The 54263-nt window shown below is 44.0% G+C and carries 49 protein-coding genes, 2 pseudogenes and 1 riboswitch (1 of these 52 cut by a window edge); of the genes and pseudogenes, 37 read left to right on the top strand and 14 right to left on the bottom strand.

The window, feature by feature from the left end; all coding sequences use genetic code 11:
* Positions 1–41: 41 nt before the first annotated feature.
* Positions 42–983 carry a Gfo/Idh/MocA family protein gene (locus tag ACPW7N_RS08500; RefSeq protein ID WP_425650620.1) on the bottom strand — a complete coding sequence of 314 codons (942 nt, stop codon included), beginning with the start codon at positions 981–983 and terminating at the stop codon, positions 42–44.
* A gap of 132 nt (positions 984–1115) precedes the next feature.
* Here ACPW7N_RS08500 and ACPW7N_RS08495 point away from each other — a divergent pair, with 132 nt between their 5' ends.
* Together ACPW7N_RS08495 and ACPW7N_RS08490 are read left to right on the top strand one after the other, a co-directional pair.
* The gene (locus ACPW7N_RS08495) at positions 1116–2075 is read left to right on the top strand and encodes a helix-turn-helix transcriptional regulator (protein ID WP_425650619.1); all 960 of its coding nucleotides are present in this window, start codon (positions 1116–1118) and stop codon (positions 2073–2075) included.
* An 85-nt stretch (positions 2076–2160) separates the two neighbouring features.
* Entirely contained in the window at positions 2161–3258 is a 1098-nt protein-coding gene (locus ACPW7N_RS08490; protein ID WP_425650618.1) for a threonine aldolase family protein, read from the top strand.
* Here the strand turns inward: ACPW7N_RS08490 and ACPW7N_RS08485 are convergent.
* From ACPW7N_RS08485 to ACPW7N_RS08460, 6 genes are all read right to left on the bottom strand, one after another.
* Entirely contained in the window at positions 3250–3762 is a 513-nt protein-coding gene (locus ACPW7N_RS08485; protein ID WP_425650617.1) for a GNAT family N-acetyltransferase, read from the bottom strand. The genes ACPW7N_RS08490 and ACPW7N_RS08485 overlap by 9 nt on opposite strands.
* 128 nt (positions 3763–3890) lie before the next feature.
* The gene (locus tag ACPW7N_RS08480) at positions 3891–4988 is read right to left on the bottom strand and encodes an ABC transporter substrate-binding protein (protein ID WP_425650616.1); all 1098 of its coding nucleotides are present in this window, start codon (positions 4986–4988) and stop codon (positions 3891–3893) included.
* A 71-nt stretch (positions 4989–5059) separates the two neighbouring features.
* Positions 5060–5839 carry an ABC transporter permease gene (locus tag ACPW7N_RS08475; protein WP_425650615.1) on the bottom strand — a complete coding sequence of 260 codons (780 nt, stop codon included), beginning with the start codon at positions 5837–5839 and terminating at the stop codon, positions 5060–5062.
* A gap of 1 nt (position 5840) precedes the next feature.
* The gene (locus ACPW7N_RS08470) at positions 5841–6641 is read right to left on the bottom strand and encodes an ABC transporter permease (protein ID WP_425650626.1); all 801 of its coding nucleotides are present in this window, start codon (positions 6639–6641) and stop codon (positions 5841–5843) included.
* A gap of 83 nt (positions 6642–6724) precedes the next feature.
* A complete protein-coding gene (locus tag ACPW7N_RS08465) occupies positions 6725–7795 on the bottom strand; it encodes an ABC transporter ATP-binding protein (RefSeq protein WP_425650625.1) in 1071 nt (356 codons plus the stop codon).
* A 41-nt stretch (positions 7796–7836) separates the two neighbouring features.
* Entirely contained in the window at positions 7837–9663 is a 1827-nt protein-coding gene (locus ACPW7N_RS08460; protein ID WP_425650614.1) for a sigma-54-dependent Fis family transcriptional regulator, read from the bottom strand.
* Positions 9664–9849: 186 nt separating this feature from the next.
* Here ACPW7N_RS08460 and ACPW7N_RS08455 point away from each other — a divergent pair, with 186 nt between their 5' ends.
* The 6 genes from ACPW7N_RS08455 to ACPW7N_RS08430 all read left to right on the top strand — a co-directional run bounded on the left by ACPW7N_RS08455 (position 9850) and on the right by ACPW7N_RS08430 (position 16811).
* Positions 9850–11091: a sigma-54 interaction domain-containing protein gene (locus tag ACPW7N_RS08455; protein WP_425650613.1), complete on the top strand. Its 1242-nt coding sequence runs from the start codon at positions 9850–9852 to the stop codon at positions 11089–11091.
* Positions 11092–11306: 215 nt separating this feature from the next.
* Positions 11307–12767, top strand: a complete 1461-nt coding sequence (locus ACPW7N_RS08450; protein ID WP_425650624.1) for an aldehyde dehydrogenase family protein — start codon at positions 11307–11309, stop codon at positions 12765–12767.
* Between the two features lie 17 nt (positions 12768–12784).
* On the top strand, positions 12785–13951 hold the full coding sequence (locus tag ACPW7N_RS08445; RefSeq protein ID WP_425650612.1) for an ABC transporter substrate-binding protein: 1167 nt from the start codon (positions 12785–12787) through the stop codon (positions 13949–13951).
* Between the two features lie 78 nt (positions 13952–14029).
* Positions 14030–14923: an ABC transporter permease gene (locus ACPW7N_RS08440; RefSeq protein WP_425650611.1), complete on the top strand. Its 894-nt coding sequence runs from the start codon at positions 14030–14032 to the stop codon at positions 14921–14923.
* A gap of 11 nt (positions 14924–14934) precedes the next feature.
* Positions 14935–15723: an ABC transporter permease gene (locus tag ACPW7N_RS08435; protein WP_425650610.1), complete on the top strand. Its 789-nt coding sequence runs from the start codon at positions 14935–14937 to the stop codon at positions 15721–15723.
* Positions 15724–15734: 11 nt separating this feature from the next.
* Positions 15735–16811: an ABC transporter ATP-binding protein gene (locus ACPW7N_RS08430; protein WP_425650609.1), complete on the top strand. Its 1077-nt coding sequence runs from the start codon at positions 15735–15737 to the stop codon at positions 16809–16811.
* Positions 16812–16897: 86 nt separating this feature from the next.
* Here the strand turns inward: ACPW7N_RS08430 and ACPW7N_RS08425 are convergent, their stop codons facing one another.
* Entirely contained in the window at positions 16898–17380 is a 483-nt protein-coding gene (locus ACPW7N_RS08425) for a GNAT family N-acetyltransferase (RefSeq protein WP_425650608.1), read from the bottom strand.
* 251 nt (positions 17381–17631) lie between these two features.
* Between ACPW7N_RS08425 and ACPW7N_RS08420 the strand changes: the two genes are divergently transcribed.
* The 6 genes and pseudogenes from ACPW7N_RS08420 to ACPW7N_RS08395 form a co-directional block, all read left to right on the top strand.
* On the top strand, positions 17632–17970 hold the full coding sequence (locus ACPW7N_RS08420) for a DUF1516 family protein (RefSeq protein WP_425650607.1): 339 nt from the start codon (positions 17632–17634) through the stop codon (positions 17968–17970).
* A gap of 119 nt (positions 17971–18089) precedes the next feature.
* A riboswitch (TPP riboswitch) is annotated at positions 18090–18201 on the top strand.
* Between the two features lie 92 nt (positions 18202–18293).
* Positions 18294–20075 (top strand): phosphomethylpyrimidine synthase ThiC, encoded by a 1782-nt coding sequence (thiC, locus tag ACPW7N_RS08415; RefSeq protein WP_425650606.1) that lies wholly within the window; start codon positions 18294–18296, stop codon positions 20073–20075.
* Between the two features lie 306 nt (positions 20076–20381).
* Positions 20382–22154 (top strand): peptidase G2 autoproteolytic cleavage domain-containing protein, encoded by a 1773-nt coding sequence (locus tag ACPW7N_RS08410; protein ID WP_425650605.1) that lies wholly within the window; start codon positions 20382–20384, stop codon positions 22152–22154.
* 164 nt (positions 22155–22318) lie between these two features.
* On the top strand, positions 22319–24634 hold the full coding sequence (locus ACPW7N_RS08405; RefSeq protein WP_425650604.1) for a peptidase G2 autoproteolytic cleavage domain-containing protein: 2316 nt from the start codon (positions 22319–22321) through the stop codon (positions 24632–24634).
* A 191-nt stretch (positions 24635–24825) separates the two neighbouring features.
* Entirely contained in the window at positions 24826–26664 is a 1839-nt protein-coding gene (locus tag ACPW7N_RS08400) for a peptidase G2 autoproteolytic cleavage domain-containing protein (protein ID WP_425650603.1), read from the top strand.
* A gap of 41 nt (positions 26665–26705) precedes the next feature.
* Positions 26706–27191 (top strand): annotated as a pseudogene (locus ACPW7N_RS08395) (phosphomethylpyrimidine synthase ThiC); the annotation flags it as partial.
* A 207-nt stretch (positions 27192–27398) separates the two neighbouring features.
* Here the strand turns inward: ACPW7N_RS08395 and ACPW7N_RS08390 are convergent.
* Positions 27399–27578, bottom strand: a complete 180-nt coding sequence (locus tag ACPW7N_RS08390) for a small acid-soluble spore protein H (RefSeq protein WP_425650602.1) — start codon at positions 27576–27578, stop codon at positions 27399–27401.
* Between the two features lie 94 nt (positions 27579–27672).
* Complete coding sequence (locus ACPW7N_RS08385; protein ID WP_425650601.1) at positions 27673–28332, bottom strand: DUF1361 domain-containing protein; 660 nt, start codon at positions 28330–28332, stop codon at positions 27673–27675.
* A gap of 155 nt (positions 28333–28487) precedes the next feature.
* On the opposite strand from ACPW7N_RS08385, the gene ACPW7N_RS08380 reads away from it, so the two are divergent.
* Together ACPW7N_RS08380 and ACPW7N_RS08375 are read left to right on the top strand one after the other, a co-directional pair.
* On the top strand, positions 28488–29774 hold the full coding sequence (locus ACPW7N_RS08380) for a M48 family metalloprotease (RefSeq protein WP_425650600.1): 1287 nt from the start codon (positions 28488–28490) through the stop codon (positions 29772–29774).
* A 55-nt stretch (positions 29775–29829) separates the two neighbouring features.
* Positions 29830–31173 (top strand): DUF6183 family protein, encoded by a 1344-nt coding sequence (locus ACPW7N_RS08375; RefSeq protein WP_425650599.1) that lies wholly within the window; start codon positions 29830–29832, stop codon positions 31171–31173.
* Between the two features lie 85 nt (positions 31174–31258).
* On the opposite strand, the gene ACPW7N_RS08370 is transcribed toward ACPW7N_RS08375, so the two are convergent.
* Both ACPW7N_RS08370 and ACPW7N_RS08365 read right to left on the bottom strand, forming a co-directional pair.
* A complete protein-coding gene (locus ACPW7N_RS08370) occupies positions 31259–32863 on the bottom strand; it encodes a flavin monoamine oxidase family protein (protein WP_425650598.1) in 1605 nt (534 codons plus the stop codon).
* Positions 32864–33014: 151 nt separating this feature from the next.
* On the bottom strand, positions 33015–33383 hold the full coding sequence (locus ACPW7N_RS08365; RefSeq protein ID WP_425650597.1) for a hypothetical protein: 369 nt from the start codon (positions 33381–33383) through the stop codon (positions 33015–33017).
* Positions 33384–33551: 168 nt separating this feature from the next.
* Here ACPW7N_RS08365 and amrA point away from each other — a divergent pair, with 168 nt between their 5' ends.
* The 3 genes from amrA to map all read left to right on the top strand — a co-directional run bounded on the left by amrA (position 33552) and on the right by map (position 36886).
* The gene (gene amrA / locus ACPW7N_RS08360; protein WP_425650596.1) at positions 33552–34955 is read left to right on the top strand and encodes an AmmeMemoRadiSam system protein A; all 1404 of its coding nucleotides are present in this window, start codon (positions 33552–33554) and stop codon (positions 34953–34955) included.
* 156 nt (positions 34956–35111) lie between these two features.
* Positions 35112–36122, top strand: a complete 1011-nt coding sequence (locus tag ACPW7N_RS08355; RefSeq protein WP_425650595.1) for a LacI family DNA-binding transcriptional regulator — start codon at positions 35112–35114, stop codon at positions 36120–36122.
* A gap of 20 nt (positions 36123–36142) precedes the next feature.
* Entirely contained in the window at positions 36143–36886 is a 744-nt protein-coding gene (gene map / locus ACPW7N_RS08350) for a type I methionyl aminopeptidase (protein ID WP_425650594.1), read from the top strand.
* Positions 36887–36954: 68 nt separating this feature from the next.
* Here map and ACPW7N_RS08345 read toward each other — a convergent pair whose 3' ends face one another.
* Entirely contained in the window at positions 36955–37401 is a 447-nt protein-coding gene (locus tag ACPW7N_RS08345) for an aminoacyl-tRNA deacylase (RefSeq protein ID WP_425650593.1), read from the bottom strand.
* Positions 37402–37588: 187 nt separating this feature from the next.
* Between ACPW7N_RS08345 and ACPW7N_RS08340 the strand changes: the two genes are divergently transcribed.
* The 6 genes from ACPW7N_RS08340 to ACPW7N_RS08315 all read left to right on the top strand — a co-directional run bounded on the left by ACPW7N_RS08340 (position 37589) and on the right by ACPW7N_RS08315 (position 42857).
* Positions 37589–38212, top strand: coding sequence for an NUDIX hydrolase (locus ACPW7N_RS08340; RefSeq protein ID WP_425650592.1), 624 nt, complete (start codon positions 37589–37591; stop codon positions 38210–38212).
* 12 nt (positions 38213–38224) lie between these two features.
* Positions 38225–38554 (top strand): low molecular weight protein tyrosine phosphatase family protein, encoded by a 330-nt coding sequence (locus tag ACPW7N_RS08335; protein WP_425650623.1) that lies wholly within the window; start codon positions 38225–38227, stop codon positions 38552–38554.
* A gap of 49 nt (positions 38555–38603) precedes the next feature.
* Complete coding sequence (locus tag ACPW7N_RS08330; RefSeq protein ID WP_425650591.1) at positions 38604–39425, top strand: DUF2785 domain-containing protein; 822 nt, start codon at positions 38604–38606, stop codon at positions 39423–39425.
* A gap of 54 nt (positions 39426–39479) precedes the next feature.
* Positions 39480–39956: an NUDIX hydrolase gene (locus ACPW7N_RS08325; RefSeq protein ID WP_425650590.1), complete on the top strand. Its 477-nt coding sequence runs from the start codon at positions 39480–39482 to the stop codon at positions 39954–39956.
* 1395 nt (positions 39957–41351) lie between these two features.
* Positions 41352–41915, top strand: coding sequence for a hypothetical protein (locus ACPW7N_RS08320; RefSeq protein WP_425650589.1), 564 nt, complete (start codon positions 41352–41354; stop codon positions 41913–41915).
* 633 nt (positions 41916–42548) lie between these two features.
* Positions 42549–42857: a hypothetical protein gene (locus tag ACPW7N_RS08315; RefSeq protein ID WP_425650588.1), complete on the top strand. Its 309-nt coding sequence runs from the start codon at positions 42549–42551 to the stop codon at positions 42855–42857.
* 523 nt (positions 42858–43380) lie between these two features.
* Here ACPW7N_RS08315 and ACPW7N_RS08310 read toward each other — a convergent pair.
* Positions 43381–43926, bottom strand: a complete 546-nt coding sequence (locus tag ACPW7N_RS08310) for a TetR/AcrR family transcriptional regulator (protein WP_425650587.1) — start codon at positions 43924–43926, stop codon at positions 43381–43383.
* 205 nt (positions 43927–44131) lie between these two features.
* Between ACPW7N_RS08310 and ACPW7N_RS08305 the strand changes: the two genes are divergently transcribed.
* From ACPW7N_RS08305 to ACPW7N_RS08250, 12 genes and pseudogenes are all read left to right on the top strand, one after another.
* Positions 44132–45181 (top strand): NAD(P)-dependent alcohol dehydrogenase, encoded by a 1050-nt coding sequence (locus tag ACPW7N_RS08305; protein ID WP_425650586.1) that lies wholly within the window; start codon positions 44132–44134, stop codon positions 45179–45181.
* A gap of 49 nt (positions 45182–45230) precedes the next feature.
* The gene (locus tag ACPW7N_RS08300; RefSeq protein WP_425650585.1) at positions 45231–45488 is read left to right on the top strand and encodes an SDR family oxidoreductase; all 258 of its coding nucleotides are present in this window, start codon (positions 45231–45233) and stop codon (positions 45486–45488) included.
* Positions 45489–45655: 167 nt separating this feature from the next.
* Positions 45656–46234: a TMEM175 family protein gene (locus ACPW7N_RS08295; protein ID WP_425650584.1), complete on the top strand. Its 579-nt coding sequence runs from the start codon at positions 45656–45658 to the stop codon at positions 46232–46234.
* A gap of 199 nt (positions 46235–46433) precedes the next feature.
* A pseudogene (locus ACPW7N_RS08290) lies at positions 46434–46778 on the top strand (MOSC domain-containing protein); the annotation flags it as partial.
* Positions 46779–47003: 225 nt separating this feature from the next.
* Positions 47004–48050, top strand: coding sequence for an ArsR/SmtB family transcription factor (locus ACPW7N_RS08285; protein ID WP_425650583.1), 1047 nt, complete (start codon positions 47004–47006; stop codon positions 48048–48050).
* A 12-nt stretch (positions 48051–48062) separates the two neighbouring features.
* A complete protein-coding gene (locus ACPW7N_RS08280) occupies positions 48063–48872 on the top strand; it encodes an ABC transporter permease (protein WP_425650582.1) in 810 nt (269 codons plus the stop codon).
* A 12-nt stretch (positions 48873–48884) separates the two neighbouring features.
* Positions 48885–49907, top strand: a complete 1023-nt coding sequence (locus ACPW7N_RS08275; RefSeq protein ID WP_425650581.1) for an ABC transporter ATP-binding protein — start codon at positions 48885–48887, stop codon at positions 49905–49907.
* Positions 49876–50688, top strand: a complete 813-nt coding sequence (locus ACPW7N_RS08270) for an ABC transporter permease (RefSeq protein ID WP_425650580.1) — start codon at positions 49876–49878, stop codon at positions 50686–50688. Before ACPW7N_RS08275 ends, ACPW7N_RS08270 begins: the two co-directional genes overlap by 32 nt.
* 173 nt (positions 50689–50861) lie before the next feature.
* The gene (locus tag ACPW7N_RS08265; RefSeq protein ID WP_425650579.1) at positions 50862–51488 is read left to right on the top strand and encodes a class I SAM-dependent DNA methyltransferase; all 627 of its coding nucleotides are present in this window, start codon (positions 50862–50864) and stop codon (positions 51486–51488) included.
* 393 nt (positions 51489–51881) lie between these two features.
* Positions 51882–52343 (top strand): VOC family protein, encoded by a 462-nt coding sequence (locus ACPW7N_RS08260; protein ID WP_425650578.1) that lies wholly within the window; start codon positions 51882–51884, stop codon positions 52341–52343.
* Positions 52344–52865 carry a mismatch-specific DNA-glycosylase gene (locus ACPW7N_RS08255; RefSeq protein WP_425650577.1) on the top strand — a complete coding sequence of 174 codons (522 nt, stop codon included), beginning with the start codon at positions 52344–52346 and terminating at the stop codon, positions 52863–52865. It begins immediately after the preceding gene.
* Between the two features lie 79 nt (positions 52866–52944).
* Positions 52945–54263, top strand: partial view of an S-layer homology domain-containing protein gene (locus ACPW7N_RS08250; protein WP_425650576.1) — the 5' portion only. It continues 358 nt past the right edge of the window; only the first 1319 of its 1677 coding nucleotides appear in the window; it begins with the start codon at positions 52945–52947; the stop codon falls past the right edge of the window.

The raw sequence follows: 54263 nt of genomic DNA, 5'->3' as shown, positions 1-54263 counted from the left end.
CCGGTCTTGCTTAAAAAGTGCAAAACCGGCTTTTCCCTATTCTATTTCAAAACTACCAGCCTATTCTTTAGCTTAATCGCAATATCCAGTGACTGTATTGCATGATCCAGGGAGATAATGGAGTCGGCTCCTTCGTTCAAACATTGAAGAGCGTGCTCCAAACTCTTTTCGTATGGATTGACTTTTTCCAAGGCAAGTTCATGTTTTCCCTGGTCAGTGTTCTCAAAAAGAGTGGATTCAGTTTCGCCATTACTGTCAGATTCATGAAACACCAGTTTTGCTCGTTCGAAGTAGGCTTCATATCCGACAGTAAAAGGGTAGGAATGGGGCATCTGGGAAGAGACAATGACTTCAATTGTCGGTTCAGACTGTTGAAACCATGCTCGAACAAAGGATTGCTCCCGATTTTCCAATTGATTTCCCCACACTATACAATCATCCGTGGAGACACCTAGCCACGTCACAAAATCCAATTCATGGATCATCAGCTTTGTTGTTATCGTGTTAAGTCCCAGATCACCCCACATCGGAGAAGTTTCTCTTTTTAGGGTAAGGGAGATCAGTTTCCCGTATTTCTGATGTTGAATGGCTTCGTACAAATACCGGTAAGCCCAATCAAATTTGATAAACTGATTGACCAGGATTCGTTTGCCGTACTGTTCTTCTGCACGCTTCATCGCAAGGACATCTTCAAGATGGAGGGCAACGGGTGTCTCGCAAAAAACATGCTTGCCATGTTGAAGTGCTTGAATCGCATATTGGCTATGCAGATGTGACGGCAAACAACTATCAATCACATCGATCTCTGGGTCAAGCAAAATATCGTCGAAACAAGTGGTAATCTCAACCCCTAACTCAGCTTTCAATTTGCGAAGCTTGTCTTCATTCCTGCCGAAAACGACAATTCTTTTTACTTGTTCGAACTTTTTCAAAAGCTGTACGTGATACCAGCCGAAACCTGTTCCTAAAACGGCAATATTCAAAGTGAAACACTCCTCCCGGTTTGTCTCTATGATATAGTTGGATTGTTGCCAACTTAGTGTCAACAATGGAAATTCAATCATGATGTTGCTGACATTGACAGTTCAAAAGGTGTTTTTTTGGAGGGAGTACCGTTGAGATTGCATCGGTTAATTGCCATTTTGTTATTAATCGAATCGAGAGGGAAAATGAAAGCCAAAGACCTTGCGTACGCATTGGAAACCTCTGTTCGTTCCATCTATAGAGATGTCGATACTTTAGCAGAAGCCGGAATTCCCATTGTCACAACTACGGGCCCGAGTGGAGGCATCGAACTAATGGAGGGGTATACGGTCAATTTGAAGCAACTGAACGGAGAGGATGTCATCAACCTGTATTTGACAGGAATGGGCATCTATTCAGAAGGAAAATCCGAGTCAGGCTTGAAGTTACAGAATGCATTGCTCAAATTGGAAAAAACGTTGCCTGCCTCCTATCAATCTGACATCAGGAAGGTGAGAAGCCGGTTTTATTTCGATGATACGCCTTGGTGGTCAGAACGTATAACGAATCCCTGCCTCGAAACGTTGCGGACTGCGGTATGGAGATCGCAAAAGCTGCATATCCAATACCATAAGACACATGGTGTTTGTTCTTCCCGTCACATTCAGCCATATGGACTTGTCGTGAAAAAAGCTGATTGGTATGTCATTGCTTTTTGCGAGGATGCAAAAGAGATTCGGACATTCAAATGCGAGCGAGTGGTAGAGGCCAAACTGACAGGGGAAACGTTTGAAACTCCTCCTGATTTTTCTTTGGAAACCTTCTGGAACAGGCGAGAAGCTGAATTCAAGCAATCTTGCAGAGAGAATGAGTTTTTCCCTGTAGTCATCAGGCTGGATGAATCGAAAGGTAATGTCTTGAAGCAGTATGAGGTGATTCAATCCAGGCAGGAAGGGAATCAACTCCTTGTAACGATAAACATGTTCGGCTTCGATATTGCCTGTAGGGATGTCTTGGCTCTAATCGGCAAGGTTGAATTTGTGGAGCCTGAGGAACTAAGGCACTATGTAAAGGAAAAGTTACTAGAACTCCAGAAGTGGTATGAATCGTAATTATTTGGGAGAATGCGAGATGACCTCTGAAAAAGAACGGACGATGTTCGAAAGATTGGTTCAAAAAAAGGAGACCGGATGAAGCATGAGCACAAACAATCCTCTCAAAGAAGCATTTCTTCAAGCAAAATATAGACTTGGGGGTCATGGAAAAAGAAACATCCAACAACTGAAAACGGCGATAAACCATGTCGATGAGAATTTGGACAGTGATGTATATGGCTCGGGCGAGCTGATAGAAGGGTTCCAAGACAAGATGTCACAATACGTCGGCAAAGAAGCGGCCGTCTTTTTTCCAAGTGGCACGATGGCACAACAAATAGCCATGCGAATCTGGTGTGATCGAAAAGGACTCAAAAAGGTCGCTTATCATCCTTTATGTCATTTGGAAATACATGAAGAAGACGGCTTGAAAGAGTTGCACCAAATTGAGTCGATTTTGCTGGCAGATAAAAACCGAGTGATAACACTTGAGGATGTTTTGAATCTGAATGAGGACATTGCATGTTTGTTGCTTGAGTTGCCGCAGCGAGAGATTGGTGGACAATTGCCAAGCTATGAGGAATTGGAAGCGATCGCCGCTCACTGCCACAAGAAGGGAATCCCTTTGCATCTGGATGGGGCCAGACTTTTTGAAATCTTGCCTTACTATCAAAAGTCAGCCGAGGAAATCTGCCAGTTGTTTGACAGTGTCTATCTTTCCTTTTACAAAGGGATTGGCGGAATCGCGGGAGCCATTCTTGCAGGGGATGAAGCTTTCATCAAAGAGTCGAAAATATGGAAGAGACGTCACGGCGGAGATTTGATCAGTCTCTACCCCTATATCATCAGTGCCGATCATTATTTCGAACAAAATGTACATAAAATGGGGCAGTTTTACTCAGACGCCAAAGAGCTGGCAGAAATGTTTAACCAGTGCCATGGAATCGTCACTTTACCTGTAGAACCAGTATCCAATATGTTTCACGTCCATTTTCATGCACCAAAAGAAAAAGTGGAACCGATGCTGATTTCCATTTATGAATCGACGGGTATCGGCTTTACTCAATATTTGAAAGAGTGTGACGAGAATGGTTGTTCTTATGAAGTTTCCATCGGCAATCAATATGCGCTGATACCGAAAGAGGAACTTCAACACGCTTTTTACTTGCTAGCTGAAAATATGAGACAAGTATTAGCTTAATTGCAACTTCATCCATACCTCATCCCAGTACTCATCACCGTGTTTCATCGCTTTCTCTTCATAGCCAAACTCGACAAAACCAACGGATTCATATAATCGACGGGCAGCCTGGTTGGTGCTGGCAACGGTCAGGTTGATTTGCTCCAGACCGTTCATCCGGGACGTCTTTTCGACTGCCTTTTGTATAAGCTGTTTGGCGATTCCTTTGCCTCGTGCTTGTGGTGATACATACATGGCAAAAAGGTCTGCTCTGTGTGCGAATTTGATTTGGCTCTCACGAACGATGGTAACTACTCCAATCAATTGACCTTCATCGAACGCACCCATGGAAAACATGTGATCGGAAGGCTGCAATCGTTCCATTACCTGCTCAAGCGGATTGGGACGATTGACAGACTCTTCCCACGTGGAGCCGAAGGAAGCCGGGCTTTCCTGCAAGGCAAATAATCGTAAATCCCAGTAAATTTGTGCATCATCTGGTTGTAACAGACGGATGTCAATCATGTAATAACCTCCCAATCATTCATAATCTTCCAGCAATATTTCCATAGTGTACCACATCATTCGGTGAAAAAGGAAAAGGCCCGAAAAACTCGGGCAGACAAGTGTTGCTTCCATTAAATCTGCTTCTCTTATTGGGAGCTCTTTACCTCAGACCAGACTCGGTCGTACAGCTTCACCGAATCACCAATATCTTGAATGCCTTCCGTGCGCTTCAGTTCTTCGGCAGGTGGATAGATGGCGATATTTTCAAGCGTAGCTTTATCCAGTAGTTTGCGGCCTTCCCTGTTTGGATTGATGTAGGGAAATGATTGCGAAATCTCGGCGATGACTTCCGGTTCGAGCAGGAAATTAATGAAGGCTTCTGCTGTTTTCTTGTGCTTGGCATCCTTTGGTATGACGAAATTATCGAAGGCGATCATCAAACCCTCTTTGGGCAGAATGGTCTTGATCTGTGGTTTCTCTCTTTGAGCAAGGGCAATTTCTGGACCCCAGGAGAGAGCAACGGAAACTTCTCCATTGATCAGCAATGTCTTGGGACTGTCACTGTCAAATGCTTTTACATTGGGCATTAACTGAAGCATCTTTTGTTTGGCTTCCTCCAGATGGGCAGGATCCGTATCATTGCCTGAATACCCCAACGACTTCAATACCATGCCGATGATGAATCGTTGATCGTCGAGCAGTACGATTTGTCCTTTTAGCTCAGGTTTCCATAAGTCTGTGTAACTTGCGATCTCCACCTTTACTTTATCAGGATTGATACCCAGTGACATGGTATTTCCCATATACGGAACCGAGTACTTGTTGCCTGGATCGTACTCTTTGTTGATAAACTCATCCATCAGATTTTTGAAATTCGGGATGTTGCCAAGGTCAATCGGCTCGATCATGCCTTGTTTGACCATGGGCTGAATCACGTAATCACTGGCTACGGCCAGGTCAAAAATCCCCCCGCCAGCAGACAGTTTTGCCAGCATTTCTTCATTGGAAGAATAGGTGCTGTAATTGACTTTTACCCCGTATTTCTGCTCAAACTTCTGAATCACTGATTCAGGGAGATACTCTGACCAGTTGAACACATTCAGTTCCTTATCCAGTCCCGAGCCTTGCTGCGTATCGGTTCCTGATTCGGCTGATGGAGAGGAACTACAGGCACTTAGCAAAAGACTGCTTGAGAGCATACCAATCCCAACAACTGACAACCACCGATTCCACCTTGATTTCATGATAAACCTCCTTGTGTATAATTTTGGGACCCCGCCAGACGCCAGCGATAGCTTGTGTCTGGTGGGTAATCTTAGTGTTGTTTCATGCGAATCCTCTCTGCCACGATGACAATAGCCAGTGTAACGATCAGCATGAGTGTGGAGAGAGCATTAATCTCAGGGGTCACACCAAATTTGACCATGGAGAAAATTTTGAGCGGCAATGTAGCACTGCCGGGACCAGCGACGAAGAAGCTGATAATCACGTCGTCAATGGATAAAGTAAAGGCCAAAAGAGCACTGGCAATTACGCCGGGTGCAATAATCGGCAGCGTAACTTTGTAGAATGTCTGCCAGGGAGTAGCACCCAAGTCCATGGCCGCTTCTTCCATGCTGCGATCAAACCCTTCCAGACGAGCTTTCAGTACAACCACGACAAATGGAATCGAAAACGTAATATGTGCTGCAATCAGTGTAAAATAACCCAATGGTATATGAAGCTGGGTGAAAAGTATCAAAAGGGATATGCCCATGACAATCTCGGGTATGACGATAGGAAGATACAGCATGGCATCCAGGGCTGTCTTACCCCGGAAGCGGTAACGATACATCCCGACCGCAGCGAGCGTTCCAATCATGGTGGCGGCAATGGTACTTACAAGGGCAACGATCAGGCTGGTGTACATGGCTTCGAGTACACCGTCATTTTGAAACAACTTCACATACCAATCGAGGGTGAATCCCGTCCAGACCGCATTCAATTTGGACTGGTTAAAGGAGAAGATAATCAGAATGGCAATCGGTACATACAAAAACAAATAGATCAGCGAAGCATAAACCGCTGCCGACTTTTTACCAAAGGAAAGGCGCACGTCAAGTCAACCCCTTTCCAGATTTATCACCTGTGAAGCTGAGGTAGACAAGGATAAAAAGTAACGTCATTCCCATTAGAACAATCGAGGCGGCAGAGCCAAAAGGCCAGTCGCGAGCCATGAGAAACTGGTTTTTGATCAGATTTCCGATCAGGACGGCTTTGCTGCCACCCATCAGGTCAGGAATGAAGAAGAGGCCCAGCGAAGGGATAAAGACAAGCAGGGAGCCAGCCACGATACCAGGAGTGGTTAGGGGCAGTGTAATCTTGAAGAATGTTTGCCACGGTTTGGCACCCAGATCTGATGCTGCTTCCAGATGAGAACGATCCAGTTTTTCAATCGATGCATACAGGGGAAGAACCATGAAAGGCAGCATCGTGTAAACGAGACCAACGAGAACGGCAAACTCATTGTACAAAAGGGAGAGTGGTTCCTGAATGATCCCCACTTTTAAAAGCAATGTATTGATGACACCCTCGGTACGAAGCAAGACAATCCAGGCGTAGGTGCGGATTAACGAATTGGTCCAAAAGGGGACAATGACTAGCAATAACAGAATATTGCGAAAATGAACAGGAGAACGAGCGATAATATAGGCGAAGGGATACCCGATCAACAAGCAGAAGAAGGTCGTGATAAAGGCAAGCACACAGGAAATCCAGACAATGCGAAGATAGAGTGGATCGACAAAGCGGATATAGTTCTCAAGCGTGATGGGCAGCTCAATCCCGCCAAACGAGCTGCGGGTGAAAAAACTGACGACAAACACAAGGAAAAGCGGGATGACAAAAAGGATACTCATCCAGAGGACAACAGGTGAAATCGTCCACCATTTGCCGGAATCACGAACTGACTTGCGGGTGGTTGAAGGTAGTGGATCATTGATCATGTAGGCAACACCACCGTTTGTGCAGAACGCCAGTTGAGGTAGAGAGGTTGATTTTGGGGTGCATCGATGAGCTGGTCTGTTTTTTCGTGAGTACTGATCGTTTGACCGTTCGTCGTTTGCAGTATCGTTTTAGTAAACATACCGCAGTAGATCCTCTCTTCCAGTTTGACAGGCAAATGATTTTCAAAATCGGCAAGCGGTTCTGTTGAGAGAGTCGTTCTTTCCGGTCTGACCGCTACCAATACAGCATCTCCGATATGGAGTACATGATGGTTGCTCGCATGTATGATTTCACCGTTCGTGGCAATGATCGTATGAGAGGCTGATGTCTGTGAAACCGTTCCAGGCAGAAAATTCATTTCACCGATGAACCCTGCGACAAATGTGGTCTGTGGTTGATCGTATATCTCATCTGGTGTGCCAACCTGAACAAGCCTGCCCTGATGCATAATGGCGATACGATCGGACATGGTCAAGGCTTCTTCCTGATCGTGGGTAACGAAAACAAACGTAATCCCCAACTGTCGCTGCAGGTGCTTCAATTCGACCTGCATTTGTTTGCGCAGTTTTTGATCCAACGCTCCGAGTGGTTCATCCAGCAACAAGACCTTGGGATTATTGACGAGTGCTCGAGCAATGGCAATCCGTTGTTTTTGCCCACCGCTCAGTTGATCCGGTTTTCGCTTCGCATACTCTTCCAGTTGGACTAGTCGCAAGATTTCTTTTACCCGACGATCAATCTCTGCTTTCGCTGTGCCTTTTACTCGTAATCCAAAAGCAACATTCTCGTAGGCCGTGAGGTGGGGGAACAGTGCATAGCTCTGAAAAACAGTATTTACGTTGCGCTCGTAGGCGGGAAGACCTTCCATATGCTTGCCATCTAATAATACTTCACCTGAAGTAGGCTGTTCGAAACCGGCAATCATGCGAAGTGTCGTCGTTTTTCCACATCCGCTCGGTCCAAGTAATGTGATGAATTCTCCTTTTTTAATCTGTAGAGAGAGATCTTGAACTACGGTGTGTTGATTGAATGTTTTGATAATATTTCGCAGTTCAACCATATGCATTGTCAATTTGACCTCCTCCTTGCTGTGAAATTTGTCAAATACTACGAATTGAGAAGCTGGTAGCTTTCCAACTTGCGATACAAGGTTGCTAAGCCAATATCGAGACGTTCTGCAATCAATCGTTTTGCTTCTAATGAATGGCCGTGTTTCTCAAGCATCCGTATGATGATTTGTTGCTCAAATTGTCTCAACTGTTCTTTCAGTGAAGTTTCAAGTTCGTAAGCTGTGAAAGTTGTTTCCTGTTCCGAATCATGTCGAGGGAGTACTGCCTGCTTGATACGTTGTGGAACAGAATCCAGTCCGATGAACCCGGAAGCTTCCATGTTCATTGCGTATTCAATGGCGTTTTCCAGCTCCCGAACATTGCCTGGCCAGTGGTATTGTGTGAACAGTTCCCTCACTTCCGGCAAAAAGTCTGTCACCTGATTTTCAATCGTCTGTCGATACTTAGTTAAGAAATACTCCATCAAGAGTGGAATATCTTCCACACGTTCTCGAAGCGGTGGCATATGCAAAGGGATGACATTCAAGCGAAAGAAGAGATCGGAGCGGAATTCCTTGGATTGAACCATCTCTTCCAAGCTTTTGTTCGTTGCAGAAATCACTCGCACGTTGACCGGCATCAATTGATGAGAACCAACTCGTTCCACCTGCTTGTTTTGCAAAACATGAAGCAATTTCACCTGCAAGTGGAGGGGGAGATCGCCAATCTCATCAAGAAAAATGGTCCCTCCGTCGGCCAACTCGAATTTACCTGCTTTTCCTTCCTTTTTTGCCCCTGTGAAAGCACCTTCCACATACCCGAAAAGCTCACTCTCCAGTAATGTCTCAGGGATTGCCCCGCAGTTGACGATGATGAAAGGCCCGTTTTTGCGGTTGCTCGAAGAATGAATAGCCGCTGCCAGCATCCCTTTACCTGTGCCGCTTTCTCCCGTGATCAGGATATTGGATGTTCCTCTTGCCACCTGCTCTGCCTGCTTTAGCACGAGGGAGAGGGAGCGGCTTCTACCTTTGATTTCGGAAAAGAACAAATCTTTAGTTTCACCTGTTAAGGCATAAGCCAGTCTGCGCATATCAGCCATTTTTCGAAAAGAGGCAACGACACCTACCACTTTCTCATCGATGAGAATCGGGCGAGCCGTACTGATGAAATGCATTTCTTGTCGGGGAGAAGAATAACGCTCTTCCTTTTCCATGTAGCCGACGCCGGTTCTGAGTACTTCCAGCATAGGAGAGTTGGGCCAAATGCTCTCAATAGGGGAACCGATGAGTGTTTCTTTGCGATTCTGGATGAATCCCTGTGCAGTTTCATTACAAGTGGTGATAATCCCGTTCTCATCGATTGCAATGATCCCCTCATGAATCGATTCGATCAATACTTCCAACTGCTGGTTTGTTTTTTTCCAGTTTTGGATGGCGTGTAGTCCTGCGATTTTACCCGTCAACAGCTCTGACATCCGTTGTAAAAAAGTGAACAGGGGAAGCTTATGCCCAAGGAGAAATTGATGCTGCGCTTCATCAAAAGCAACTAGCCCGATGACCCCAATGACTTTTCCCTCATAGTTAATCGGTGCACATAGTTCAGCCATTTCTTCCGTCTGACCACTGAGTACAGATGGATCGTAGGAGGGATCACTTCTCGCATCTTCCACAAAATAGGGTTGATTGGTACATAAGACACGCCCGTATAAATAGCCAGCTTCTACCTGACCGCCTTCTTCCTTAGTGTTGATTCTCTCTTTATATTTGCCAGTGCCTGCAATGATGGTCATGGTATCATCGACGATTTCAGTTTCGATTCGCAAGGCGACGGAGATTGCTTCCGCTACCTGTTGGGCTGTCGCCTGAATATCCTTTAAATAGCTCATCCTCCACCTCCACATCAAGCATGTCATTCCCATATTTTTTTATTAGCCTATTCCACGAGTGAGAGTTTCTATACCAGAAGTTGAGAATTGAAGCAACTTTGAGAAAAGTTTGTGCGATGAATCATCAAGAAACGGAATATATATGTCAGTAGGTATTCTCGTCCATAAGAAAAAGGAGTTGAGAACATGCTGGCGATCGCACGTGTGAATGAGAGTGGAGAGATTTTTTGGTGCTCACACAATTGGCCGTATGTCACCGGATTCTCCTTTTTAAAGACGATTGGGAGCAAGGCTTCTGATTTGATTCCTAGTTATCAAATGAATGTAGTGGAGCAGAGGCTCACGATTCAAAATCGAGCGATGTTTGCTCACACTTTTCAATTGGATGATTCCATTGTCCTGATCATAGAAGAAAGAACGCTATCAACGAAACAGATACATCAATCCGCCCTCTTAATCGATGAGCTTCCCAGTCCCCGAATGCAGGAGGTGATTCGTCAAGTAAACAAGCTTGCCTTTACTGATGCAACGATCTTGGTTTTAGGGGAGTCCGGGGTGGGAAAGGAGGGAATTGCCCGCTTGATTCATCAATCAAGTTCTAGGGCGAGCGGACCCTACATCAAACTGAATTGTGGGGCGATCCCGGAGACGTTGGTAGAGTCGGAACTGTTCGGGTATGCTCCAGGCGCATTCACAGGTGCGGAACGAGGTGGCAAAAAAGGTGTATTTGAAGAGGCGGACGGAGGGACACTGTTCCTCGATGAGGTCGGAGAATTGCCGATTGCATCACAAGCCAAACTTCTCCATGTCCTGCAGGAGAGGACGTTCAAAAAAATAGGAGAAGTGAAAACATTGTCTGCCAATGTGAGAATCATTGCTGCAACCAATCGGAATCTGGAAGAAGACGTACAAGCCGGGAAGTTCCGAAAAGATCTCTATTTTCGCCTCTGTGTTCTGCCCATCGAAATCGCTCCCCTGCGAGAGCGCAAGGAGGATATCGAACCACTCGTCCATCATTTTCTGCACAAGTTCAAACTCAAGTACGGAATCGATAGATCAGTTTCTCAAGCCGTAGTCCAAGCTTTTCAAGTATACGGGTGGCCAGGAAATGTCAGACAGTTGGAACATGTGATTGAACGAATGGTGCTCTTGTCAGAGAATCAGGAACTCGGGTTTTTCGACTTGCCCCCCTTTCTGCGCTCAGATGAGAATTCCAATCCAAAGGATTTTTCTGGACTTACTGTTCTTGAAAATGAAAAACCCATTCACATTCAGAAAATTATACCGCTAAAAGAAGCAACAACCTTTGTGGAGAAAGAATTGTTGCGAATGGCTCGTACGATCAGTACATCAACGTATGAGATTGCAGATATGTTAGGTGTCGATCAGTCAACAGTATCTCGCAAATTAAAACAGTATTTATCGTGATGTAGAATTGCATGAATCTTCTGCCTGATGGGAAGTGATCATGCAACGCTGCATGAGAGCAACTACCATACAGTGATAAAAATCACGGTAATAACAAGAGTCAGCCCCGTTCCCTATTTTGGCACGGGGTTTGCAATTTGTAGAGACAGTACCATTCCAGTTACTGAAAAAAGGGGGAAGAATAGGTGACCATCCAAACAAAAGAATCATGGAAAATGTATATCGCTGGTGAGTGGGTAGATGCGCAAGAGGGGCAGGTTCGAGAAATTTTCAATCCGGCAACAGGTGAACTGCTTGCTGTCGTTCCAGAGGGCAGACTTGATGATGTGCAGCGTGCGATTCTGGAAGCGAGACGAGTGTTCGATGAAACAGGCTGGTCAGAAACCCCTCCGGTGGAACGTGCACGCCTGCTCTATGCACTCGCCACCAAACTGGAGGAACGGGCAGAAGAATTCGCTGTTATCGAGACAAAGAATTGCGGAAAACCTTTGCGGGAAAGTCGATTTGATGTCAATGATGCAGTGAACTGTTTTCGTTATTACGCAGGACTTATCAATAAACCGCTCGGTCAGACCTATCAGGTCGCTGATCCGATGGCGACGATGGTCGTAAGAGAGCCGATTGGTGTTTGCGGTCAGATTGTTCCCTGGAACTATCCGTTGCTTATGGCTGCCTGGAAGCTTGCGCCTTGTTTGGCAGCAGGAAATACCACGGTGTTCAAACCGGCGGAAGTCACACCGCTCACAGCAATCATGCTGTTTGAAATCATAGAAGAAGTAGGGTTCCCTGTCGGTGTAGCCAATCTGGTGTTGGGTGCGGGCCCTGTTGTCGGTCATGAACTGGCAGCGAATGATCTGATCGACAAGGTAGCATTCACTGGAGGGACAGTCACAGGCAGAAGTATCATGCAAGCGGCAAGCGGAAATCTGAAAAAAATCTCACTGGAACTCGGTGGGAAATCGCCGAATATCGTCTTCGCTGACGCTGATTTCGAGACTGCGGTTGAGTATGCAATGTTCGGGATCTTTGCCAATCAGGGGCAAGTATGTTCAGCAGGCTCTCGTCTACTTTTGGAAGATTCCATTCATGATCGCTTTATTGAGACGCTGGTGGAAAGAAGCAAGAAAATCCGGGTGGGAAATGGCCTGGATGATTTGACAGAGATGGGGCCGCTCATCTCAGAAGCACATATGAACAAAGTGCTGTCCTATATTGAGTCAGGGAAACAGGAAGGGGCCACTCTCGTACTCGGAGGCAATCGTTTGACAGAGGGGGATTACGAAAAGGGCAATTTCGTAGAACCAACCATTTTCATCAACACACATCCAGACATGCGTATTGTCAGAGAAGAGATTTTTGGTCCTGTTCTCGTAGTGCAACGATTCAGGGATGAAGCAGAAGCCATCCGTCTGGCAAACGACTCTGTCTATGGTTTGGCAGGGGGCGTATTTACACAGGACGGTGCGAAAGCCATGCGGGTTATCAGAAAACTGCGTGCAGGCATTACCTGGATTAACACCTATCATCCGACGTATAACGAAGCGCCATGGGGCGGCTACAAACAGTCGGGCATTGGACGGGAGCTGGGTACATTCGGGCTGGAAGCGTATACCGAAGTGAAACAGATCAATCTCAACCTGCAAGTGGAGCCGCTGGGCTGGTATAACAATGACTAATCAAAGGGGGAACATCTATGAAAAAAGCAAAAAAATGGCTCTCCATACTATCGAGTTTGACCATTACAGCGTTGCTGGCGACAGCATGTGGTGGCGGTGGCAATAGTACACAACCAGCGCAAACAACACCAGCCAATACAACAACAACGCAACCCGCTCAGCCTTCTGGTGACGAATTGAAAGAGAAGTTCAAAGGTCAATCGCTCAATCTGCTTACATGGGAAGGGTATGCTGATCCCAAATTTACAAAAGGTTTCGAAGAGAAATACGGCGTAAAAATCAACCCAACCTATTTCGGATCAAGTGACGAGCTCGTTGCCAAACTGAAGGCGGGCGGGGGAAGTACCTACGACATTATTTCGCCTTCTTCTGATGTGGCGTGGATGCTGATTCAATCAGACATGGTAGAGCCAATTGACCCGGGAAAAATCTCTAAATTCAACGACTTAAATGAACGGCTGCGCAACCTGACTGACGTACAAAAGGATGGACAGATCTACGGATTGCCATTCACATGGGGACCGGATTACCTGATCTATGACGCTGATGTGGTAAAAGAAGAGCCGAAGTCCTGGCAGGTGTTTTGGGACCCACAGTACAAAGGGAAGGTTTCTGTCTGGGATGATATCTCCAACATTTATCTGATGGGGCAAATTGCCGGACTTGATAAATCGGATCAAGGTGCCATTTACAACATGACCGAAGATCAACTGCAAGAGGCGAAGAAAAAACTGATCGAGTTAAAGCCGCAACTTCGCAAGTACTGGGCAACTGCTGGAGAGCTGAATGATTTGTTTGCCAATAAAGAAGTTGTCATGGCAGTCGGTTGGCCTTTGACGGTAAAAGAAGTGAATGCCAAGGGTCGCAACCTCAAATGGACGATTCCAGAAGAAGGTGCGACGGGCTGGATCGATCGACTCATGATTGTAAAAGGTTCCGAACATCGTGAATTGGCAGATTTGTACCTGGATTATATCAGCGGACCGAAGGAAATGGCGCTCGTCGCTGAAGTAACTACCTACAGTGTGGCCAATCCCAAAGCGGCTGACCATATGAGCAAAGAGTTGCAGGAAATGACCTACATCCACGACATGGATAAAATGTTTACCCGTCTCAACTTCTGGCAGTACGTCAAAGATCGTGGCAGATATAACGAAATCTGGACGGAAGTAAAAACGAACTAGACCAGGAATTTGTGGGAGTGGAGAGGCAGTGTCGGTGTCTCTTCACCCCATCATTCTTACAGGAGTGTGAGGGCAGCGATGAAAAATAGAAAGAACCTTACTCTTTACTTGCCGTTGCTGCTTCCGCCAGCAATCTGGTTGATTCTCTTTTTGTTTTTACCGTATCTGAATTTGTTCACCTACAGCTTTTGGAAACCAGGCCCATTTATCGATGTAGTAAAGGAGTTCAATTTTCAGAACTACACCAAGTTCTTTACGGCAATGGGAGGAAGCAAAGCACCGTACACAGTATTGCTCGATACTTTGGAACTGGCACTTACGGTAACGATAGTCACGGTACTGATCAGCTTCCCCTTGGCGTATTACATCAATTTCAAGGTGCGTCGGTTTAAGCAAACCATTTATATGCTGGTGATTATCCCTTTGTGGGTGAGCTACATCGTCCGTGCCTATTCATGGAAAATTGTCCTTGGCACCAACGGAATCCTGAATTCGGCTTTAATCTTCCTTGGTCTGACCGATAAACCGCTTGAGGTGTTTTTATATAGCAAAATCTCCGTTGTTATTGGGATGGTTCATATTTATGCACCGTTTGTCTTAATGCCGATTTACACGGCGTTGGAGCAAATTCCGAGGAATCTGCTGGAAGCCTCCAAGGATTTAGGTGCAAGCCGGCTGCGCACCTTCTTTCATGTGGTATTTCCGCTTTCCTTGTCTGGGGTCATTGCCGGAGCAACCTTTGCTTTTGTTCTGTCGATGGGGGACTTTTTAGCTCCGTCTCTCCTGGGTGGGCCTGACAGCAGCACGATGATTGCCAACGTCGTACAGCAACAGTTTGGGACGTCGAATAACTGGCCGTATGGATCGGCAATCGGTATTCTCATCCTCGTACTGGTCATTGCCATCCTCGAGTTCACTGGGCGATCGGAAAAACGCTACTCCGCTTTCGATTCTCCGCAGGTAAAAAGGTAGGTGGGAGATCTATGACGATCCGTGGCTGGGATGTGATTACCAAAGGTTTGGGACTCTTCTCGGGGCTTGTTCTTGCGTTTATCTATCTTCCTCTGTTCGTTGTTGTGATTTATTCCTTTAATGCAGACAGTGTTAACAGTTTTCCGATTACCCAATTTTCTTTGAAATGGTATATTGTGATGGCAGAGAACAAGGCTTTGATTGAATCCTTGAAAAATTCAGTGCTGGTCGCTCTGATCAGTACGACCGTCGCCATATTGCTGGGGGTTCCAGCAGCATTTGCTCTGGATCGCTTTGATTTTCCAGGCAAAAAAATCTTCGAGCGAATTGTGCTGCTCCCGTTGATCTTGCCAGGGATTCTGACTGGTGTGGCCATGCTCAGTTTCTTCCAGGAAATCGGCATCAAACAGTCGATGTTAGCCGTCATTATCGGCCACTCTACGTTTTTGATCGCCATCGTCATGACACAGGTGTTTGCTCGGCTAAAAAGGATGGACCGCACGATTGAAGAGGCATCTGCCGATTTGGGGGCGACCCGCTTTCAGACGTTTTGGCACGTCATCCTTCCGAATATCAGCACCTCCTTGATAGGGTCAGCACTGCTTGCGTTTACACTGTCGCTGGATGAAATTCCGGTCACTTTCTTTTTGAATGGTGTATTCAACACGTTGCCGATCCAGATTTGGGGAATGACCAGGAACGGGATCACCCCTGAAGTGAATGCAATCTCCACACTTGTCTTTTTATGTTCGCTAATACTAATCGTGATCTCAACGAAGCTTACCAGCAAAGAGGGATAGGGGGGGAAGGGATGTCGAAAGAAGTTACGATTCGCTTGATTGGCGTCAACAAGCAGTTTGGAGACACCCCGATTGTAAAGGATTTGGATATTGACGTGTACAAGGGTGAGTTTTTGACCTTGCTTGGACCTAGTGGGTGCGGCAAAACAACGACACTTCGAATGATTGCCGGATTTGAGCAGCCCACGTCAGGAGACATTTTGCTGGAAGGGAAGCATGTAGCCAACTTGCCTCCCAATAAGAGAGACGTTAATACCGTCTTTCAAAATTATGCGTTGTTTCCTCACATGAATGTCAGTGACAATATTGGCTATGGGTTGCGGATGAAAGGTACGGCGAAAGAAGAGATCAATCGCCGTGTGCAAGATGCTTTGCGAATCGTACAGATGGATTCTTTTGCTACACGCAAACCTCGTGAGCTCTCAGGCGGACAACAACAACGGGTGGCTGTTGCCCGCGCTATCGTCAATAATCCGACGGTGCTTTTGCTGGACGAACCACTGGGAGCGCTGGATTTGAAACTCCGCAAACAAATGCAATTTGAATTGAAGCATTTGCAGCAGAAGCTGGGTATTACTTTTATTTATGTGACACACGATCAGGAAGAAGCACTTACCATGTCTGATCGGATTGCTGTGATGAACAATGGTCGAATTGAACAAATCGATACACCCGATCAAATCTATAATCATCCTAGGACGAGATTCGTTGCAGACTTCATAGGCGAGACCAATCTGTTGGCAGGAAAAGTGGCTGCGTCTAGTGAGCAACTACAGGAAGTAATCATCGAAGGGGTTCGTTTTACCTTTCCGCGTCAATTCAATACAAATGAACGGGAAGACGTGTACGTATCGATTCGTCCGGAACAAGTTACCATCAAGAAGCAGCACGAAGAGGGAGTGCGGTGCCTGGTAGGACGTGTTACTGAAAGAGTCTTTATCGGTTCTGTCTATAAAACCATTGTCACTCTTCCCACAGGCAAAGAGGTGTCTGTGGTTCAATCTGCCTCGACAGAAGAATTCATTTCACAAGGAGAAGAAGTGTTTCTTAGCTGGGATCAGCAGAGGGCAGTTGTATTAGCCAACTAACAAATGAGTGAACCTGACTGGGCTGTGTCATAAGGACATAAAAAAAACCTTGCGATCAGACAAACTTTCGCAAGGTTTTGGTTTGGTTACTGCTTGTTACTTGTAGAGATGGGCATTTGCAAAATACTTTGTGGTCCGATCGGCCCCATACCTTTTAACCCGTTGTCGAGAAATCCGTAGGTAACATATAACTGTTTTGCAGCGTGATTTTTCTCATTCACTCGGAGGACTACTTCATCTATGTGAGGGAAATGTCTCATTACAAAGTCAGGTAGAAGTTTCATTGCAGCTTTGGCATAGCCCTTACCTTGATGAATATAGTTGATAGAGAAGGCACGGAGGACAAGGGCATTTGGATTTTGGGTTGGCGGTTCTTCCGATCGTTCATGCAGGACAAAGAATCCAACAGGTACACCCTCCGCCATTATACAGATCGCATGTCGGTTTGGATCAGCAAGTGTTACATCAAGTACCTCGATAGGGAGGCCGGTAAATTGCGCTTGTTCTTCAGGGAGAGAAAATGTTTTGAGTACATCATCATGTTCTGACTGATAGAAAAGAAGTTCCATTTAAACCTCCAACAAAAACATTTTTACTTATCTAAATTAATAGCAATTTTCGAATCATCTAGCAATCCTGTTGCTGGTAAAAATGTATTTTTTGCTTACACCGTTCTCTTGACCAGATATAAGTATGTAAGTATGATAAAAATAGCAAAAAAGAAATAAGCAAATGCTTATATGATAATTCGAAAACTTCTGTACATACGCGTCCAAACAGAACGGTTCAACGAAGAAGTTGGAAGAAAGGAGGCAGACAAATGATACATATGCACGTAACCACCTGGTTTCTCACCTTACTCTTGTTTGTAGTCAGTTATGTCATGCTTGTCCAAGGGAAGGAAAAAGCACAAAAAATCACACACATGATCTTGCGATTGTTTTATCTGCTAGTTCTAGCGACTGGCGGTCATATGCTCTCGCTTTATCAGTTTGCCAGCCAGGCGGTAGTCAAATCGATTTTTGGTATAGCGGTTCTGTTCTTTATTGAGTTTATCCTGGTAAGGGGCAAAAAAGGAAAGCCAGTCTCACTTTTCTGGGGGCTGTTCGCTGTTTCTTTGTTACTTGTACTCTATTATGGGTATGTTGTTTTAGGATAGAACTTGATAATGATAACATAATAAATGTTATGTAAACTTTCTGGATTTCTCCGAAGATTACTTTTCAAAAAAAACAGGTTGAATCATAAACCAAGTTTGTAATAGGATATAAAAGACAACTGAATAGTAACGGGAGCTTGGTAAAGCCAGGCTGAGAGGATAGCCGATATGCTGTCGACCGTAATACCTGATCTGGGTAATGCCAGCGGAGGAAAGTTATTGTCTTTGTGTATTCAAAGACCGCTTCTTTTTCGTGGCGGTCTTTTTTTGTGTACATAAATGGCTTCTCCGCTTGCTCACATTCATTTTAAGGAGGAAATGAAATGGCAAGCAAAAACCAAAGTAGCGAAGTAATTCCTGATGTTTCAGCATTTCCAGGGAGCAAGAAAGTGTACATTCAAGGTTCACGAGAGGATATCAGAGTACCAATGCGTGAGATTGCCTTAACCCCAACTCTAGCTTCTGATAGCGAACAACTTAATGAGCCTGTGAGAGTTTATGATTGCAGTGGCCCGTATACCGATGCAGAGATCAAGACAGATATCCGTCAAGGTCTACCATTAAACCGTCGAAATTGGATACTTGAGCGTAATGATGTTGAAGAATACGAGGGCAGACTCATCAAAGCAGAGGACAACGGTTATAAAGCAGACGAATTCGTTAAACAAGTAGATGTATTTCCCGGTTTGAATCGTCAGCCATTGCGAGCCAAAGCAGGTGCAAATGTAACACAAATGCATTATGCAAAAAAAGGAATGATCACTCCTGAAATGGAGTACATAGCCATTCGAGAAAATGTAACCCCGGAGTTTGTTCGCAATGAGGTTGCAACAGGTCGAGCCATCATTCCTGCGAATATTAATCATCCTGAAAGTGAACCGATGATAATTGGACGCAACTTTTTGGTGAAAATTAATGCAAATATCGGGAATTCCGCTGTGGCGTCATCGATCGAAGAAGAAGTAGAGAAGATGAGATGGGCAACACGTTGGGGTGCTGATACCATTATGGACTTGTCTACAGGTAAAAACATTCATACAACTCGTGAATGGATCATTCGCAACTCTCCTGTACCGATTGGAACTGTGCCTCTCTATCAAGCATTAGAGAAAGTCGGTGGAAAAGCTGAGGAATTAAGTTGGGAGATTTACCGAGATACGCTGATTGAACAGGCAGAGCAGGGAGTAGATTATTTTACAATTCACGCAGGCGTGCTTTTACGCTATATTCCTTTAACTGCAAGGCGTGTTACAGGGATTGTATCTCGCGGCGGTTCTATCATGGCGGCATGGTGCCTTGCCCATCACAAGGAAAATTTCCTTTATTCCCATTTTGAAGAAATATGTGAAATCTTGAAAACGTATGATATCGCCGTTTCTCTCGGAGATGGACTAAGGCCAGGTTCGATAGCCGATGCCAACGATGAAGCGCAGTTTGCAGAATTGGATACGTTGGGTGAGCTTACACAAATTGCGTGGAAACATGATGTGCAAGTGATGATTGAAGGTCCGGGGCATGTTCCGATGCACATGATTAAGGAAAATGTGGAGAGACAAATGGAGGTCTGTCAGGAAGCTCCATTCTATACACTTGGCCCACTTACTACGGATATTGCTCCAGGGTATGATCATATAACATCAGCGATTGGTGCCGCCATGATTGGGTGGTTTGGCACTGCTATGTTGTGTTACGTCACTCCAAAAGAACATCTTGGCCTGCCGAATAAGAATGACGTGCGTGAAGGGGTAATTGCCTATAAAATTGCGGCACACGCAGCAGATTTGGCAAAAGGACATCCAGGAGCTCAAGAAAGAGATAATGCCCTGTCCAAGGCTCGTTTCGAATTCCGTTGGAGGGATCAATTCAATTTATCATTAGATCCTGAAAGGGCAATGGAGTATCATGACGAAACACTGCCCGCTGAGGGAGCAAAAACGGCACATTTTTGCTCGATGTGTGGACCAAAGTTTTGCAGTATGAGGATCACTCAGGACATTCGTGATTATGCGAAACAACATGGGTTTGGAGATCAGGAGGCTATTGAAGAAGGATTGAAGAGAAAGTCGAATGAATTCAAGGAAGCGGGAAACGAAATTTATAGATAGAGAAAAACAGCAGGGGGTGCACTCTAGTTCATTCATGGCGGTCTTTTTTTGTGTACATAAATGATACGCTCATTGAACAAGCTTATCTCTGTACAAGGGTGAATATAGTAGACAATCGAACAAGCAAACTTCCCCCCCTTTCATAAACTGTATTGTTATTTATTGGAATTGCTATAACCTAGTATCACGTTCCTTTTTACTAGGTTTCTCTCTTCCCCAATAAATATCTATACAGTTTTTTTCGCTTTCTTAAGATTAGGGCTACCACGAAAACTTCCACGACGGATGAAAGGGATGATTTTTAAAATGGCAAATGGCTGCAATCAAAACGCGATAGGTCCTTGTTCCGAGGCGGAAGGAAACAATACCATAGCAAATGGGGCTGCCTCTCATGCAGAGGGTTTTCTTACACAAGCAAATGGCAACGCATCTCATGCGGAAGGTGAAATCACGATGGCCAACGGAGAGGCCTCTCACGCGGAGGGCTTCCAAACAATCGCGAGCGCCGATGCTGCTCATGCAGAAGGAGTTGGAAATGTCGCAAGCGGCTTTGCCTCTCATGTAGAGGGGGGTGGTGTTGACCCAATTGGTAATCTTGCGCCTAACTTGGCGAATGGCTTCAGCTCTCATGCGGAAGGGATTGCTACCATTGCAAGCGGATTTGCTGCTCACGCGGAAGGCGGCACAACAAACGCAACAATTACACAAGGTCCGGTTGCCAGCGGTAATTTTTCGCATGCGGAGGGAGTAAGCACGCAGGCAAGCGGAATCGCTTCTCATGCGGAAGGCGACAGTAATACAGCTAGCGGCAGGGCTTCTCACGCGGAAGGAGGCGGTCCTGATCCTACTGCCAATTTTGCACCAACTCTGGCAATCGGCTCCTCTTCGCACGCGGAAGGGATTGGTACTACCGCAAGTGGATTTGCTGCTCATGCGGAGGGTGGAACAGCCAATATTACTTTAAATCCTGGCCCGATTGCCAGCGGTAATTTTTCACACGCGGAAGGGCAGAGTACGAGTGCCACTGGACCTGCTTCTCATGCTGAAGGTAGAGAAACTCAAGCTACAGATGAAGCGGCTCATGCGGAAGGTTCAGATACCATTGCCAGCAGATTTGCTGCTCATGCGGAGGGATTCAATACTATAGCCAGCGGATTGCATTCTCATGCGGAAGGTTCATTTACTCAAGCCACGGAGGCTAATAGCCATGCAGAAGGATCGAACACTCAAGCTACAGAAGATGCTGCTCACGCTGAAGGTTTGAATACAATTGCTGACGGAGTAGCCGCACACGCGGAAGGAGCAAATACAATAGCAGATGGAAGCCAGTCCCATGTGGAAGGACTTAATACAAGCGCCAGCGGTTTGCAAGGTGTCCATGTCATGGGGATCAATGGAGCACCTGACGTAGCTGGAGGTGATACATCATTTTCCTGGTATCTGATGAACGGACCTTCTGCTTACTCAACAGCAGGAGTTGTCGCCAAAATTCTTAGCGATGGCACTGCTTGCTTTGACGATGAAGTAACAGCCGCTGGTTTTAATACTTCCGCTGGCGCATGTGACTTTGCTGAGATGTTCGAAACTTCTTCAGGAGAACCCATCGATGTCGGATATTTCGTTACTTTTGAAGAATCCGGAGAGAAAGTACGCAAAGCAACTGAAAGCGACAGCTATATCCTCGGTGTCACCAGCTCCAATCCAGGGGTACTTGCAGATGCCGCAGACCCTGCTTGCGGCAAATTTCTGCTCGACAAATGGAACCGCAAACAGTATGAGGATGTCGTTTTACCTGCAGTTACCGATAAGGAAGGAAAAATCCTCATCCCCGAACGGACAGAGAGACGACCTGTTATCAATCCATTCTGGGAAAAGGAGAAGCCATGCCGCTCCCGTACGGAGAGACCGGAGTGGGTTGCTATCGGTCTGATCGGCAAGCTCCTCGTCCATGATGACGGAACATGTAAAGCAGGTGGCTATTGCATGCCCAATAATGACGGGATCGCAACCACATCGGATGGTGGTTATCGGGTGATTAAACGAACCGATGTTGATCAAATTCTCATTTTGTTCCGCTAGACCAGATGCATGTTGATTCATTGAATACTCTCACTCTAACTCCCCTGCCCGCCTCAATATACACCGTTATTTACTCACATCATCTGTTTGCTCAGCATTCTCTTTTTTTACGTAGGCAATTACATGTAAGTAAATTTCTATTTCGAAGGGAAAGGATGACTTTCATGGCTGATGGATGCAATCAAAACGCGATAGGTCCCTGTTCTGAGGCAGAAGGAAGCAATACCATAGCGAATGGAGCTGCGTCCCATGCGGAGGGATTTCAAACGATCGCTAACGGTAATGCCTCTCATGTCGAGGGAGAACTCACGACAACAGTTGGCGAAGCCTCTCATGCGGAAGGGTATCAGACGACTGCCATGGGTGTAACAGCCCATTCCGAAGGCTTCCAAACTATCGCAGTCGCCAATGGCTCGCATTCCGAGGGAGAACTTACGACGGCCAGCGGTGAGGCGTCCCATGCGGAGGGATTCCAGACAACGGCCAGCGGCAACGCGTCCCATGCGGAAGGAGAAGGAAATACTGCCAGTGGTGAGGCTTCACACGCAGAGGGCGGCGGTGTTGACCCGCAAGGCAACCCTGCCGCTAACCTGGCAAGCGGCTTCAGTTCCCATGCGGAAGGAATTGATACGACAGCGAGCGGAATTGCATCTCACGCGGAAGGAGGAACAGATAATGCTGCTGTTCTTCCAGGTCCTGCTGCAACCGGTAATTTTTCTCATGCAGAGGGATTTAGCACGATTGCTAGCGGAGATGGGTCACATGCGGAAGGATTCTTTACGATTGTAAGTGAGTTTGCTGCTCATGTGGAAGGGTACGGAAGCAATTCAAGTGGTATCGGATCTCATGCCGAAGGGCAATTCACAACAGCAAGCAATGCCGCGGCTCATGCAGAAGGAACCAATACGGAAGCAACCGGGATCGCTTCTCATGCTGAAGGGGTACAAACTGCTGCGAATGCTGATTTCTCCCATGCGGAAGGGCAAAACACAACGGTAAATCTGGGGGCAACGGCAGCCCATGCGGAAGGGCAGAATTCAAGTGCATTTGGAATTGCGTCCCATGCGGAGGGATTAGGCTCGTTTGCTATTGGTGTATCTGCTCATGCCGAAGGACAAGGTACTTTTGCCAGCGGACTTGCCTCGCATACCGAAGGGTTCAGCACACAAGCTACTGAAAGAGCGGCTCATGCGGAAGGAGAGGAAACGAATGCCATCGGACCTGCCTCCCATGCCGAAGGATTCTCAACCCTAGCATCCGGTGTATCTGCCCATGCCGAAGGACAGCAAACGATTGCCGAGGGTAACTTTTCTCATGCAGAAGGTCAAGGAACACAGGCTACTGAGATAGCGGCACATGCAGAAGGAGCAGATACGGAAGCAAGCGGCTTAGGCTCTCATGCGGAAGGATCACAAACGGAAGCGTCAAACCTAGCTTCTCATGCGGAAGGATCCAATACTGTTTCCAGCGGATTAGCCTCCCATGCGGAGGGGGTAGAAACCGAGGCGACAAATAACGGTGCTCATGCAGAAGGCACCCTGACCGTTGCGAGTGGGGCCTCTTCCCATGCAGAAGGATTAATTACTGTTTCCAGCGGAGTATCCTCCCATGCGGAAGGTCAGGGAACACTTGCCAGTGGTTTAGCCTCCCATGCGCAGGGATCTGTTACCCAAGCGACAAGACAAGATGCTCATGCAGAAGGATTTAACACAAGAGCAGATGGAAACCAGTCACATATCGAAGGAGTCAGTACTGGTGCGAGCGGATTGCAAGGCGTCCACGTCATGGGAATGAATGGAGCTCCTAATGTAGCAGGCGGTGACCTGGATTTTTCCTGGTATCTGATGAACGGCCCCGCTGCTTTCTCAACTGCTGGTGTCGTTGCTAAAATCCTTAGCGACGGCTCTGCCTGTTTCGACGCTGATGTAACCGCCTCTGCATTCAATCCTGCTGCTGGTGCGTGCGACTTTGCCGAGATGTTCGAATCCTTAACCGGTGAAGTCATCGATGTCGGCTACTTCGTTACGTTTGATAAATCCGGTGAAAAAATACGCAAAGCGACAGCAAATGATAGCTATATCCTAGGGGTCACGAGCTCCAATCCAGGGGTACTTGCGGATACCGAAGATCCTGCTTGCGGCAAATTTTTGCTCGACGAATGGAACCGCAAGCAGTACGAAGATATTGTTCTCCCTGCTGTTACTGATCAGAAAGGCAATATCGTTGTGCCTGAGAGGAAGGAGAGGCGACCCGTCCTAAATCCGTTATGGGAACAGGAGAAGCCTTGCCGCTCACGTACCCAGAGACCAGAATGGGCTGCGGTAGGTCTTGTCGGCAAGCTCCTCGTCCGTGACGATGGTACCTGTGTAGCAGGCGGCTTCTGTATGCCCAACAACGATGGTATCGCAACGAATTCCGATAACGGATACTGGGTCATGAAAAGAACGCGGCCGAATCAAATTCTCATTCTGTTCCGCTAATAAAACGTAGACCTTTTCATTTGCTCTCCTCCCCTCCGTATTTTTTACTTCTATCAATCTCATGTTCTGTTGTAAATGGAACCGCAAGCAGTATGAAGATGTCCTACTCCCAGCTGTTACCAGCAACTTCTTCTCAATATAGCAATGGAATATTTGCAATTTTCTAAGTTTTGACAGAAAGGATGATTGGATTGGCTAATGGATGCAATCAAAACCCGATAGGTCCATGCTCGGAAGCGGAAGGAAGTAATACTACGGCTAACGGAGCTGCGTCTCATTCGGAGGGGTTTCTAACAGTAGCAGTTGGCAATGCCGCTCATGCGGAAGGAGAAATCACGATTGCCAGCGGAGAAGCCTCCCATGCGGAGGGCTTCCAGACAATCGCGATCGGCAATGCTGCCCATTCTGAAGGATCTGGAAATATTGCAAGCGGATTTGCCTCTCATGTAGAGGGAGGTGGTGTTGACCTGCTTGGTAATCCAGCTCCTAACTTCGTAAATGGCTCCAGTTCTCATGCAGAAGGGATTGCTACTATTGCAAGCGGATTTGCTGCTCACGCGGAGGGCGGCACAACAAATGCAACAATTACTCAAGGTCCAATTGCAAGCGGTAATTTTTCGCATGCAGAGGGATTGAGTACGCAGGCAAGTGGCATTGCCGCTCATGCAGAAGGAGAAGGAAATACAGCGAGCGGAGAGGCATCTCACGTGGAAGGCGGCGGAGATGATCCGCTTGGCAATCCTGCACCGAATCTTGCGAGTGGGTTTGCTTCCCATGCGGAAGGAGTTGGGACAACGGCGAGTGGATTCGCTGCTCATGCGGAGGGCGGTACTTCAGACGTATTAAATACTCCTGGTCCCACTGCCAACGGTGACTTTTCCCATGCGGAAGGAGTTGGGACAACAGCGAGTGGATTTGCTTCCCATGCAGAAGGAATTGGGACAACGGCAAGTGGATTCGCTGCTCATGCGGAGGGCGGTACTACTAACGTATTAACTACTTCTGGCTCCACTGCTAGTGGTGCTTTTTCTCATGCGGAAGGAGTGGAAACAGTTGCCAGTGGTGTTTTTTCCCATGCAGAGGGTCAGGGTACTATAGCGAGCGGTCAATCATCCCATGCGGAAGGTTTCTTTACAATTGCCAGCAGCCTTGGATCCCATGCGGAAGGTCAGGTTACTACTTCCAGTGGCGCTGGCTCTCACGCGGAAGGAACAGTTACAACTGCCAGTGGTACTGCAGCCCATGCGCAAGGTACGATTACAATAGCAAATGGAAACCAGTCCCATACGGAAGGACTCCAAACAAGCGCCAGCGGACTGCAAGGTGTCCACGTCATGGGAATGAATGGGGCTCCTAACGTTGCTGGTGGTGACCTCCCCTTTTCCTGGTATCTCATGAATGGACTCTCTGCTTTCTCCACAGCTGGTGTTGTCGCCAAAATCCTTAGAACAGGCGATGCTTGCTTCGAAGGTGATGTAGCCGCGGATACTTTCACCCCGATGGCTGGTGCCTGCGACTTCGCCGAGATGTACGAAACCTCATCTGGGGAACCGATCGACGTCGGCTATTTCGTTACACTTGACAGTGCAAGTGAGAAAATTCGCAAGGCAACAGCAAGCGACGACTACATTCTCGGGGTCACCAGCTCCAATCCGGCGGTGCTGGCAGATACCGAAGACCCTGCATGCGGTAAATATTTACTCGACAAGTGGAACCGTAGGGTATATGAAGATGTTACACTTCCCTCGGTAACCGATAAAGAAGGCAATATTATCTTGCCTGAGCGAACGGAGCGCCGCCCTGTTATCAATCCGCTCTGGGAACCGGAGAAGCCGTGTCGCTCTCGTATGAATAGACCCGGGTGGGCTGCGGTCGGGATGATTGGCAAACTCCTCGTTCGAGACGATGGAACCTGTATCGTTGGCGGTTATTGCATGCCCAATGATGACGGCATCGCCACGAATGCTGCAAGTGGTTATCGGGTTTTGAAAAGAACAGATGAAGACCAAGTCCTCATCGTGTTCCGTTAAGACAGAATTCATGCTCACGATTATTCCCTCTCCTATTTCTGTTGTGGACTTCCTTATTTTGTACAAAAGTACGGTACGGCTTCTCCGTTCGGCGCTACCGTTTGCTTCGGTATTCGATCCCTCAGAATGAGCCGCTTGACCAGCCGCTCTGCCACTCGCTGTATTTCCTTCGCCTTTCGATAGCCGATGCCAACGATGAAGCGCAGTTTGCAGAATTGGATACGTTGGGTGAGCTTACACAAATTGCATGGAAACATGATGTGCAAGTGATGATTGAAGGTCCGGGGCATGTTCCTATGCACATGATTAAGGAAAATGTGGAGAGACAAATGGAGGTTTTTCAGGAAGCTCCATTTTATACGCTTGGCCCACTTACTACAGATATTGCTCCAGGGTATGATCATATAACATCAGCGATTGGTGCCGCCATGATTGGGTGGTTTGGCACTGCCATGTTGTGTTACGTTACTCCAAAAGAACATCTTGGCCTGCCGAATAAAAATGACGTGCGTGAAGGGTTATTGCTTATAAAATTGCAGCACATGCAGCAGATTTGGCAAAAGTTTTGTAGTATGAGGATCACCCAGGACATACGTGATTATGCGAAACAACATGGGGTTGGTGATCAGGAGGCAATTGAAGAAGGTTTAAAGAGAAAATCGAATGAATTTAAAGATGCAGGAAGCGAAATTTATAGAAAGAAAAAAACAGCAGGGGATTCCTCTGCTGTTTTTTTAATGCTCAACGAGACTTGCTACTGGGACTTCTCGTTCGTTATTTGGTTGATCGAGAGGATAGATTCTTGCTGTTTCATTTTTTTCGTCCACGTGTTGAATGTAAATCGGAATACCATCACAGGTGACATTAGCCATTACAGGAGAACCGGCAATTTCTTTCGCTCGCTGACTTAGCATGGATTACCCTCCTCAATTTGGTGTTACGAAGATAACGTTCTCTGAAACTGATTTTGTTATTCATCGTTTGGTACGAGGAGACCCAAAAGTGAATTTATTTCAACCGTACACTACAATAAAACACTGCATAGGTGCCAATCAGGAAAACCGTAAAAATTGCAAGGAAAAATAGAGATGGCATCTGGCTCATAACCCTCAGACTGTCGATGATGATGTTGCTAAAGTCAGAGACAATATCCCAGCTATTCCATCGCAAGAAACGCCCGAGAAAAACGCCAATACTGCATAAGAAAAGGATCATCAAAACAAATATCCAGGAAGTGAACGATTGGAACTTTGCCTGAATAATTTTTTGCAGCAGATAGATGGAAAGAAACCCGATGAAAAGCGCAGTAAATGCCGTGAGAAAATTCAACATCAGATCAAAATAGACAGAGATATCTCCCTTTAAATACGTGAGGTGCACGAGGTCAGTGACGATATAAGGTGCATTCGGTAAAAAAAGCAGCCAGGGTACGGCCAATAGAATCATGCTCCAAGATATTCGCTTCTTTACTGTCCAGATCAGGTGAATCAGGACTGCAAAGAACAGTGGAATCCACGCAAGAACGAGGTTCGGACGAATCAACCAGAGATAGATGGTGCTTTGTTCTTGGTACACTCGAAAGTAGGCCATACCTCCACAAATACATGATGCGAATAGTAATGCGAGGATTAGTTTTACTAGTTGGCTGTTTGTTTGGAAAATACTCATACATTCACTCCTAATACTTCTTCAGGAAAATAATGTAACACAAATAGAAAGGATCTTAAATAGTGAATGGCATTGTTGTTAATTTTTGGGGTAGCTTTTATACTTAAAAAAAGATGCGAAAGAGATAGAATTTTGTAAAAAATGGGGGGATTATTATGTCTTATCCTGAACAAACTGGCACGGCTATTCAGTATTGTCCTACCTGTCACAACGAAATGATTGTAAATAAAGGATATGTCGTTTGGTGCGATTCTTGTAATTGGAATCTGAATCCATTAGAGAAAGAAAAGGATACAGGATTATTTGCAAAGGTTTATTTGAAGTACGGATTGAAGTTTGGAAATCAACTGTTGGCACAGATGAAGGCAGGTCGAAAAATAGAGAACAAGCCGACAGTTTCTACTTTGTTTTGCTATCTTATTGCTACTCTCGTTCATTTCACTAGTATTTCCGTGTGTTTACTTGGTGTATGGCTTGCTTACATAGGTTGGGGCAAGTTTTTTATCATGCTTGGAGCTGCGATCTGTTTCATTATAGCGTGGGTAACCCGACCGCAATTTGGAAAAGTGAATGAAGAAATTTTACGAAGAGCTGAATTTCCCACCTTGTACAAAATCGTTGATGATATTGCCGATCAGCTCGGTGCTAAAAGAGTAAGCGGATTGACCGTGAATTTTGAATACAATGCTGCTTACTGTCATTACGGCATCCAGGGTCAAAAATTTATTCATCTCGGTCTTCCCTTACTAGCCGTCTTGGAACCGGAAGAAAAAGTAGCTCTGATCGCGCATGAATTGGGTCATGGTGTAAACGGAGACTTCGAGCGAGGATTTTTCATGGGGACAGCAATCAATACATTAATGAACTGGCATGAGATGATTCGTCCCGACCACATCCTTGATCCATCTCCATCGTTGATTGATCTAGCAATGGTTCCAGTAAATTTGTTACTCCTTGGTCTATCCAAAATTTTGTATGGCATCATTTACTTACTTGTCCATTTACTATGGTTTAACAAACAACGAGCGGAATATTTGGCTGATTATCTTGCTACAACTGTTAGTGGAGTTGATGCCAAAATAAAAATGTTAGAAAAGCTTCATCTGAATGACTCTTTCCAATATGTAATGCAAAAGGCAGTTCTATCGAAAGAGGATAGTAACGTTTTTGAACTGCTCAGAAATCATTTCAAATACATACCTGCAAATGAATTAGAAAGAGTTCATAGAATAGCAAACATGACAAATTCTCAACTTGATTCAACTCATCCTCCTACATCAAAAAGAATTGAATTTCTTTCCGAAAGAGGACAAAAGAATCCAGCATACACCCTTTCTGATGGGGTACAGGCCTTACTGCAAAAAGAATTGCAACAGTTGGAAGAAAGGCAAAACAAAAACTGTATTGCATTTTATAAAACTAACGCAGATTTCTTCTATTAAAATGTGGAGTCGATGCATTTTTTTCAAAGCAGTACGAGGATAGAGAGGTGTAAAAGTGCAGCATGAGGTGCTCTCGTTACTAGAACAATCCGATTATCAATGGAAGTATGACTATGACACGATACTCAAAACGATTACAAGATGGGCAGAGGAAGGCTATTCGGAACGTCTTTATGAAGTAATCATGCAACTTGAAAAAACTACACAAGCAATTCTGGCTGAAGATTTGGCAGATCTACCTGAAGACATACAAAATCGGAAAATGACATTTTATTTTCAAGTTCAGTCACTTTTGAATCGGACAGAAGCGAGGCTAGCCTACCTTTCGGGAATTGATAGTTTGTACTATCTGCTCGTGCTGCCCAAGAAAAGGGAAACAAGAAATGGAAGAAAATTAGGGGATCTCCGTTTTTTCATGGCTTTGTTCGTTTCCGGCCACACAAAAGAACAGTTACTAGAGGCCCTCAATAGGTACCGTTCGATAGAAGAATACCAAGAAGCCTTATCCATTATGGTGTATGAAATGATTTCACGAGGAATGGATATTGCGAGTGAGCCAATTGTTTTAGAATTCCACGCTGCTTTGAAGCGAAACAATCACGAACTGGCGTGGCTACCGATTGCACTTACTGAAATCGAGAAAACGTTGGATAACCGCGAGTATAATAAAGAGGGGCTTGGAAACTGTTCGTTGCCATACGGTCCTTTTCACAAGAGTAATCGTCGGTATTACGAAAAAAGACTGAGAAAAATCAAGCAACTTCGTTTGCGGAGTCTGCCATTCTCGAAGTACCCACAGTTCCTCTATGATATATACAAGATTTTCCTGCCATATTTCTTTACGTACATACTTTCTGAGAAGTGTGCCAAGATCCGGCACCAGGTTTCTTCAAACGTGATTAAATCAATAACTCAGCTTCAAACAGATGAGGATTGTCAGCGAGTCCAAACGGCAACAAGACACTGGAATCGGAACGAGTGCAAAATCATAAAATTGGATGCTGCGATACAAGCGAACCAACTGAGCAAGCATGTGCTCACTCGCTTGTCCCTTGACAGTTTACAGGGGGCAAGTCTGACAGATATTTACTTTGAACGTATTTCGCCAGTACGAGCCTTTCAATTCCTTTATGCGAGTGCTGCCAATGGTGATGCTTACTCCAATGGTTCAGGAGGAGCTTACGGACGTTTGGAAGCATGGCGCACACTTGCGGCGTTGGTGGGCGCATCTGAAAAAGCGGATTATCTTGAAGTGCTTTCACTTCTTAAAGGAAGCAGTTGGTATTACTTTGATGCGGCCTCTAATTGGTTCCACGGTGTTGCGTGGGACCTAGGAATTGGCGTGTTGCGAAATGACGGAACAACGATTGCTATTCTTGCAGCTACTGATACTGACTAAAGTTGGAACAGGATAACAAGGAATAACAAAAGAGCCAACAATTCTATGACGAGTTGCTGGCTCATTTCCCAATCGTGGTCGTTTGTTATTTTCTTTTTCTCACTTTCATACTGGCAGCAATTTGTTTTGCCACTTGTTCCCCCGTATCTACCGCACCATTCAAATATCCTTGAAAGTCGATGGATGTATGCTCTCCTGCGAAGTAACAGTTGCCCTCCGGCTCACGTTCAATCCCTGCAAACTTGGTGAATTGTCCCACCCGATAATAGGAATAGGAACCTTTGGCCCATTTGTATCCCGGCCAGTAGTCGATTTCTGCTCGACCGTTCCATTTCTCCGACAAACCAGGCAGAACGGGTTCGATTTGTTCAAGGAATTGCTTTGCACGATCGCTTGGTGTTCCCGAATCGAAGCTGTCTCCATAATGTCCTCCAGTGTAATTGACAAGTAATCCGGATGCACCACTTTGACCTCGTGATACTTCCCATGTGTTCTGATACCCTGTATCAGACATGGTATCTCCATTGCAGCCGAGCTCTTCCCAGTGCCGATCAGTGAATTGGACAAACAGCTTCGAGTTCGTTCCGTATCCATACTCTTCAATAGCCGTTTCTTTTAATGAACGAAAACCTGCACTGCGGTAATCAACGGAAGATCGAAGGATGCTGAAGGGTACCGTCATGACAACAATATCGGCATCGATATCTCGGGATCTCGATCCGCTTTCAAAAGTAAGGGTGTACGAATCATTACTGTTTTTGCGGACAGCAGTTAATTCCTCGCCGGTAGTGAGTTGACCATCGATTTTCTTTGCTAATTTGGTGGTAATCTTGTCATTTCCGCCACGCACGTGGTATTTCTCATTCGAAGGGCCAAAAATTCGCAGTTGGCCTTGACCCCGATATCCCAGTAAATAAAGCAGATTTAGAGAGCTTTGATCACTGGATTCACCGCCGTACTCTATGTTGTAGGCTACATCGAGCAATTTGCCCAGTTTGGAATCCATTCCGCCAGGCACGCTTTCGTTAATCCAATCGATAATCGACATTTGATCCAGTTCATATCCTCGTTCGGTATAGCTGTTGTATAGCGTGGGGTAGCTGGCTTGGGAAATATCCTGGTGGATTTTTTTCCAGATTTCTTTGATGTCTGCTGTCGCTTGTGCATATGTGTAAGGGGAGTTATCGAAGAAGTAGAGCGGTTCTGTGCCATTTTTCTCGGCGGCGAGAAGATTATCCAGGGTGAGGTCAAGCTCTTGTGCCAACTGTCTGATTTGCGTGTGTCCCTGGTCAATTAATTCGCCGCCATGTTCAGCAAGCTGTCCGTCTTCAAAGTCGCCCCGACGTGTCCAACATCGCCCGCCAACACGATTGGATGCTTCGTACACTTCAGCATTAATTCCTGCCTGTTTCAAGCGATAGGCACAGGTGAGTCCAGCTAAACCTGCTCCCACAATAACAATTTTGGGTGAAGTGGCGGCGTGTACATTGGAACCACTAAGATTCCAGAGAAAGCTGGGAACGGACAGGGCAGCCGAATACATCGCTGCTTTTTGCAAAAATTCTCGTCTGGTCAGTGATTTTTGTGCCTGCTCATCGATTACTTGATCGACGGAGACATTGCGCCGTAATGATTCACGGGCAACAAACAAAGACTTTTGAAGTTGTTGTAATAGTGGGGTTCGAGCCATTCAAAAACCTCCTTCAACTGATAACTGCACGTAATGGAAAATAGTAAGAATAGTAAGAAAACTAATTCGGGATTAAGACCTGAAAGACATGTACTCTCCATACGGTAAAATATGAGAATAGACCCGATAACATGCGTACCGGGTCCAAGCTTTAGCTACAATATTCTGCCTGGTAGGAATTCTCACCAGCGTGAACAGATAAAAGGGTATTGGCATAACCAACCAGACGATTGACAATTTCATCAACCACCGAGTAGACCAGTGGATGGAGCGCAGGATTGTACAAGCGGGGATCGTCGAAAATGACCGTCGTATTGATATGTATGTCCCGATTGCCAATCAGATCGTAATGGATTATCACTTTTCCACAAGCACCTCCCGTCTGGGGGTCTTGGAATCCTGGCATAAAAACATACCATTCCTCAGCAGTTGCCGAGCGAAAGTTTTTGGTAAAAGTAAGTCCGCGAATTTCTTCTTCTGTCTTTTGTTTTAACTCAGGGCTCATGAGTATATCAGTCATGACGTTTCCTCCTACATAAAATAAGTTAAAATCGTGTATGTTGGAAGGAATCCTTCCAGTCGGTAACAATGAATGGTATAATGTACCAGTTTGCGGCGAGTATAACAGGCAGTAATCATTACCATCTTATCACAAGACAATTTTTCTCAGAAAAAGGAGCGGAAAACGATGAACGGAAGTATTCGTATGGGTGCATTACTGCCTCATCCGCCATTGATCATTCCTGAGATTGGGAAAGAAGATACAAAGCTTGTCCAGCGAACCATTCTAGCCATGCAGAAGGTTTGCCAAGAACTAGCACTCCTGCAGCCCGATGTTGTCGTTCTGATTTCACCGCATGGCCCGATGTTTGAAGACGCTGTCACGATCATGGATGGTGAACAGTTGGTTGGTAGTTTAAACGATTTTAGGATTTCTCGCTCGTACGTAATCGAAAATGATCGTGAGTTAGCTCAAAGAATCGCCGAATACGGCAGCAAGGAGAATACTCCGCTATTTTTGTTACAGGAACCGATGAAAAAAAAGTTTCGTATTCGTAAAGAGCTCGATTACGGTGCTATTATTCCGTTACATTATTTACAGCAAGCAGGCTATAAAGGAAAAGCAGTACTTTTATCACCAGGTTTTGTACCGCATGAGATGATGTATCAAGCAGGAATGTGCATTCGTCAGGCAATCGAGGCTACAGGGAGAAAAGCAGTGATTATTGCAAGCGGGGACAATTCCCATGCGTTGAGTGCAGATGCGCCGGCAGGTTTTTCCGAGGAAGGACAGGCCTTTGATCAGTTACTACAAGAGGCGATCAGAAGCTCAGACTGGATGTCACTTTATGATCTGGATTTTGGGTTTGTGGAAAAAGCAGCAGAAGATACGTTAGGCTCACTTAGCCTGCTGTTGGGAGCTTTTGATCGAGTTCGACTGGCAGCAGAAACCGTTTCCTACGAATGTCCTTTCGGCGTAGGATATACCATTGCCACCTTCCAATCGACAGATCAGTCAACGGTATCGGTGCTCGCGGAAATGAGAAGGAGCAGATCGGAGCGGATGCGTCTAATACGCCAGAATGAATCGGATTTTGCTCGACTGGCACGGATGGCAATAGAGACGTTTGTCCGAGAAGGACGGATGATCCAACTTACAACGCTTTTGCCTGAAATGGAGAGACAGGCAGGTTGCTTCGTATCGATCAAACAAAATGGCCGCCTGCGCGGTTGTATTGGTACGACAAAGCCTACTACAGAAAACATAGCCGATGAGATCATTCAAAATGCAATCGCAGCGGGTACAGAAGATGATCGGTTTTATCCAATCGAACCTGATGAACTGGACAATCTGGAATACTCAGTGGATGTACTTGCTCCGGCAGAAAAAATCGAGGATACACGGCAACTGGATCCTCAAAAGTATGGTCTTATCATTACAGACGGTGAGCGTTCTGGGCTTTTACTGCCCAATTTGGAAGGTGTGGATTCGGTAGAAGAGCAAATCAGGTATACAAAAGAAAAAGCTGGCATCCCGGAGGATCAGCACCAGCTTACGATGTACCGATTTGAAGTTGTGCGTTATCATTAAGATACAACCCGATGATCCTGACGCCCCATTGGGTTACGCGAATCAGCGGATTGGTGTAATATCTTGCAAACCTAGCGTATCGTATGAAACGCATTTCATGTCAAATTGTTTTTTTGAATAAATATCGGTGGATGCAGGAATGCTGGGGGTGAGAAAATGGCAAATATCAGACAGATTGCGAAGCAGGCAAAAGTGTCGGTTTCCACTGTCTCTCGTGTCCTCAATCATTTCCCTTATGTGAGTGAAACGAAGCGCAAAGCCGTTCAGGATGCGATGGATCAACTCAATTATTCCCGTAATATAAATGCGGTACACCTACTCAGAGGCAAAACAAATATGATCGGTGTACTTTTGCCCTATGTGAACCATCCGTATTTTTCTAGTATGATGGAAGGTATTACAGCAGAAGCGCTTCGCCATAATTATCGATTATTGCTTTGCCAAACCGATTATCAAGAGCACGAAGAGACAAAAGCTCTCGAGCTGCTGCGGGAAAAACAGATTGATGGGCTGATCATCTGTTCGAAGACACTCAGTTGGGATCAAATCGAACCATATTCATCTTTTGGGCCAATTGTGGCGTGTGAAAGCGTACAATCTGACTCCATTTCATCTGTGTTTTTAGACCACTATGCTGCCTTCCAGTTTGCCATCCAGTACCTGATCGAACATGGTCATCGACAGATTGGTGTTTGCCTCTCTCGCTATTACAGCAATAGTAGCGAAACCAGAAGGAAAGCACTGTCGGATTGTCTTTCCTCAATTGGTGAGCCAGTACGAGATGAATGGACATTCTATGATTGTTATGGAATGGAAGAGGGAGTAGAGGTAGTTCGACGCCTGATGTCCTTGGATCAACGCCCGACTGCATTGCTTGTAACAGGTGATCAGGTCGCTGCCGGCATCATCATGGAGGCAAGACAAAATGGAATTCGTGTTCCCGACGATCTCGCCATCATCGGTTTCGATAATCAACCCATAGCCAAAATACTGCATATCACTACTGTTGATAATCAAATGATGGAAATGGGGAGACGTGCGCTCAGCCTTCTTCATACTCAAATTACAGGTGAGCGTGAGAAAACCGAAAAGGTACAGCTACCTTTCCAATTGATACCACGTTCAACGGTGAGTAACAGGAATGTATCTGATGAAAAACAATCGTAATTACAAAGGAGGAAAATATAATGTCCATTGAAAACGATCACGATTTATTATGTATGAAAAAGATAGGAAGCCTGGTTGCGAAAGCCAGAGAAGCCATGATTAAAGCGGTAAGACCAGGGATTACAACCAAGGAATTGGACCAAATTGGCGGGGAGATCCTGATCAGTAACGGTGCCAGACCTGCTCCCAAGCTTGAGTATGATTTCCCAGGCTACACTTGCATTAGTATCAATCATGTTGTTGCCCACGGTATTCCCGATAATTACGTATTAAAAGAGGGAGACATGATCAACATCGATGTCTCAGCAGAACTCAATGGCTATTATGCAGATACGGGAGCATCCATCGTCGTAGGGAAAGGTGAAGATTTCAAGCACTCTCTTTGCCAGGTGGCAGAAGAGTCACTGTTAAAAGCGCTCGATTCCGCAAAAGCAGGATCAAAATTAAGCGAGATCGGTAGAACGGTTCATAACGAAGCAAGAAAAAATGGATTTACAGTTATCAAAAACCTGACAGGTCATGGAATCGGCAAAAAACTTCACGAAGATCCAGACCATATCCTTAATTTCTGGGACAAACGAGACAAGAGATTACTGACCAATGGTATGGTGCTTGCCGTAGAAACCTTTATTTCCACTGGAGCGGAATATGTAAAAGACGGAAGAGATGGTTGGGCACTGATCACTCCAGACAAGAGCTTTGTGGCACAATACGAACACACCGTTGTGATTACAAAAGGGAAACCGATTATTTTAACGGCATAAGAATGACCAAACAGTCCAAAAACCAATGATTCAATGGTGATGGGCTGTTTGTTTGTTCAGCGAAAAATTTACTCCATGTAGGCAACGACTGGATTGAGCTGTTCGACGGATGCAGGTGGTATCTTGAGCGTCGAGTTTACATCTCCAGTGCCTCCATAGATGAAAGGAAAGTGAAAAAGCTGACGATCAAACAGGCAAGGGAAAGAAAGCCCCACCATCGGTACAGCACCGATGGAATAGCCCGTCTCTTTTTCAACGGTTAGTGGACTTGCCAGCTTCACTTGTTCACATCCGAGAAGTATCGCTACTTTATTCAAATCGAGTCGACCCCGATCTCCGGAAAAAATAACAGTGAAAAACCCTTTCTCCGTTTCCAGAATTAACGTGGGTGCTGTTTGTCCAATTTCGATTCCAAAAAACTCAGCACCCTGTTGGGCCGAACGAATCGGTACTGGATGTTGGATGATTTCATATTTGATGCCTTTTTCTTGCAAAAGTAATGGTAAATCTTGCACGGCGGCATTTCCTCCCTAAAAATGGTTTTTTACATTGTAACACAGACATTTTGGAAAATTGTTGAATGGTTTTTGTCCAAAAAAACTTGTCTATTATCAGGCTTCGGTATAAATTGGTAAAAAGTTATTGGTTTCCATGCAAGATTGAAACGTATAATCAACTAGTTCATACAGAGAGGCGTTCATAATGGAATTATTGGATATTTTTGATGAAAAAATGCTGAAGATTGGCACAGCAGAACGGAAGGAAGTACATAAACGTGGGCTTTGGCATCACACCTTTCATTGCTGGTTTGTGAAGGTAATCGATAACGACAAGTACGTCTTTGTGCAAAAAAGACAAAAAGGAAAAGACACCTTCCCCGAAACATTCGATGTCACAGCAGCAGGACATCTGCTGAGCAATGAAACTCCTGAGGATGGGATCAGAGAAGTGAAGGAAGAACTTGGGATCAACGTTGAGTTTTCACAGCTTATTCCAATGGGTATTGTTGCCAATGAAATTATCACTGCCGACTATACAGACAGAGAATTTTGTCATACATTCATCTATTTGAGTGACAATGATTTCACAGATTTCTCACTTCAAGAAGAAGAAGTTTCGGGTATTTATCTGGTCAAGGTAAATGACTTAAAAGAGTTGATCATGGGTAAAAAGAAAAGCATTGAAGCAACAGGCATGGAAGAAACAAATGGTCAATCTCAGCCTGTTACAACGATGCTCACTAGCGAAGATTTCGTACCACACCATCGGAATTATTACGAAGCAGTTTTTTCAAATATGATGAACCTGAATATTTTAATGAAGTAAGGGTGAGTTTTTATCAAGATATTATTTATCTGTAGCAAGAATAAATGGCGTAGTCCGACAGCAGAAAAAATTTTTCATAGATTCAACAACTATGACGTAAGGTCTGCTGGGACTGAAGATGGGGCTAGAATCAAAGTAACTAGTGGACATATTGGTTGGGCAGATCTAATTTTTGTCATGGAGAAAAAGCATTTGAGAAGACTAAAAGATAAATTTGGTCAGATTCTTTTTGATAAGAAAGTGATCAATCTGGATATACCAGACGATTATCAGTACATGGATGATGAGCTCATTGAGATACTAAAAGTCAGGGTTGGTGACTATATTGATGTTCCTGATTGAAGGCTCTAGGATCATCGTAAAAAAAAAGAGGAAAAGGGGAGTTGAATGCATGATCAAGGATGAGTTGCGAAAAATCGTAGTGAATGGATACGCAGTTCCCGAGGGAGTAGAAGAATATACAATGGTTCAAAAAGTTGTTCAAGTACTCGGCTCGACTGACCCTGAATTGCGTGATGATCTAGGCTATGATATTTTACAAAACTGGCTAGTAGAACAAAGCAGGCTTATCAATGAACAGTTAGAAAATTTATTGGTTTACGCAATTTCTGATGAAATGCTTTTGAAACATGTCGGCGAGTCAGGTACTGACAGTGTATTTTTACGGTCATTTTCGTCGTTGCTGATCGCTTTATTACTTATTCGAGATAATCGGGATCAGTTTTTGCTAGAGTCCACCTTTCGCAGTACCATGCATACGCTTGTAAACTATTGTAAACAAGAACGTGATTTTCGAGGATATGATGAGGAAAAAGGCTGGGCTCATGCAGCAGCCCATGTGTCTGATGCAATTGATGAGTGTGTCCGCAGCAGGTATACAGGGGCAGAAGAATGTCAGCACTTATGGAGTGGACTTCGTGCACTGCTAGAAAATGCGCCCGATGTTTTTAATACGGAAGAGGACGAGCGGATGACTACAGCCGTAACGGCGATGGTTGAATTAGAGAAGGTCTCACTGAAGACAATCTGTGAGTGGTTGAATCAAGTTGAATTACCCGCTGAGAAAGACATGCGACTGCGATACAGACGAATTAACTTTAAACATTTTGTACGGAGTTTGTTTTTGCGTCTAAAAGAAAAAGGCTTGTTGAGCGAGGAGCAAGCAATCTTTGCAGTTGAGCACCGATTCAATCCTCGATACTACAATTTGTAGGGCTGCCATTCATTCGAAAAGAAATAAAGGAATTTTTACTAGAAAGGGAAAACAATGCTTTCATTCGACGTAGAAAATAATAAATTTAATTATCGGACAGCAGGGATCGTCATACATAACAACCGGGTACTGTTTCAACAAGCAGTAGGCGAAGACTATTGGTTTCTCCCCGGTGGCAGAGTGGAGCTGTTTGAAACGGCAGAGTCAGCCCTGCAGAGAGAAATGAACGAGGAGTACGGTGTTATTATCAAGGAGAGCAAGCTGGTTTGGATTGTGGAAAACTTCTTTGAACTAGATAACAAAGGATTTCACGAAATCAGCTTATATTTCTTGGTGACACTGCCTGAAGATTCTCTTCTAGTTACTCATGAAGATGAGTTCGTCGGTGCAGAATGTGGATACATCAATAAATGGATTCCAATCAAAGATCTTGTGGAATACAATATTCGTCCTGATTTTTTATCTAGTGAGCTAAGTATGGTTGAAAGTGGATCTGTAAACCACATTGTTCATCGTGATATCAAAAACTAGTTGAAGAAGTCTTACGATTGTTCCGAGAAAATAATGTTTTAGACTTGAAAATAAAATATTAGATTGAAAAATAAAGCTTTGGACTCATAGGCTCGTTACGCTAACGGGCAGGATAGTTGAGTAAGTGGTTTTTTTAACTCATTCTCAATTATGATAAATCGTCATTCTAAGTAACCCAAATACAATCGATATTATAACAATTAATCCAGTAATTAAGACCCAAATAACAAACACTATCTTTAATAACGCTTCATTCATTTTTTTAAAGCGTAGCACGACAAGCAACAAAACATTAAATAACAATAAAAAATATAATGAGTCTCCTAGAAAATTTAAGATTTGAGATCCATCCTTTCCTTTAGTTCACTCCAATTTTATCACTCAAATCATGGGGTGAGTGGAAAGAAATAGATTTAGCTTAATGTGTACTTAGTCAATGATGAAGAAATCATCAAAACTCTCTCCATCAAGATTAAATAATAGTTTGTACACTCCAAGTTTCTTATTTTTAAAAACAATTGGAATATATGAAACAACGTAATCAAATCAGTACGAAATAGCCTCATATGTTGTGTTCTCATCCCATCTATCAATGAAAAGGGCTACTTCTTTTAGTGAGACAGTTAATTCTTCTGCCTTAAAGTCAACACCAAATACTGAATTGAATTCTTCGGTGTCCTCACTTTGGTAGTTCCGAAAACATTTCCAAAATGCATTGATCGACCTGGTTTCGACTTCATGTTTAAGGCACCATTGTTTTAAAAATCCACTATTCATTTGTTCACAACCTTAAAGTCTTTTATTCTAATTTAACACAATAGTTAACCAGAATTGAGGGGAAAGAATATGAAAAGTCCGTATTGCGGCGAGGACTTTTGGGTTAGTAGGCCGAGGTGGGGTATTGAAGTTTGTCATAAGTGTGGTGCAGATAAACCTAAAAAAGAAGAACAGGATGATTAATAACTAACTAATTTATCACATCGGTAATGTAGTGAATTTAGGGGCAACAGCAAATAAGAAGGGGATCTCCACATTTCCCGCAAGCCTCTGCTTCACACCAATTATGGTGGTATCCGCCTACAAGAACCCCACAGTCATAACAATTTTGATAGGTAACGTCATAATACTTCTCTTCACCGAATATAATAGGCGGATATTCTCCATCAGGATAGACAACTGGAGAAGCGATGCACGATTTTGTGAATTGTTTGTCTTGATCACATCTTGAACAAATATCAGATTGAAAGACTATCATTTTTTATCACCGTAAATATCTTACAACAAATTGATATTAATATAGAATAATAAGGGAATAAAAGGTAGGAGTGATTAATAATAGCCAATTTTGTTAAGTTATTATCTAGTCTTCTAATAATTATGCAGGTGGGATCAAATTTGAGCGGAGGTGCTTTTAAAATGCCTGTGGATGTATTGCAAGTTGTAACCGATGATTGTCCATGGTTTGAACAGCAAAAGCATTTTCTAACTATTGAAGGAGAGAAAGATGGAAAACAAACTGTAACCATCCGAAGGATTGATAATAATCTTTTGGAAGGTTGGTATGAAGTAGATCCGATTAGTAAAGAATTCTCTAAATTTATATTGAATAAAGAACTTAAAGAATTTCAAAGCAATGGTCAAAGAATAGATGATTTTGTCTATAAGGTTGCCATTAATCCAATCGATATAGGTGGAACATCAAAAATACTTAATTTTGATGTATATACTGATGAAGATGAAGCAAAGCTAATGACTTCTTTGCGTAATATGTTTGGAAACCCAAAAGTAGATGCAGATCCCATTTATGTAATAGAAGTATTCGTTGAAGATCAATATAAATGCATTTTAACTATCTATAACGGGCCAAGTGGCTGGGCGATTGGTGGAAAATCTAGAGACGATTTATCATCAAAAGCGGCTTCGGAGTTGGCGGTAAGGCTTACTGAGAACATGAAATAGGATTTGAATTTCACAAGGCAAACACAAAGTTGTATAGTTGCTTTTAAAGTGAAAAACCATTGGATTCAATCATTAAAATAAGATCAAAAATTTCGAAGGGTTGGGAAGAGTTATAGATACAATATATGCTGAAGTAAAAACAAACAAAATTTTTTAGGCTATTTTAAACTACAACTGAGGTATGCCTAAGGAATCTTTTGAATAACGAATTTGATAAAATTGTTGATATGGAATACTGTGATGAGATTGATGGTTTCATAAATAGAGAGGAAAGTACTTATTATAGTTATATATATCCAAGGGATTCTGAAGTGTTGTGGAACAAGGGCGAAAGCTTGAAGAATTGAAGTACATACTAACATTTGTTGAACATGCTTGGGATTGGGATAATGAAGAAGACGAGTATCGGGCTGTATTTGTTAATGAGAGAATTCCTGATCAATTTGCAATAAATACTTTACCAGAACTAATAAGCAAAGAGTTCCTATCAGTGTATTGAGCTAACGGGGATCTATCGCCCAAGAAGAAAATACAAAGAACGGCAGCCTGTCTAACTGGTTGCCGTTTTCTCAACAATTGGGAAGGATAGTCGGACAAGAAAGAAGAAAATTAATATAAAAAGGGGATTAGATTATGATTGCTTGGCTAAATTTTGGTAGCCTTGTGCTTGGAGCAATCGCATGGATTCTTCCAGCTATTAATATATCTAGATATGATAAGCGTTCTAGAAATTGGGTTACTCTTTCTTTTGTGAGCATTAGTGCTTGTTCTATTTCGTTGTTTTTCCAAATTTGTAGTTTCTATGAACGTGTAAAGGCTGAGGATTGGTCTGCTCTTATGGATACAGTAAGTGTTATCGCATCTGTTCCAGCAATTCTGCTCATCGGTACAATCATATTAAATGTAATTACATTGTATATTTATCGTGACAGGGCAGCATAATAGGATGTCAATTTTAGTAGTTTGTAAGAAGGATTGTGAAACGGTGTAATTAAAGTAAAGGAAATGCTACTTGAACAACACCAAATTGATTACCCCCTCCTATTCAAAACCAGTTTTAACCAGGAATAAGACCGACGAATTACATAGAAGAAAATAATATATAACTGAACTAACCGGAATCTAAATCTCAATAAATACTTCAAGAGAACTCTAAAAGGATCAGTCGGAAGATGAAGTAAAAGTATCTGTCTATTATGGATGGGAAAATCTCCATATATAGTCAAAGTAGTTGAATAGGTAATTGTGATCAGGTTGTTTACCTAGCATAGTGATATTCGGTACTTTGAGGTGGTCACTAACCCCCAGCCTCCACTGACGTACTGAAAAAATAAAAACCGTTTGGATGCCCGATAGAACGAAGGGCATTCAAACGGCTTTTTATGTTCAGAGAGAATAAAGTAAAGTATAAAAAATAGTCATACACTAGATATGACTAAGGCAGGGCGCTCTTGTTATCCATGACCTATAGACTTCTACCTAACAAAGCCCCAACTTGTTTGGCCATTACCCGCGGCGGATAGGGCATATCATTCCTGATCCACCATTCAATTACCCCAACATAAGCAGTCCCGGCATATTGTAGAATAATATCTTCACTTAAATCCGTATTTTTTCCGCTTTCGTTATCAATTTCACCTTTGAAACCCTTCATAAAAAAATCAAGAAGCCGCGTTCGAAAAGAAGGGGCTCCTTTGCTCGCCAGCATCGTCGAAAAAAATAAATAGTTTTTCTCGAAGTATTCAAAAAAGGGTTCAAGGGCAGCACCCCAATCCAGTTTACATGCCCATTCTCCCATCTCGTCTAATTCATTAATATGTGCTTCTATAAGTTTATCTAATAGATCATATTTGTCCTGATAATGAAGATAAATGGTTCCGCGATTTACGTTCGCCCGGTCTGCGATGTCCCGAATGGTAATGTCATCAAAATTTTTTTCTGTCATCAGTTCAATAACAGCTTTTTTCAAGGATTCTTGTGTTTTATGAATTCTTCGATCCAGTTTTGCCATCGTTAACTCCACCAAACTTTCCTTTCCTTAAATAATCAACACTTTTGAACAATGTGTTGATATATCAACAGATTACGCTTTTTTAACCATTGATGGCCAGTTTCTTATAACTATAATAATAGACATGAGTTGATTAAACAAAAACTTCTTGTTTTTATGCATGCTGTTTATAACCAATATTCCATAGATTACAGGAGGGTAAACTATGATTACTGCTAATGCACGAGCTACATTCAATCCAGAGGGTCCATTCAAACTGACCACAATAGAACGTAGGGATCTCCAGCCACATGATGTCCTTATTGAAATTAAATACGCTGGTATTTGCCACTCTGACATCCATACTGCCCGTGGTGATTGGGGGCCGGTTAACTATCCTCTCGTTCCTGGGCACGAGATCGCCGGAATCGTCACCCAGATTGGTTCAGAAGTCACAAAGTATGCCGTTGGCGACCGAGTAGGGGTAGGCTGCATGGTTGACTCTTGTGGAGAATGTGTTAATTGTCATAAGGGAGAAGAGCAGTATTGCCTGAATGGAAATACGGGAACCTATGGAGCTATCGACCGGTATGGGCACTATACACAAGGTGGTTATTCCACCCACATCGTCGTAACGGAAGATTTCGTGGTCCGAATTCCTGACAGTATTGAACTTGACGTAGCCGCTCCGCTGCTGTGCGCTGGAATCACAACGTATTCGCCGCTGCGTCATTGGGGAGTTACTCCTGGTAAGAAAGTTGCTGTTGTTGGATTTGGTGGGCTTGGACACATGGCAGTGAAGATCGCTCATGCAATGGGGGCAGAGGTTACAGTTTTATCACAAACATTGAAGAAAAAAGAAGATGGTTTACGGCTTGGCGCGAACCACTATTATGCCACGAGTGAACTAGAGACGTTTAAGAAATTGGCTGGTTCATTCGAGCTTATCGTGAATACGGTGAGCGCTAAGATCGATATTAATGCCTACCTCTCCTTGCTAGCGCTGGACGGTACATTGGTCAATGTCGGTGCGCCAGCGGAGCCGTTGCCAGTTCAAGTATTCTCACTTATCCCTCATCGTCGGTCTTTTGCAGGTTCAATGATTGGTGGAATCCGTGAAACTCAGGAAATGCTTGATTTTTGCGCTGAACACCACATAGTCCCTGAGATCGAGGTGATTTCAGCCAAGCAGATTGATGAGGCTTGGGAGCGCGTATTAGCTTCAGATGTCCGTTATCGATTTGTAATCGACATCAGCACGATGGAAATGGAATAACGAATAATGCTGGAAAAATATTAGAGAAACGCCAACTGCGATGAGTGAAATGTCTAATCAAGGGTCAGCTGCTTATAAGTTGTCTAATCTTGCCCTGAATGGATTGACACGATTAGTAGCTGCAGAAATCAATAGTGATATCAAAATAAATGCGGTTGATCCGGGATGGGTAAGTACGGAAATGGGTGGACCATCTGCACCAATATCCCCTCAGCAAGCTGCTGAGTCTATCCTTTGGTTAGTGACGATTGGGCCAGAAGGACCTAACGGGGAATTCTTCAGAGATGGAAAACGAATCGATTGGTAACCATATGGGTATGAACGGAGGATTTGGTTTTATAATGTGGTTCGATGATACCATCCTTTTACATCATTAGCCTTTTCGGATTCTTTTACATTAGCAATGGAGTCAAATGGCACGAAGTACTCATTAGATCAATTAAGCGCGAGAAGCGGGAAATAGGTGATCACTAGATGAGAGCAAACAGGATGGAAGCGTTCAGCGATGGCGTGTTGGCGATTATCATTACGATCATGGTGCTAGAATTCCAAGTACCGGAAGGCCACGACTGGCATGCGTTAATCGAACTAGGCCCAAAAGTTCTTAGCTACATCTTCAGTTTCGTTTATGTCGGCATCTACTGGAACAACCATCATCATCTGTTGCATATGATTCGAACAATGAACGGGCGGCTAATGTGGCTCAACTTGATATTACTCTTCTGGTTGTCTCTTATTCCGTTTACGACCGCCTGGATGGGGGAAAGCCATTTTGCACCCGCTCCGATGGCATTGTACGGGATCATTCTTCTGCTTGCAGCGATTTCTTACAGGCTGCTTCAGCTCGCAATCATTAGCCAGCATTCCGGCGAATCTTCATTCGTAAAGTCAATGGGCAGAGACTGGAAGGTGAAAATATCTCCTTTTCTCTACCTGATCGCGATTTTGACCTCGTATGTGAGTCCATGGGTATCCGGCTTCTTTTACGTCCTCGTTGCTGCGATCTGGGTCGTGCCGGAAAAGCGAATCGAGCACATTTTGAGAAGCCAATAATTGGACCTGAGCAAAGTATCGGAAGCTAAATATGATAGCAAAAATCACTGTCCAAATAAAGAAGAAATAATAAAGATGGAAGTTCATGAATATTCTCCAAACTCGAGGCTGTTTTTCAAGAGCTTTCCGTTAAAGACAACGCGTAGAAACGTATCATGAGTAATAGGTAAAGTTGTTGAACTAACGAGACGAAGGGTCTGTCAGTATTATTACGACCTCTGCCTTATTCATGCTTAGTCAGAAAATAGGGGAGCCAGTCGACCCTCGCCGGTTTCGGGCAAATCTTTTAATTGATACAGAAACAACTGAATATATCGAAGACGATTGGGTGGATCGAACAATCAAAATTGGACCGTCAGTAATCCTTAGAATTATTGCCCCACTCCCAAGGTGCGTCATGCTGAACAATTCGCAAGAAGATCTACAACAGGATAGCAGGGTTCTCCAGAGTTTGGCATCCTATAACAGTGCAAAATTTAGTGTTTGGGCGAAAGTGGAATGCAGCGGTGAGGTAAAAGACGGTGATGAAACAATCTTAGGGTGACATAGCCATTTATAAAAAAAAGAAACAGTTAAACAAGTATGTAAGAACAGGTGCTTTAGGCATCTGTTTTTTTATTGCAAGTATTAAATTGTCCCGATCTTTTTTATTGAGATGCTAACAAAATCCCTTTGACAATTCTTCAAAATCTAATTATTATATTTCAAATTTTGGGTTTTTCCTGATTTAATTAACTGTATGGTTAATCAAAATGAGATGGTGATGAAAATGAACAATAATCGACTATTACAAGAGTTGATCAGGAAAAAAACCATAGTAAAAACTTCTCCTTTTACAGAAATGGTGGTGAGTTTACATGTTCTTTATCGACCAGAGCACCATGTATACCGTGTAGAGTGGGCTGCACACTTGAATGAGACTCTGCCCCAATCACTCATCAATGAATGGAACGAACTGGGGGAGTGGACACACGAGTGGCTTGCCATACTGGATGCGGAGACGGAGCCAAAATGGTCAGTAACCCCGATGGAGACGATTCAGCAAATCCAGCAAATGCCAGAAGCAGAGTTCTTGCAAATCTTGTTCAATCAACGGTTTTCACTCTCACAAATACTCCTATGGATGCGCGGACAAGACGAAACATGGAAAACCACCCTGAATGATCGTCAAAAAACGGCATTGCACCAGCCTACCAAAATCCGACGAAGAATTGTCAGCGCGCTCAAACAGTATTGGGACGAATCATTTCAACAAGAATGGAGGTTGATTGAGCCCTGGTTGGTCAAGGCAGAACAAGATTTCACGGAAAAGGTTGAGCGAAACGGAGTGCAGGCGTTAGCGCAGCTTCACCCACGTCTGTATGTCAAAGAAGATGGACTTTACATGCAAAAAGCAACGATGTATCGGTACCCCTATCAGGAAATCAAAAGAATTGTGGTTCGTCCGTCCTCCTTTGTCCATCCGCATTTATTAATTGGATATAAAGACGGGATTGTTACTGTGCCATTGGATGTCCGTGTTCCGGGTTCAGTAAAAAGTGGTGGAGTACCCGCAGACCTAATCAGAATGTTTAAAACGTTGTCTGATGAAACTCGCTTAAAGATCGTGCACTCGTTATATACACAGCCTCACTGTACTCAACAGTTGGCGCAAATCCATCAGGTTTCTGAAGCAGCCATCTCCAAACATCTGAAAATGTTGGTGGAAGCCAATTATGTAACGACGGAACGAAGAGGAAATTATGTATTTTATCGGTTGGTGCCAGAAGAAGTAGAAATGATATTGGTCTACTTGAGGCAATTTTTAGAACAATAGGAGGTTGATTGCATGTGGCAAGTTGCCAAAGCCACCATCGTACGAAACCAGACTGACAATCTTAGGGCGTATCCCTGGTCATTTACCTTTGGTCACATTATTAACGGATTATATATCGTGCTGGTCTCTTATTTTGCCTACACGTATCTCATCAAAGGAGAGCTTGATCATCGATTTGCCCAATTTACTGGGTCGAATGATTATTTGACTTTTGCAATCATCGGGGGAGTGTTAAGTACTCTCTCGGTCACAATGATGATGAATGTATCTCGTGCTCTCATTACCGAATGGAGGGAAGGAACCTTGGAGGTCATCCTGCTTGCCCCAGCAAGCCGATGGGGATATTTCCTTGGTACGGCCATTCAACAACTGTATCGGATGATGTTGGTATTCATCCCTGTTACTCTCATCGGGTTTTGGGTCGGGCTTCGTACACCATTGGCTGATTGGCTTTCTGTTGGAATCGGTATCGTTTTATTTTTCCTCTCGTGTTTTTCCATGGCAATGGTGCTGGGGGCAGTCATGTTGTATACACGGGATACCTACATCGTGCAAAACACACTTTTTTCGATTCTCGCTCTCGTATGTGGTTTTCAATTTCCTGTTCAATATCTGCCGCTTCCCTTGCAGTGGTTAGGTGAAATTTTCCCTTTGACGAGCTCACTTGACATGTTGCGCGACAGTTTGCTTACAGGCGGGCTTGTTTGGGAGCAACCCGAACGTATCGTGACTAATTTGATTTTATGTGTGGTGTATACACTGGTCGGCTTTTTCATGAATCGTCAGGTAGAGCGTACGGTATTTGAAAGACATATGGCTTAGGAGGGGATATGTATGATTAACGTAGATGCTGTGAGGAAAGTATATGAGACCAAGGAAAAACGAGGCTGGTTTCGCTCGGAAAAGAAACAGGTCGAAGCGGTGAAAAAACTCAGTATGGAACTTCATCAAGGAGAGATTGTCGGTCTGTTAGGGTTAAACGGTGCGGGCAAAACAACGACGATCAAAATGATCTCCACCCTGTTAGAGCCTACAGAGGGTTCCATTACTGTAGATGGACTAGATATCATTTCACATAGAAAGCAAATACAAGAAAGAATTAACATGATCGCTGGTGGCGAGAGGATGCTCTACATGCGTTTGACTGGACGAGAAAATCTACACTATTTCGGCCGTTTGTATGGTTTGAATGATTCAGAAATCAAGGAGCGTGTCGAGTATTTACTGGATGAAGTTGGGCTGAATGAAGCGAAGGACACACCAGTAGAACGGTATTCCAAAGGGATGAAGCAACGTCTGCAAATTGCACGAGGACTGATCAATCAACCGGATTATCTCCTGCTCGATGAACCAACTCTCGGACTGGATGCGCCGATCGCCCGTCATCTACGGCAATTGATTCGCAAGCTGGCAAAAGAACAGGGACGAGGAATTTTGTTAACCAGCCACTATTTGCAAGAAGTAGAAGAACTGTGTGATCGAGTCTATGTCATCAATAAAGGAGAACTGATCCTTTGTGATTCTCCTGCAGAAGTCATACGAAAGACAGCAGGCTACCAAACAATTCAAATTGATGTTACTGGTTGGGAAGATCGACGCAAGCATCAGCTTTGCCATTTGTTTCATCTTTCCGAAGAGGCGGTTATTGCTGATAAAAACACAGATGATTTGACAAGGCTGCAAATCAAAACACCCCAAGCAGAACAGTTGGTCTCGAAGCTGTTGTCCTGGTTTATTCAGCAGGGCTTACAAGTTATCCATTTCACGATTCAAAAGCCTTCCCTGGAGGATGCCATCATCATGCTGTCGGAAGGGGGAGTGCGCAATGAAACCGTTCTGGAGAACCTTTCGAGCTGAAATTGCCAAACAGCATCGTGAACTGTCGGGAGGGAAAATGGTGTTTTTCTCCCTGTTGTTCTGGCCTGTACTCACCTTCTTCACCAGTTACTTCGCCATGAAGCCGTACCGGGATGGAAGCGGTTCTGCCTTGGCCCAAGTGATTGGGGAAGGGAGTATTCCGTTGTTTCTGGTAAGTGGATTTATGGTTTTTCAGTTGTTTTGGACCGTTGTACAGTCGGCATGGACGTTTGAGTGGGAAAGAAGACAAGGCACTTTAGAAATAATTTATCTTACTCCTGCATCCAAAATAGCCTTTTTGTTCGGTCGTTCGGTATATTCCTTGTTCAACGGCATTTGGATGTTTTTTGTCTTTAGTGCGCTGACCTTTCTCCTGGTTGCTGATTTAGGGCAGGTGAACTGGGGGTACCTGGTATTATCGCTTGCTTTCATGACAATCTCAGCCGTAATCTGGGGAGCATTTCTCTGCTCGATTTGCCTGTTTTCCAGAGACTCTGGATTTCTCTACTATATTTTCCATTCTCCTATGGATTTGTTTGGAGGCGTTCGGATTCCTCCTGCGGTTTTCCCGATCTGGGCGAAATTGCTGTCCATTTTCTTTCCGGTGACCTATTGTCTGTTCATGCTGCGGGAGGCATTGAATGGACATGTGACCCAGATGTGGTGGTGGATGGCTTTGGTGCTGACCGTGCTCAATATACTGATCCTCTTGACCACCTTTCGGACGTTGCAACGTGCGGAGCAACATTCACGAAAACATGGGAATTGGGTTATGTTCTAATGATTTGAAGAATATTCCAACATTTGTGATAAAATATAGGTAATCTAGTGAAGGGTGGGGTTTTAATGAAAAATTTCAAAAATAATTTAATGTACGTTATTATCGGTGTTCAAAATGAGTAGTTCATAGTTTATATGGAATGCTCGCAAAATGATATGTTTGGAGGAGCATTCGTGTTAAAGAAACAAGGATTTAATTTATGGGCAGATCATTATGATAAAACAGTAAAGGTCAGTGAAGAAAATGATCTTTATCCCTTTGCTGGTTACAAAAAAATACTAAACACTATCTTTAATGAAGTAATGCAAAAAGAGCACTCTAGAGTTTTAGATATAGGGTTTGGAACAGGTGTTTTAACAAGTAAACTCTATGAAAATGGTCACCAGATAGATGGATTAGACTTTTCATCTAGTATGCTTAACATTGCAAAAGCGAAGATGCCTATGGCAAATTTAATTGAATGTGATATTAAAAATGGTTTACCTGAAGAAATTTTAAAAAACAAGTATGACTCAATTGTAAGCACATATGCATTACACCACTTATCAGATGGAGAAAAAATCTCGTTACTCTCCAGCCTGTTAGTCCTACTCAAGGAGAACGGTAACATATTTATTGGGGATATTTCTTTTGAAACGAGAGAAAAACTTGAAATCTGTCAAAAAGAGAGTGCAGATTACTGGGATAATGACGAATTTTATTTTGTGTATGATGAAATAAACTCAGCGTTAAAAAATATTTGTACATGTAAATATTATCCTATTTCTCATTGTGGTGGAGTATTTGTAATTTCGAAGTAAAGAAAAGCAGTTCGGAGCTTTAATTGAATCAAGGGAATTCCAATAATTATGGAAATCCCTTTTTTTATTTAAAATAATTAACAATATCCTCAAATGAAATTATTATTAAAAATTTTTTTATTAACTATTTTACTTTCCATTTTTCGTCTTGGGAAGTTGCAACGGTGCTGACCACCACATTGATTTGCGCACGCGTGTTGCCTTTTTTCACAGGTATGATTGGTGATCGCACCAGTCACAGTACAACGATGATCTTTTCGCAGTTAGATCTGTGAGCTGGAAGAAGCGGGTTGTTATGCCATGTCGAATCAAGTTCTCTTATTGAAGAAAATATAATTATTCAGTGATAATAGTATTTGGGATTACATGTTATTCAGGAAGGGCGATGTTGAAATGATAAAAGGATTGTATGAAGCACATTTACCAGTAAAGAATTTGGACGTTTCCATAGAATTTTATAAAAAACTAGGGTTAAAACTTGCCTGGAGTGATGAGAAAACGGCTTTCTTTTGGATTGAAGAAGGAAAGAGTTGGGTCGGCCTCTGGGAAGGAAATGAACATCAAACTCCATACCATCCTTCTTTACGACATATTGCATTTCGCGTAACGTATGAAGATCTAAAGGAATCCCTAAAATGGTTATCATCGATTCAGGTTGAAGCAGTTCCTTTTGGCAACAGAAGTTCTGTAGAGCCATTCATTCGACCATATCAAGGGAATGCTTCCGTATATTTTAATGACCCCGATGGGAACAGTTTGGAATTAATGTGCTATGTAGAAGTTCCTGATGAATTTAAAAAAATTACGAATACGTTGTCTTTTGATGAATGGGAGTATCTTCTGGAGGGAAAGTAAATGAGGCCGATTCCGGATCGTCTTCAATCGAACTTGAAAATCCTGTTTGTTGGCTTCAACCCCAGTATTCGCTCAAGTGAAACAGGTCATCACTATGCGAATCCCAATAATCGTTTTTATCGAATTTTACATCAAGCGGGACTTACTCCACGCTTGTATCGACCGGAAGAAGACACGACATTGATTGAGTTAGGATACGGCTTCACAAATATTGTGGCACGGCCGACCAAAGAGGCTGCTGAAATCACCAAAGAAGAATACGAGCAGGGGAGAAAAGAACTGAGAAGCAAGATTGAGACCCACAAGCCTCAGACGGTCTGTTTTGTTGGCAAAGGAGTTTATGAACAGTATAGCTTGCGCAAAAATATCCCGTGGGGAGTGCAAGAGAACCCTGTTGTGGAAGGTGTAGTGGAGTTCGTTGCCCCTTCCAGCAGTGGCTTGGTTCGTATGGCGATGTCAGATGTAGTAGATATTTATCGGGGATTGCTACCGATCATAGGAAGTTCTGTTCAACAGAGGTAAAAGTTACTGCTGGACGGGTAGGAGCTTATTTTACTATACTCGCACTTGTATGATTTTTCACAAGGAGAGAGGAGAAAATATGCGCAAGCTACTCGTAATGCTTTGTGCGCTTCTTGTTGTGACAGGCTGTTCCCCGGATGCAGCTCTGTTAAAAGAAGCGTTTGACAAAAGTGCTGACATAACATCTGTCGAATCTACATCTACCATTCGCTTGGATACGAATGTCCCTACAGATAAGCTGGACGAACAAACCAAATTGGTACTGGCCCTGCTCAAGGAAGGGATCATCGTTCAATCCCAGCAAAAGAACAAACAAGAAATGCATTCTGAGATTTCTTTCAAAAACCCTGCTCTGATCATGGGATCGGATTTATGGTCTAGTGAGCAAGAGCCGAAATTTGACCTGTTTGTTCATGATGGCAAGTTAGCCGTCAAGTCAAGTGTTGACGAGAAATTTCTCGGTTTTGATATGGAGAAATCACTGGATGAGCAAAACACATCTACCGAAGAAACCCAAAAAGAATTGGAAAAGCTCGTTCTTGACTTCATCAAGCAAGTGAATCTTCCATTGAAAAATGTAAAGGTTCAGCCAGTGGAAGAAGTAACTTTACCAAATGGTACGAAAGTAAATGCAACACCGGTTTCCATTGATATGAACATGAGCGAGGCGATTGAAACGGTTGCTGCTATTCTTGACAGCATTCACGATTTCCCGCAATTAGAGACGTTCATCCGTTCAATGGATCAAGCATCACCGGCAGAGCCTACTGATATTGCTGAGTTGAAAACACAGTTGAAGACGTGGGCAGAGCATCTTCGCCAGCTTGATATTACTCAGTTGAAATCTGATGGCTGGGACGGGAACCTCTCCATGACGTACTGGATTTCTGCTGAAAAAGAGATTGTTCAAGATCAAACCAAGGTACAACTGAAGGTTCCTACAGATATCATTCCAATGGACTTGGGCGAAAAACCACTGGAAGTTTCGCTTCATGTTGACCATCAGTTCTGGAACTACAATCAAGAAGTAAACTATACTGTACCTGCAGATGAAGATATCATCACAACAAGCGAGCTGGCAGAAAATCCGGATTTAGCGTCATCTTTTTCAGAACAAAGCCCGTTGACCATGCTTGTGGCGATGATGACTGCTCCGACAGTCGAAGATTTTGCTGACGTGGCAACTGAGCATTGGGCATATGAAGAGATTACAGGTTTACGTCTAATGGGAATAACCGATGGATATGAAGATAATACCTTCCGACCACAAAACAATATTACACGTGCTGAATTTGTGAAAATGACTGTAACTGCGCTCGGCATTGAGCCACAAACGATGAATATGAATTTCAGAGATAAAGCTCAAATTCCTGGCTGGGCGAGCGAATCCATGCAAAC

This window comes from Brevibacillus nigriterrae, from assembly GCF_049846925.1.
GTDB lineage: Bacteria > Bacillota > Bacilli > Brevibacillales > Brevibacillaceae > Brevibacillus_H.
Note: the sequence above shows the minus strand (reverse complement) of the source record. Positions and strands in the feature narration are given on the sequence as shown.

Bases quoted from the DNA above. Each gene is read 5' to 3' on its own strand.
- ACPW7N_RS08455 (WP_425650613.1), top strand. From the start codon at position 9,850: ATGCTGGCGATCGCACGTGTGAATGAGAGTGGAGAGATTTTTTGGTGC.
- ACPW7N_RS08470 (WP_425650626.1), bottom strand. From the start codon at position 6,641: ATGAGTATCCTTTTTGTCATCCCGCTTTTCCTTGTGTTTGTCGTCAGT.
- ACPW7N_RS08365 (WP_425650597.1), bottom strand. From the start codon at position 33,383: ATGACTGATATACTCATGAGCCCTGAGTTAAAACAAAAGACAGAAGAA.
- ACPW7N_RS08325 (WP_425650590.1), top strand. From the start codon at position 39,480: ATGCTTTCATTCGACGTAGAAAATAATAAATTTAATTATCGGACAGCA.
- ACPW7N_RS08435 (WP_425650610.1), top strand. From the start codon at position 14,935: ATGACGATCCGTGGCTGGGATGTGATTACCAAAGGTTTGGGACTCTTC.
- ACPW7N_RS08370 (WP_425650598.1), bottom strand. From the start codon at position 32,863: ATGGCTCGAACCCCACTATTACAACAACTTCAAAAGTCTTTGTTTGTT.
- ACPW7N_RS08255 (WP_425650577.1), top strand. From the start codon at position 52,344: ATGAGGCCGATTCCGGATCGTCTTCAATCGAACTTGAAAATCCTGTTT.
- thiC (WP_425650606.1), top strand. From the start codon at position 18,294: ATGGCAAGCAAAAACCAAAGTAGCGAAGTAATTCCTGATGTTTCAGCA.
- ACPW7N_RS08465 (WP_425650625.1), bottom strand. From the start codon at position 7,795: ATGCATATGGTTGAACTGCGAAATATTATCAAAACATTCAATCAACAC.
- ACPW7N_RS08445 (WP_425650612.1), top strand. From the start codon at position 12,785: ATGAAAAAAGCAAAAAAATGGCTCTCCATACTATCGAGTTTGACCATT.
- ACPW7N_RS08490 (WP_425650618.1), top strand. From the start codon at position 2,161: ATGAGCACAAACAATCCTCTCAAAGAAGCATTTCTTCAAGCAAAATAT.
- ACPW7N_RS08390 (WP_425650602.1), bottom strand. From the start codon at position 27,578: ATGCTAAGTCAGCGAGCGAAAGAAATTGCCGGTTCTCCTGTAATGGCT.
- ACPW7N_RS08305 (WP_425650586.1), top strand. From the start codon at position 44,132: ATGATTACTGCTAATGCACGAGCTACATTCAATCCAGAGGGTCCATTC.
- ACPW7N_RS08300 (WP_425650585.1), top strand. From the start codon at position 45,231: ATGTCTAATCAAGGGTCAGCTGCTTATAAGTTGTCTAATCTTGCCCTG.
- ACPW7N_RS08460 (WP_425650614.1), bottom strand. From the start codon at position 9,663: ATGAGCTATTTAAAGGATATTCAGGCGACAGCCCAACAGGTAGCGGAA.
- ACPW7N_RS08485 (WP_425650617.1), bottom strand. From the start codon at position 3,762: ATGATTGACATCCGTCTGTTACAACCAGATGATGCACAAATTTACTGG.
- ACPW7N_RS08355 (WP_425650595.1), top strand. From the start codon at position 35,112: ATGGCAAATATCAGACAGATTGCGAAGCAGGCAAAAGTGTCGGTTTCC.
- ACPW7N_RS08270 (WP_425650580.1), top strand. From the start codon at position 49,876: ATGAAACCGTTCTGGAGAACCTTTCGAGCTGAAATTGCCAAACAGCAT.
- ACPW7N_RS08420 (WP_425650607.1), top strand. From the start codon at position 17,632: ATGATACATATGCACGTAACCACCTGGTTTCTCACCTTACTCTTGTTT.
- ACPW7N_RS08260 (WP_425650578.1), top strand. From the start codon at position 51,882: ATGATAAAAGGATTGTATGAAGCACATTTACCAGTAAAGAATTTGGAC.
- ACPW7N_RS08340 (WP_425650592.1), top strand. From the start codon at position 37,589: ATGGAATTATTGGATATTTTTGATGAAAAAATGCTGAAGATTGGCACA.
- ACPW7N_RS08425 (WP_425650608.1), bottom strand. From the start codon at position 17,380: ATGGAACTTCTTTTCTATCAGTCAGAACATGATGATGTACTCAAAACA.
- ACPW7N_RS08380 (WP_425650600.1), top strand. From the start codon at position 28,488: ATGTCTTATCCTGAACAAACTGGCACGGCTATTCAGTATTGTCCTACC.
- ACPW7N_RS08405 (WP_425650604.1), top strand. From the start codon at position 22,319: ATGGCTGATGGATGCAATCAAAACGCGATAGGTCCCTGTTCTGAGGCA.
- ACPW7N_RS08315 (WP_425650588.1), top strand. From the start codon at position 42,549: ATGATTGCTTGGCTAAATTTTGGTAGCCTTGTGCTTGGAGCAATCGCA.
- ACPW7N_RS08385 (WP_425650601.1), bottom strand. From the start codon at position 28,332: ATGAGTATTTTCCAAACAAACAGCCAACTAGTAAAACTAATCCTCGCA.
- ACPW7N_RS08275 (WP_425650581.1), top strand. From the start codon at position 48,885: ATGATTAACGTAGATGCTGTGAGGAAAGTATATGAGACCAAGGAAAAA.
- ACPW7N_RS08285 (WP_425650583.1), top strand. From the start codon at position 47,004: ATGAACAATAATCGACTATTACAAGAGTTGATCAGGAAAAAAACCATA.
- ACPW7N_RS08430 (WP_425650609.1), top strand. From the start codon at position 15,735: ATGTCGAAAGAAGTTACGATTCGCTTGATTGGCGTCAACAAGCAGTTT.
- ACPW7N_RS08330 (WP_425650591.1), top strand. From the start codon at position 38,604: ATGATCAAGGATGAGTTGCGAAAAATCGTAGTGAATGGATACGCAGTT.
- ACPW7N_RS08440 (WP_425650611.1), top strand. From the start codon at position 14,030: ATGAAAAATAGAAAGAACCTTACTCTTTACTTGCCGTTGCTGCTTCCG.
- ACPW7N_RS08280 (WP_425650582.1), top strand. From the start codon at position 48,063: ATGTGGCAAGTTGCCAAAGCCACCATCGTACGAAACCAGACTGACAAT.
- ACPW7N_RS08450 (WP_425650624.1), top strand. From the start codon at position 11,307: ATGTATATCGCTGGTGAGTGGGTAGATGCGCAAGAGGGGCAGGTTCGA.
- map (WP_425650594.1), top strand. From the start codon at position 36,143: ATGTCCATTGAAAACGATCACGATTTATTATGTATGAAAAAGATAGGA.
- ACPW7N_RS08295 (WP_425650584.1), top strand. From the start codon at position 45,656: ATGAGAGCAAACAGGATGGAAGCGTTCAGCGATGGCGTGTTGGCGATT.
- ACPW7N_RS08480 (WP_425650616.1), bottom strand. From the start codon at position 4,988: ATGAAATCAAGGTGGAATCGGTGGTTGTCAGTTGTTGGGATTGGTATG.
- amrA (WP_425650596.1), top strand. From the start codon at position 33,552: ATGAACGGAAGTATTCGTATGGGTGCATTACTGCCTCATCCGCCATTG.
- ACPW7N_RS08410 (WP_425650605.1), top strand. From the start codon at position 20,382: ATGGCAAATGGCTGCAATCAAAACGCGATAGGTCCTTGTTCCGAGGCG.
- ACPW7N_RS08310 (WP_425650587.1), bottom strand. From the start codon at position 43,926: ATGGCAAAACTGGATCGAAGAATTCATAAAACACAAGAATCCTTGAAA.